Source organism: Blautia sp. MSK18_10 (genome assembly GCF_020553185.1).
In the GTDB taxonomy this organism is placed as follows: domain Bacteria; phylum Bacillota; class Clostridia; order Lachnospirales; family Lachnospiraceae; genus Blautia_A; species Blautia_A wexlerae.
This window is the reverse complement of sequence record NZ_JAJCGT010000022.1, coordinates 1-55,841: the sequence shown is the minus strand read 5'-3', so window position 1 is coordinate 55,841 and position 55,841 is coordinate 1. Positions and strand designations below refer to the sequence as shown.

General features: G+C 38.7%; 67 protein-coding genes and 1 pseudogene. 16 read left to right on the top strand and 52 right to left on the bottom strand.

The window, feature by feature from the left end; translation table 11 throughout:
• Positions 1-130: 130 nt before the first annotated feature.
• From LI074_RS10445 to LI074_RS10430, 4 genes are all read right to left on the bottom strand, one after another.
• Entirely contained in the window at positions 131-1,138 is a 1,008-nt protein-coding gene (locus LI074_RS10445) for a GTP-binding protein (protein ID WP_055054159.1), read from the bottom strand.
• Between the two features lie 179 nt (positions 1,139-1,317).
• Positions 1,318-3,201, bottom strand: coding sequence for an ABC transporter ATP-binding protein (locus LI074_RS10440; RefSeq protein WP_062808182.1), 1,884 nt, complete (start codon positions 3,199-3,201; stop codon positions 1,318-1,320).
• Entirely contained in the window at positions 3,194-4,927 is a 1,734-nt protein-coding gene (locus LI074_RS10435; protein WP_062808183.1) for an ABC transporter ATP-binding protein, read from the bottom strand. Before LI074_RS10435 ends, LI074_RS10440 begins: the two co-directional genes overlap by 8 nt.
• Before the next feature lie 36 nt (positions 4,928-4,963).
• Positions 4,964-5,431, bottom strand: coding sequence for a MarR family winged helix-turn-helix transcriptional regulator (locus LI074_RS10430; RefSeq protein WP_081018880.1), 468 nt, complete (start codon positions 5,429-5,431; stop codon positions 4,964-4,966).
• Between the two features lie 265 nt (positions 5,432-5,696).
• Between LI074_RS10430 and thrH the strand changes: the two genes are divergently transcribed.
• Positions 5,697-6,299, top strand: coding sequence for a bifunctional phosphoserine phosphatase/homoserine phosphotransferase ThrH (gene thrH / locus LI074_RS10425; RefSeq protein ID WP_026650356.1), 603 nt, complete (start codon positions 5,697-5,699; stop codon positions 6,297-6,299).
• Positions 6,300-6,427: 128 nt separating this feature from the next.
• On the opposite strand, the gene LI074_RS10420 is transcribed toward thrH, so the two are convergent.
• Positions 6,428-6,931 carry an NUDIX hydrolase gene (locus LI074_RS10420; RefSeq protein WP_008705266.1) on the bottom strand — a complete coding sequence of 168 codons (504 nt, stop codon included), beginning with the start codon at positions 6,929-6,931 and terminating at the stop codon, positions 6,428-6,430.
• A gap of 304 nt (positions 6,932-7,235) precedes the next feature.
• Here LI074_RS10420 and LI074_RS10415 point away from each other — a divergent pair, with 304 nt between their 5' ends.
• Positions 7,236-8,819, top strand: coding sequence for a glucose-6-phosphate isomerase (locus tag LI074_RS10415; protein ID WP_008705267.1), 1,584 nt, complete (start codon positions 7,236-7,238; stop codon positions 8,817-8,819).
• A 243-nt stretch (positions 8,820-9,062) separates the two neighbouring features.
• Here LI074_RS10415 and LI074_RS10410 read toward each other — a convergent pair whose 3' ends face one another.
• The 13 genes from LI074_RS10410 to LI074_RS10350 form a co-directional block, all read right to left on the bottom strand.
• Entirely contained in the window at positions 9,063-10,757 is a 1,695-nt protein-coding gene (locus tag LI074_RS10410; protein ID WP_243278866.1) for a two-component system response regulator, read from the bottom strand.
• 422 nt (positions 10,758-11,179) lie between these two features.
• Positions 11,180-11,611 carry a M67 family metallopeptidase gene (locus tag LI074_RS10405; RefSeq protein ID WP_055054157.1) on the bottom strand — a complete coding sequence of 144 codons (432 nt, stop codon included), beginning with the start codon at positions 11,609-11,611 and terminating at the stop codon, positions 11,180-11,182.
• A gap of 35 nt (positions 11,612-11,646) precedes the next feature.
• The gene (locus LI074_RS10400; RefSeq protein ID WP_173697951.1) at positions 11,647-12,483 is read right to left on the bottom strand and encodes a HesA/MoeB/ThiF family protein; all 837 of its coding nucleotides are present in this window, start codon (positions 12,481-12,483) and stop codon (positions 11,647-11,649) included.
• The gene (gene thiS, locus LI074_RS10395; protein ID WP_008705271.1) at positions 12,484-12,690 is read right to left on the bottom strand and encodes a sulfur carrier protein ThiS; all 207 of its coding nucleotides are present in this window, start codon (positions 12,688-12,690) and stop codon (positions 12,484-12,486) included. It lies immediately after the preceding gene.
• A 28-nt stretch (positions 12,691-12,718) separates the two neighbouring features.
• Positions 12,719-13,036 (bottom strand): thioredoxin, encoded by a 318-nt coding sequence (gene trxA, locus LI074_RS10390; RefSeq protein WP_008705272.1) that lies wholly within the window; start codon positions 13,034-13,036, stop codon positions 12,719-12,721.
• Positions 13,036-13,287, bottom strand: a complete 252-nt coding sequence (locus tag LI074_RS10385) for a sulfurtransferase TusA family protein (RefSeq protein WP_008705273.1) — start codon at positions 13,285-13,287, stop codon at positions 13,036-13,038. Before LI074_RS10385 ends, trxA (LI074_RS10390) begins: the two co-directional genes overlap by 1 nt.
• A 12-nt stretch (positions 13,288-13,299) precedes the next feature.
• Positions 13,300-14,169, bottom strand: a complete 870-nt coding sequence (locus LI074_RS10380) for a 4Fe-4S binding protein (protein ID WP_022379859.1) — start codon at positions 14,167-14,169, stop codon at positions 13,300-13,302.
• A 112-nt stretch (positions 14,170-14,281) separates the two neighbouring features.
• Positions 14,282-15,181 (bottom strand): NAD(P)/FAD-dependent oxidoreductase, encoded by a 900-nt coding sequence (locus LI074_RS10375; RefSeq protein ID WP_173697952.1) that lies wholly within the window; start codon positions 15,179-15,181, stop codon positions 14,282-14,284.
• A gap of 324 nt (positions 15,182-15,505) precedes the next feature.
• Positions 15,506-15,775 (bottom strand): hypothetical protein, encoded by a 270-nt coding sequence (locus LI074_RS10370; protein ID WP_008705279.1) that lies wholly within the window; start codon positions 15,773-15,775, stop codon positions 15,506-15,508.
• A gap of 120 nt (positions 15,776-15,895) precedes the next feature.
• A complete protein-coding gene (locus tag LI074_RS10365; RefSeq protein ID WP_055054154.1) occupies positions 15,896-16,207 on the bottom strand; it encodes an EAL domain-containing protein in 312 nt (103 codons plus the stop codon).
• Positions 16,207-16,539, bottom strand: a complete 333-nt coding sequence (locus tag LI074_RS10360) for a transporter substrate-binding domain-containing protein (RefSeq protein WP_055054153.1) — start codon at positions 16,537-16,539, stop codon at positions 16,207-16,209. The genes LI074_RS10365 and LI074_RS10360 overlap by 1 nt, the downstream gene beginning before the upstream one ends.
• Positions 16,540-16,621: 82 nt before the next feature.
• Positions 16,622-16,873, bottom strand: a complete 252-nt coding sequence (locus LI074_RS10355; RefSeq protein WP_330380698.1) for a hypothetical protein — start codon at positions 16,871-16,873, stop codon at positions 16,622-16,624.
• A gap of 98 nt (positions 16,874-16,971) precedes the next feature.
• Positions 16,972-17,745, bottom strand: coding sequence for a NifB/NifX family molybdenum-iron cluster-binding protein (locus LI074_RS10350; RefSeq protein ID WP_118593373.1), 774 nt, complete (start codon positions 17,743-17,745; stop codon positions 16,972-16,974).
• Positions 17,746-17,838: 93 nt separating this feature from the next.
• Between LI074_RS10350 and LI074_RS10345 the strand changes: the two genes are divergently transcribed.
• Complete coding sequence (locus LI074_RS10345) at positions 17,839-18,522, top strand: Crp/Fnr family transcriptional regulator (protein WP_055151667.1); 684 nt, start codon at positions 17,839-17,841, stop codon at positions 18,520-18,522.
• A 118-nt stretch (positions 18,523-18,640) separates the two neighbouring features.
• Here the strand turns inward: LI074_RS10345 and LI074_RS10340 are convergent, their stop codons facing one another.
• The 4 genes from LI074_RS10340 to LI074_RS10325 all read right to left on the bottom strand — a co-directional run bounded on the left by LI074_RS10340 (position 18,641) and on the right by LI074_RS10325 (position 22,637).
• Positions 18,641-20,332 carry an FAD-dependent oxidoreductase gene (locus LI074_RS10340; protein ID WP_118593371.1) on the bottom strand — a complete coding sequence of 564 codons (1,692 nt, stop codon included), beginning with the start codon at positions 20,330-20,332 and terminating at the stop codon, positions 18,641-18,643.
• 22 nt (positions 20,333-20,354) lie between these two features.
• Complete coding sequence (gene trxA, locus LI074_RS10335; protein WP_118593370.1) at positions 20,355-20,660, bottom strand: thioredoxin; 306 nt, start codon at positions 20,658-20,660, stop codon at positions 20,355-20,357.
• 471 nt (positions 20,661-21,131) lie between these two features.
• Positions 21,132-22,028: a helix-turn-helix domain-containing protein gene (locus LI074_RS10330; RefSeq protein ID WP_055057805.1), complete on the bottom strand. Its 897-nt coding sequence runs from the start codon at positions 22,026-22,028 to the stop codon at positions 21,132-21,134.
• Positions 22,029-22,457: 429 nt separating this feature from the next.
• Positions 22,458-22,637, bottom strand: a complete 180-nt coding sequence (locus LI074_RS10325; RefSeq protein ID WP_008705291.1) for a hypothetical protein — start codon at positions 22,635-22,637, stop codon at positions 22,458-22,460.
• 297 nt (positions 22,638-22,934) lie between these two features.
• Between LI074_RS10325 and LI074_RS10320 the strand changes: the two genes are divergently transcribed.
• Genes LI074_RS10320 through LI074_RS10305 form a run of 4 tightly spaced genes read left to right on the top strand, consistent with a single transcriptional unit; the run spans position 22,935 to position 24,596 of the window.
• A complete protein-coding gene (locus LI074_RS10320) occupies positions 22,935-23,264 on the top strand; it encodes a DUF6442 family protein (protein WP_005608366.1) in 330 nt (109 codons plus the stop codon).
• Positions 23,261-23,467: a helix-turn-helix transcriptional regulator gene (locus tag LI074_RS10315; RefSeq protein WP_003865061.1), complete on the top strand. Its 207-nt coding sequence runs from the start codon at positions 23,261-23,263 to the stop codon at positions 23,465-23,467. Before LI074_RS10320 ends, LI074_RS10315 begins: the two co-directional genes overlap by 4 nt.
• 9 nt (positions 23,468-23,476) lie before the next feature.
• Complete coding sequence (locus tag LI074_RS10310; protein WP_161234091.1) at positions 23,477-23,779, top strand: hypothetical protein; 303 nt, start codon at positions 23,477-23,479, stop codon at positions 23,777-23,779.
• Between the two features lie 19 nt (positions 23,780-23,798).
• Positions 23,799-24,596 (top strand): YhfC family intramembrane metalloprotease, encoded by a 798-nt coding sequence (locus tag LI074_RS10305; RefSeq protein ID WP_161293065.1) that lies wholly within the window; start codon positions 23,799-23,801, stop codon positions 24,594-24,596.
• A 177-nt stretch (positions 24,597-24,773) separates the two neighbouring features.
• On the opposite strand, the gene LI074_RS10300 is transcribed toward LI074_RS10305, so the two are convergent.
• The 3 genes from LI074_RS10300 to LI074_RS10290 all read right to left on the bottom strand — a co-directional run bounded on the left by LI074_RS10300 (position 24,774) and on the right by LI074_RS10290 (position 26,349).
• Positions 24,774-25,244, bottom strand: coding sequence for a hypothetical protein (locus LI074_RS10300; RefSeq protein WP_144136853.1), 471 nt, complete (start codon positions 25,242-25,244; stop codon positions 24,774-24,776).
• A gap of 84 nt (positions 25,245-25,328) precedes the next feature.
• On the bottom strand, positions 25,329-25,538 hold the full coding sequence (locus LI074_RS10295; RefSeq protein ID WP_173697953.1) for a hypothetical protein: 210 nt from the start codon (positions 25,536-25,538) through the stop codon (positions 25,329-25,331).
• A gap of 55 nt (positions 25,539-25,593) precedes the next feature.
• Complete coding sequence (locus LI074_RS10290; protein ID WP_025581238.1) at positions 25,594-26,349, bottom strand: 8-oxo-dGTP diphosphatase; 756 nt, start codon at positions 26,347-26,349, stop codon at positions 25,594-25,596.
• Positions 26,350-26,634: 285 nt separating this feature from the next.
• Here LI074_RS10290 and LI074_RS10285 point away from each other — a divergent pair, with 285 nt between their 5' ends.
• Complete coding sequence (locus tag LI074_RS10285; RefSeq protein ID WP_025581237.1) at positions 26,635-26,958, top strand: plasmid mobilization protein; 324 nt, start codon at positions 26,635-26,637, stop codon at positions 26,956-26,958.
• A pseudogene (locus LI074_RS10280) lies at positions 26,925-27,068 on the top strand (relaxase/mobilization nuclease domain-containing protein); the annotation flags it as partial. The gene LI074_RS10285 and the pseudogene LI074_RS10280, both read left to right, overlap by 34 nt.
• Positions 27,069-27,392: 324 nt before the next feature.
• Here LI074_RS10280 and LI074_RS10275 read toward each other — a convergent pair.
• From LI074_RS10275 to LI074_RS10170, 22 genes are all read right to left on the bottom strand, one after another.
• Positions 27,393-27,692 (bottom strand): type II toxin-antitoxin system RelE/ParE family toxin, encoded by a 300-nt coding sequence (locus LI074_RS10275; RefSeq protein WP_025581235.1) that lies wholly within the window; start codon positions 27,690-27,692, stop codon positions 27,393-27,395.
• Position 27,693: 1 nt separating this feature from the next.
• Positions 27,694-27,942: a type II toxin-antitoxin system prevent-host-death family antitoxin gene (locus LI074_RS10270; protein ID WP_025580702.1), complete on the bottom strand. Its 249-nt coding sequence runs from the start codon at positions 27,940-27,942 to the stop codon at positions 27,694-27,696.
• Positions 27,943-28,187: 245 nt separating this feature from the next.
• Positions 28,188-29,291, bottom strand: a complete 1,104-nt coding sequence (locus tag LI074_RS10265) for a hypothetical protein (RefSeq protein ID WP_025580700.1) — start codon at positions 29,289-29,291, stop codon at positions 28,188-28,190.
• A gap of 42 nt (positions 29,292-29,333) precedes the next feature.
• Complete coding sequence (locus LI074_RS10260; protein WP_025580699.1) at positions 29,334-31,865, bottom strand: DEAD/DEAH box helicase; 2,532 nt, start codon at positions 31,863-31,865, stop codon at positions 29,334-29,336.
• Between the two features lie 22 nt (positions 31,866-31,887).
• A complete protein-coding gene (locus tag LI074_RS10255) occupies positions 31,888-32,802 on the bottom strand; it encodes a HamA C-terminal domain-containing protein (protein ID WP_025580697.1) in 915 nt (304 codons plus the stop codon).
• A gap of 69 nt (positions 32,803-32,871) precedes the next feature.
• Positions 32,872-33,543, bottom strand: a complete 672-nt coding sequence (locus LI074_RS10250) for a hypothetical protein (protein WP_025580696.1) — start codon at positions 33,541-33,543, stop codon at positions 32,872-32,874.
• Between the two features lies 1 nt (position 33,544).
• Positions 33,545-33,946 carry an ATPase gene (locus LI074_RS10245; RefSeq protein ID WP_025580694.1) on the bottom strand — a complete coding sequence of 134 codons (402 nt, stop codon included), beginning with the start codon at positions 33,944-33,946 and terminating at the stop codon, positions 33,545-33,547.
• Positions 33,936-34,388: a DUF4869 domain-containing protein gene (locus LI074_RS10240; protein ID WP_025580693.1), complete on the bottom strand. Its 453-nt coding sequence runs from the start codon at positions 34,386-34,388 to the stop codon at positions 33,936-33,938. Before LI074_RS10240 ends, LI074_RS10245 begins: the two co-directional genes overlap by 11 nt.
• An 18-nt stretch (positions 34,389-34,406) precedes the next feature.
• Positions 34,407-35,048: a hypothetical protein gene (locus tag LI074_RS10235; protein WP_025580692.1), complete on the bottom strand. Its 642-nt coding sequence runs from the start codon at positions 35,046-35,048 to the stop codon at positions 34,407-34,409.
• Positions 35,049-35,101: 53 nt separating this feature from the next.
• Entirely contained in the window at positions 35,102-36,598 is a 1,497-nt protein-coding gene (locus tag LI074_RS10230; protein ID WP_025580690.1) for a DUF3800 domain-containing protein, read from the bottom strand.
• Between the two features lie 13 nt (positions 36,599-36,611).
• Positions 36,612-40,058, bottom strand: coding sequence for a type I restriction endonuclease subunit R (locus LI074_RS10225; protein ID WP_025580689.1), 3,447 nt, complete (start codon positions 40,056-40,058; stop codon positions 36,612-36,614).
• Between the two features lie 3 nt (positions 40,059-40,061).
• Positions 40,062-41,192, bottom strand: coding sequence for a restriction endonuclease subunit S (locus tag LI074_RS10220; protein WP_025580688.1), 1,131 nt, complete (start codon positions 41,190-41,192; stop codon positions 40,062-40,064).
• The gene (locus LI074_RS10215) at positions 41,179-42,786 is read right to left on the bottom strand and encodes an N-6 DNA methylase (protein ID WP_144136855.1); all 1,608 of its coding nucleotides are present in this window, start codon (positions 42,784-42,786) and stop codon (positions 41,179-41,181) included. Before LI074_RS10215 ends, LI074_RS10220 begins: the two co-directional genes overlap by 14 nt.
• Before the next feature lies 1 nt (position 42,787).
• Positions 42,788-43,009: a helix-turn-helix domain-containing protein gene (locus tag LI074_RS10210; RefSeq protein WP_015525478.1), complete on the bottom strand. Its 222-nt coding sequence runs from the start codon at positions 43,007-43,009 to the stop codon at positions 42,788-42,790.
• Positions 43,010-43,129: 120 nt separating this feature from the next.
• A complete protein-coding gene (locus LI074_RS10205; protein WP_025581301.1) occupies positions 43,130-43,564 on the bottom strand; it encodes a hypothetical protein in 435 nt (144 codons plus the stop codon).
• A gap of 575 nt (positions 43,565-44,139) precedes the next feature.
• On the bottom strand, positions 44,140-44,943 hold the full coding sequence (locus tag LI074_RS10200; RefSeq protein WP_025581300.1) for an LPO_1073/Vpar_1526 family protein: 804 nt from the start codon (positions 44,941-44,943) through the stop codon (positions 44,140-44,142).
• A complete protein-coding gene (locus tag LI074_RS10195) occupies positions 44,936-45,157 on the bottom strand; it encodes a hypothetical protein (protein WP_025581299.1) in 222 nt (73 codons plus the stop codon). The genes LI074_RS10200 and LI074_RS10195 overlap by 8 nt, the downstream gene beginning before the upstream one ends.
• Positions 45,158-45,200: 43 nt before the next feature.
• Positions 45,201-45,500, bottom strand: coding sequence for a type II toxin-antitoxin system RelE/ParE family toxin (locus tag LI074_RS10190; RefSeq protein ID WP_025581298.1), 300 nt, complete (start codon positions 45,498-45,500; stop codon positions 45,201-45,203).
• Between the two features lies 1 nt (position 45,501).
• Positions 45,502-45,750, bottom strand: a complete 249-nt coding sequence (locus LI074_RS10185) for a type II toxin-antitoxin system prevent-host-death family antitoxin (protein ID WP_021905858.1) — start codon at positions 45,748-45,750, stop codon at positions 45,502-45,504.
• 176 nt (positions 45,751-45,926) lie between these two features.
• Complete coding sequence (locus tag LI074_RS10180; RefSeq protein ID WP_173697954.1) at positions 45,927-46,982, bottom strand: helix-turn-helix domain-containing protein; 1,056 nt, start codon at positions 46,980-46,982, stop codon at positions 45,927-45,929.
• A 131-nt stretch (positions 46,983-47,113) separates the two neighbouring features.
• The gene (locus LI074_RS10175) at positions 47,114-47,488 is read right to left on the bottom strand and encodes a TnpV protein (RefSeq protein WP_025580185.1); all 375 of its coding nucleotides are present in this window, start codon (positions 47,486-47,488) and stop codon (positions 47,114-47,116) included.
• A gap of 4 nt (positions 47,489-47,492) precedes the next feature.
• Entirely contained in the window at positions 47,493-47,951 is a 459-nt protein-coding gene (locus LI074_RS10170; protein ID WP_242833642.1) for a hypothetical protein, read from the bottom strand.
• A gap of 33 nt (positions 47,952-47,984) precedes the next feature.
• On the opposite strand from LI074_RS10170, the gene LI074_RS10165 reads away from it, so the two are divergent.
• On the top strand, positions 47,985-48,155 hold the full coding sequence (locus LI074_RS10165; RefSeq protein ID WP_081703285.1) for a transposon-transfer assisting family protein: 171 nt from the start codon (positions 47,985-47,987) through the stop codon (positions 48,153-48,155).
• Positions 48,156-48,452: 297 nt separating this feature from the next.
• Here LI074_RS10165 and LI074_RS10160 read toward each other — a convergent pair whose 3' ends face one another.
• Entirely contained in the window at positions 48,453-48,689 is a 237-nt protein-coding gene (locus LI074_RS10160; protein WP_118064609.1) for a helix-turn-helix domain-containing protein, read from the bottom strand.
• 331 nt (positions 48,690-49,020) lie between these two features.
• Here LI074_RS10160 and LI074_RS10155 point away from each other — a divergent pair, with 331 nt between their 5' ends.
• Genes LI074_RS10155 through LI074_RS10130 form a run of 6 tightly spaced genes read left to right on the top strand, consistent with a single transcriptional unit; the run spans position 49,021 to position 53,644 of the window.
• Complete coding sequence (locus tag LI074_RS10155) at positions 49,021-49,725, top strand: lantibiotic protection ABC transporter ATP-binding protein (protein WP_025580190.1); 705 nt, start codon at positions 49,021-49,023, stop codon at positions 49,723-49,725.
• Entirely contained in the window at positions 49,726-50,472 is a 747-nt protein-coding gene (locus tag LI074_RS10150; protein ID WP_008705323.1) for a lantibiotic immunity ABC transporter MutE/EpiE family permease subunit, read from the top strand.
• A 2-nt stretch (positions 50,473-50,474) separates the two neighbouring features.
• Positions 50,475-51,218: a lantibiotic immunity ABC transporter MutG family permease subunit gene (locus LI074_RS10145; protein ID WP_025580193.1), complete on the top strand. Its 744-nt coding sequence runs from the start codon at positions 50,475-50,477 to the stop codon at positions 51,216-51,218.
• A complete protein-coding gene (locus LI074_RS10140; RefSeq protein WP_025580194.1) occupies positions 51,211-51,588 on the top strand; it encodes a NisI/SpaI family lantibiotic immunity lipoprotein in 378 nt (125 codons plus the stop codon). Before LI074_RS10145 ends, LI074_RS10140 begins: the two co-directional genes overlap by 8 nt.
• Before the next feature lie 38 nt (positions 51,589-51,626).
• Positions 51,627-52,289: a response regulator transcription factor gene (locus tag LI074_RS10135; RefSeq protein WP_172679304.1), complete on the top strand. Its 663-nt coding sequence runs from the start codon at positions 51,627-51,629 to the stop codon at positions 52,287-52,289.
• Positions 52,280-53,644 (top strand): sensor histidine kinase, encoded by a 1,365-nt coding sequence (locus LI074_RS10130; protein ID WP_055059697.1) that lies wholly within the window; start codon positions 52,280-52,282, stop codon positions 53,642-53,644. The genes LI074_RS10135 and LI074_RS10130 overlap by 10 nt, the downstream gene beginning before the upstream one ends.
• A gap of 294 nt (positions 53,645-53,938) precedes the next feature.
• On the opposite strand, the gene LI074_RS10125 is transcribed toward LI074_RS10130, so the two are convergent.
• From LI074_RS10125 to LI074_RS10110, 4 genes are all read right to left on the bottom strand, one after another.
• Positions 53,939-54,166: a DNA-binding protein gene (locus tag LI074_RS10125; protein ID WP_118614326.1), complete on the bottom strand. Its 228-nt coding sequence runs from the start codon at positions 54,164-54,166 to the stop codon at positions 53,939-53,941.
• Positions 54,167-54,698: 532 nt separating this feature from the next.
• Positions 54,699-54,998, bottom strand: a complete 300-nt coding sequence (locus LI074_RS10120) for a type II toxin-antitoxin system RelE/ParE family toxin (RefSeq protein WP_055306317.1) — start codon at positions 54,996-54,998, stop codon at positions 54,699-54,701.
• Position 54,999: 1 nt separating this feature from the next.
• Positions 55,000-55,248: a type II toxin-antitoxin system prevent-host-death family antitoxin gene (locus tag LI074_RS10115; RefSeq protein ID WP_005333597.1), complete on the bottom strand. Its 249-nt coding sequence runs from the start codon at positions 55,246-55,248 to the stop codon at positions 55,000-55,002.
• A 164-nt stretch (positions 55,249-55,412) separates the two neighbouring features.
• On the bottom strand, positions 55,413-55,841 hold a 429-nt coding region (locus LI074_RS10110; protein WP_243868780.1), incomplete at its 5' end, for a hypothetical protein.

Here is a 55,841-nt window from a genome sequence, read left to right as displayed (position 1 = left end):
TTGTATGTCTCGGGATTTTGGCATATTCATGCCAAAACACCTCGCGGGATAGTGGTGTGTGAACAGTAACTCGCAATCCGCTTCGCTACTTGCTCATGAACGCAGTCACTTCGCGACCTGCGTTCAAATCTCAGATTTTCAGATAGGATTTAATTTTCTCCTCATGCAGTTCTTCTCCAATCACGATCAGGACCTCCTGTCCTACATGAAGCGGTCGGATTGTAATTTCATTCTTCGTAGCATTTAATTCAATCCACTGCCGTCTATCGCACTCTGCCCATGCAGATAGTCCAGAACCGTCTTCGCTGTCACTGTCTACTCTCATAAATCCCTTCATTCGGAACACACGCCCACATTCAGGATCAGACAGAATCTTCTCAGCTGCTTCCCGCAGCTCCTTCTCAGTCATCTTCACATTCATAAAGTACAGAGAAGTAAAGGCACCCTCTGCCTCAAACTCCGGTTTCCTGTAGCTTGCCATCACATATCCACAGGATGCAATCCGGTCAAAGTCCTCTTTCGACATCTCATCCCAATTCTTGTGGATAACATTAGCAGTATCCACACCATTCATTTCACAATGAAATCTCCTGCTGCAATGAACCTTCTCCAACGCCTGATTCACATGCTTAATCGTACCCTGGATTTCCTCGGGTGATGCGTCCTGGCTCTTGCTCATCACAATGCATCCGGCATCTGCCACCTCAGAAGCCAGAATGAAATCCGCCTCCTCTGACAGATCACGCTCCAGCTTAGAATCCACAATTGCAATCACATTCCCAATCTGATACCAACGGTTTAACGGCTCCTCATGAAGAATATCAAAGAACTCATCCACATCAAAAATCCCAGACGGCTCCACGATCACACGGTCATAACCGCACATACCCATAGCAATCAGTTTCGTCTTAAATCTCCTCCTGTGGCAGTCCTTATCACACCCTCCTGAGATCATCTCCAGCTCACAGTTCTCTCCCATCAGATCCTGAAGCAACATCATATCCACATTCACAGCCCCGTAATCATTCTCCAGAATCCCAATATTATTACCAGCATCCATCAGATACTGCGCATACTTCCTGATAAACGTCGTCTTCCCTGAACCAAGAAAACCAGTGATCAGATCTATCTTTACCATCGTATATCTCTCCCTTGCTGCTACATAATTTTTCTTTTTTATCCGTAAACCGGAACTTCATCATCTGTGATCCACATACCTGTACGATCATAGCATTATAACGCAGAAAACGCAACGCCCGCAAAGAAAGACCACAATTATTCATGTTCTGAAATAATTGCAGTCTTTCTGATAGTTCCTTATGACAATTCCAGCTTACCGGTATAAAGCTGATAATAAGTTCCTTTTAACTTAATGAGGTCTTCATGGTCGCCTCTTTCAATGATCTTTCCATGATCCAGTACGATGATGGCATCGCTGTTTCTGATGGTTGAAAGTCGATGGGCGATCACAAATACAGTACGGCCTTTCATCAGGTTATCCATACCTTTCTGTACGATACTCTCTGTACGGGTATCAATACTTGAGGTTGCTTCATCCAGGATCAGTACAGGCGGATTGGCTACTGCTGCTCTTGCAATGGAGAGAAGCTGGCGCTGTCCCTGGGACAGTTCCTCACCGTCTCCGCTTAACATGGTATCATATCCTTTTGGAAGCATTTTGATAAACTGGTCTGCATGAGCCAGTCTTGCTGCCTCGTATACTTCCTCATCTGTGGCATCCAGTTTACCGTAGCGGATGTTTTCTTTAATAGTTCCTGTAAACAGGTGAGTATCCTGAAGTACGATTCCCAGAGAACGTCTCAGGTCATCCTTCTTAATCTTGGTAATATTGATTCCATCGTAACGGATCTTACCTTCCTGAATATCGTAGAAACGGTTGATCAGATTTGTGATCGTTGTCTTTCCTGCACCTGTAGAGCCTACGAAAGCAAGTTTCTGTCCCGGTTTGGCGAAGAGGCTGATGTCTTTCAGAATAACTTTATCCGGGTTATATCCGAATGTAACATCTTCGAATCGGACATCTCCTGTCAGTTCTGTATAAGTAACGGAACCATCTGCAGAATGTGGATGTTTCCATGCCCACATACCTGTTCTCTCTTTGCATTCTGTGATATTGCCGCTGGCATCCTTTCTTGCATTAACAAGTTCTACGTAACCTTCATCCTCTTCCGGCTTCTCGTCAATGAGCCTGAAAATACGTTCTGCACCTGCAAGTGCCATAACGATGGCGTTGAACTGCTGTGCCACCTGCATGAATGGCTGGGTAAAGCTCTTGGTGAACTGTAAATAGGAAGCCATAACACCGAGGGTGATGCCGCCCACACCTGTTACAGAGAGAAGTCCCCCAAGTACTGCTGTCAGTACGAACTGCAGGTTACCGATGTTACCGATCACAGGTCCCATCATGTTTCCGTATTTATTGGCGTTTGCAGAACTCTCGAAGAGTGCTTCGTTGAGTTTGTCGAATTCTTCTTTTGATTTATCTTCGTGGTTGAAAACTTTTACCACACGCTGACCATTCATTCGTTCTTCCACGAAACCGGTCACATCTGCCAGAGATACCTGCTGACGGATGAAATATTTGCCACTGTTGGAACCAATCTTATTGGTAACCTTCAGCATGATAAAGATGATCACAACTGCCAGAATCGTAAGCAGCGGACTTAACAGTAACATGGAAATAAAGGTAACCACGATCGTAAACAGCGCCATCAGTGCCTGCGGGATCGCCTGGCTGATCATCTGTCGCAGGGTATCTGTATCGTTGGTATAGAGGCTCATGACAGATCCGTTTGTATTCTGGTCGAAATAGCGGATCGGAAGAGTCTGCATATGCTCGAACATATCATCACGGACACTTTTAAGCACACCCTGACCGATATAAACCATCATTCGGGTATAAATAAATGTGGCAATCACACCAAGTGCAAAAATACAGCCAAGGACTGCAAGTGCCTTATAGAGTTCTGCAAAGTTCGGATCTGTCTGTCCGATCAGCGGGATGATAAAGTCATCCAGCAGAAATTTCAGGGACAGGGATACTGCAATACTTGCTGCGGAACTGATAAAGATGCAGATAAATACGATGATAAACTGTATCTTATGGGTTCCTGTCATATATTTCAGAAGTCTTTTGGCAGTTTGGATGGTGTTCTGATCTAATTTTTTCTTCTTATTCATCGTCTCCGCCTCCTTTGACCTGTGATTCATATACTTCTCTGTAAATATCATTTGTCTTCAGCAGTTCTTCTGAAGTACCCACACCTGCAATCTTACCGTCATCCAGTACGATGATCTGATCTGCATCTTCAATAGAAGAAACTCGCTGTGCGATAATAATCTTTGTTGTGTTCGGGATCTCCTCGCGGAAAGCCTTACGTATCAGGGCATCTGTTCTTGTATCTACTGCACTGGTAGAGTCATCCAAGATCAGGATCTTCGGTTTCTTGAGAAGAGCCCTTGCAATACACAGACGCTGCTTCTGACCGCCGGATACGTTGTTACCGCCCTGAACGATCATTGTATCGTAGCCATCCGGGAACTCACTGACGAATCCATCTGCCTGGGCCAGCTTACAGACCCTCCGAACTTCTTCCTCACTGGCATGTTCATCACCCCAGCGAATATTGTCATAGATGCTTCCTGAGAACAGCACATTTTTTTGAAGTACCATGGAAACCTGGTCACGAAGTACTTCCAGATTGTAGTTGCGTACATCCACGCCTCCCACCTGGACATTACCCTTTGTGACATCATAGAGTCTGGGGATCAGCTGCACCAGGGTAGACTTTGCACTTCCGGTTCCGCCGATGATACCTACTGTCTGACCGGATTTAATATGAAGATTTACATCCTTCAGGGAAAGATTTCCTCCCTCTCCTGCATAGCTGAAATCTACATGATTAAAGTCAATAGAACCATCTGCCACATTCTTCACTGCATCAGCTTTATCCTGCATCTCAGGCACTTCATCCAGAACCTCTACAATACGGTCTGTGGATGCTTCTGCTATCATGATCATAACAAACACGAAAGTTACCATGTTCAGGGACATGAGAATCTGAAGTGCGTAGACAATGATACTTGTCAGCTCACCGGTTTCCATGCCACCGAGAACAATTCCTCTTCCGCCAATTGCAACAATGATAATGATTACAGTATACATGGCAAACATCATAACCGGTGAGTTCCATGCAACGATTTTCTCTGCTTTAGTAAACAGATCATAAACATATCTGGAAATTCCATGGAATTTCTCAATCTCATAGTCCTCTCTTACGAAAGCCTTAACTACACGTGAGGCATTTACATTCTCCTGAACGGAATTGTTCAGGTTGTCATATTCATCAAAGACCTTGATGAAATGCGGATGTGCCTTTTTCGCAATAAAGATCAGTGTACCGCCAAGGACAGGAACAACTATCAGGAAAAGCACTGCGATCGGTTTGTTGATCGTCAGTGTCATAATCCATGACAGGATGATCATAAACGGTGCCCTGGCAAGAAGGCGGATACTCATCATGTATGCCTGCTGTACATTTGTGATATCAGTGGTCAGTCGTGTGACCAGACCTGATGTTGAAAAGTGGTCGATATTTTTAAAGGAAAAATCCTGCACCTTATAAAAAATATCGTGTCGTAAATTCTTCGCATATCCTGCTGCTGCAACTGCCGCCATATTTCCGGCCTGTACGCCGAAGAACAGGGAAAGCATTGCCATTGCAACAAGGATGACTCCACGCTGGATGATATAGCTCATATCTCCGTTTGCAATACCTACGTCGATAATCTTCGCCATCTCCAGAGGAATCAGAACTTCCATCAGTACTTCCAGGATTACAAGGACCGGAGCCAGTACAGACTGCTTCTTGTATTCCCGGACTGAACGTAAAAGTTTTTTATTCATCTTCGTCAATGTCCTCCTTGTGTCTCGTTATTTCTGTTAAAAATCATTCCTGCTATCGCAGGATTTTTTCCGGTTTTCATACATCTGCCAGAGAACCTGTTTGCACAGTTCCACATCCTCCTTCGGAATTCCCCGGAGCATTTTGGCTTCGCCTTCTTCAATACTCTTTAAGATTGCAGGACGGATCTTCTCTGCTTTCTCTGTGGGAATGATCTGTTTCAGGCGTGCATCCTGTTTCGCACTCTCTCTGTAAATGTAACCGTTCTTCTCCATCAGCTTCAGGATCCCTGTCACTGTAGGTTTCCTGATCTGGAATTCCTCTTCAATATCTTTCTGATAGAGATCTCTGTGCATGGTTTCCAGAAGGATAAATTTCAGCACATGCTTCTGCATGGTCGTCAGATCGTCATTCTCCATCACCTCTGCCGGATTATGCCGTTTCATTGTATGGGATAAAATATGTATCAGCCTGCCTACATGCATCTCATTCAGCTTCTGTTTCATTTCCTCGTCTATCTCGCCGCACCTCCTAAAATCAGTACCCATACTATAGCAAAGCCATATAATAGTTAGGTTGCTATCCATTAGTTGCCTAACTATTATATGGTTTTAGTTTTTTTATGTCAATACTCGTTTTTATTTCTCCTTTTGAACTACTCAAAAATTAAATTTGCAAGGACTCTCAGAATATGTTAGAATGATTTCACTAAATAAAGCATTAAAGGATTTTCAAAAATAAAGAGGTTTTACACAAAGGAGGATTTCTATTATGTATATTACATGTCTTGACGTAGAGGGCGTACTGGTACCTGAAATCTGGATCGCATTTGCAGAAGCAAGCGGAATCCCGGAGCTGAAAAAAACCACACGTGATGAGCCGGACTATGATAAGCTGATGAACTGGAGACTTGGTATTCTGAAAGAGCATGGTCTCGGACTGAAAGAGATTCAGGATGTGATTGCAAAAATTGATCCGCTTCCAGGCGCAAAGGAATTTCTGGATGAGCTTCGTTCTTTCTCTCAGGTAATCCTGATCAGCGATACTTTCACACAGTTTGCAGCACCGCTCATGGAGAAGCTTGGCAGGCCTACCTTATTCTGCAACACTCTTGAAGTTGCAGACAACGGTGAGATCACAGGCTTTAAGATGAGAGTGGAACAATCCAAGTTAACTACTGTAAAAGCTTTACAGTCTATCGGATTCGATACCATTGCAAGCGGTGATTCCTACAATGACCTGGGTATGATCCAGGCAAGCAAGGCAGGATTTCTCTTCCGCAGTACAGACAAGATCAAGGCAGATTATCCGGAGATCCCGGCATACGAGGAATATGACGAACTGCTGGCTGCAATCAGAAACGCCATGAAATAATCTTAGAGCGTGTCTGAAAAAGGCTTTCTGCAATTGCCAAAAAAGCCACCATACAGGTCAAATCATTCCTGTATGATGGTTTTTATTTTGTGCTTCCATTACTGTTGTTACTCTGTTATACCCATACCTTACATCTCAAACGCCTTTTTTATACTGTCATAATGCAGGAATTTCCCTTCTGCTGCAAAGGCTTTGATCTCATCAACAGTGGCAAACATATATCCGTCTGTTTCCTCTGTCTGCAGGTGCAGGTCACTCTCATCAATATCCATGACAAAACGGTACACATCCACGAAGTAGTTATCTCCCTCACCCGGATTCTCTCTCTTATAAGTAAACAGATATCCGCCTTCCGCATTTCGTACATCCAGTCCTGTTTCTTCTTTTACTTCACGAAGGACAGCCTCGCAGGATTCCTCACCTGCCTGGGCTGCACCCCCTGATACTTCCCACCAGCCGGGAGCCCATGCCTTGGTCATCACACGTTTGGTGATCAGGAATGTACCATCCGGTCTGCCGACGACACCAAGTACAGTCAGGTGATACTCCCCGTCCTTCAGACACCAGTCATTTCTTTTCATTGTGCGTCCTGTCGGTTTCTTATTTTCATCATAAATATCCCAAAATTCCATTTTTAATTATCTCCCTGTAAAATTACTGTCTGCCTGTAACTTTATACATAATATCATTTTGCCGGTCTTATTGCAAATATATACTGATTTTACAGTTGTGCTGTCAGGAAAGCGGGTTACTGTTCACTCCGTTCACAGTAATGAAAGCGAGCCAGAGAAATATTCACAAAATTTTCGCGCAGCAGTGCCGAAATATCTCTGAATCCCATACATTCGTGCATTGAAATTAGAACAATTATTCAGTATAATTATAGTTAATAACTGTGGCCATACAGCTGCAGTCACTTAAAGGAGGAATATTATTATGGCAACATGGAAAAATCTCGACACTCTTGCTTCCTACAGCAAGCTTGCCGAACTGAAAGGTCATGTAAATATTGCAGATGCCATGGCAGGCGAGAAAGGTGCTGAACGTGTAAAGAAATACAGCACACCGATGGCAGCCGGCTTAACTTACAACTACGCTGCAAAACAGGTTGATGAGACAGTTCTGGATGCACTTGCAAAACTGGCAGATGAGGCTGAGCTTATTGACAAATTCCAGGAATTATACAACGGTGCTGTGATCAACACAGGAGAGAAACGTATGGTTCTTCATCACCTTGCACGTACACAGCTTGGCGAAGACGTAGTAGTTGATGGTGTCAACAAACGTGAATTCTACGTTGCACAGCAGAAGAAAGCCGCAGACTTCGCAAATAAAGTTCACGCAGGTGAGATTACTAACGAAAACGGCGAGAAATTCACAACTGTTGTACAGATCGGTATCGGTGGAAGTGATTTAGGTCCTCGCGCATTATATATTGCTCTTGAGAATTGGGCTAAAGCAAACAACACATCCAAGATGGAAGCTAAATTTATCAGCAACGTAGATCCTGATGACGCAGCTGCTGTTCTTGCTTCCGTAGACCTTGCTCATGCTCTGTTCATCGTTGTATCCAAATCCGGTACAACTCTTGAAACACTGACAAATGAAGCCTTCGTAAAGAATGCTCTGGTTAAAGCAGGATTAAACCCATCCAAACATATGCTTGCCGTAACAAGCGAGACATCACCTCTGGCAAAGAGCGAAGATTATCTTACAGCAATCTTTATGGATGACTATATCGGCGGACGTTACTCTTCCGTTTCCGGTGTAGGCGGTGCGATCCTTTCTCTTGCTTTCGGTCCTGAAGTATTTGCACAGATCCTCGATGGAGCTGCTGCCGAGGACAAGCTTGCTACAAATAAAAATATCCTTGAGAACCCGGATATGCTGGATGCACTGATCGGCGTTTATGAGAGAAACGTACAGGGATATCCTGCTACAGCAGTTCTCCCATACTCTCAGGCATTAAGCCGTTTCCCTGCACACTTACAGCAGTGTGATATGGAATCCAATGGTAAATCCGTAAACCGTTTCGGTGAACCTGTAGACTATGTAACAGGACCTGTTATCTTCGGTGAACCAGGTACAAACGGACAGCATTCCTTCTATCAGTTATTACATCAGGGAACTGACATCGTTCCGCTTCAGTTCATCGGCTTTAAGAAGAGCCAGCTTGGTGTAGACGTAGATATCGAGAACAGCACAAGCCAGCAGAAACTCTGTGCAAACGTTGCTGCTCAGATCGTAGCATTTGCATGCGGTAAAAAGGATGAGAACCTGAACAAGAACTTCAAGGGCGGACGTCCTTCCAGCATCATCACAGGTGAAGAACTTACACCTGCATCTCTGGGTGCATTACTTGCTCACTTCGAGAACAAGATCATGTTCCAGGGATTCGTATGGAACTTAAACAGCTTCGACCAGGAAGGTGTTCAGCTTGGTAAAGTCCTTGCAAAACGTGTTCTTGCACATGACACTGACGGAGCACTGAAAGTATACAGTGACCTGTTAAACATCTGATTTCATCAGAAAGCAAAAAATACACAAGCCAAGATCCAACCACAAAAAGCGGTTTCAAACTATAGCACTCCTCTTCAATAATACATTCAGGAGGAGTGCTACAAGAAAGAATCCTGCCCGAAGGGCTTTGTTATGTTATAGGAACATTACGGAGTAATTTCCTATAACATAACAAAATCATCATACAGAACTCCGATAAATATTATCAGGAAGTTCCTTATGATGATTTTTCTGTTTTCTTTTCTAATTCTCTTCTGACTTCTTAACAAACTCTGCTTTCGGCAATGGTCTGGAATAATAGAATCCTTGAATATTGTCACATTCCATCTCCTTCAGAAGTTCAACCTGATCTGCAGTCTCCACACCTTCTGCAACCACCTTCATGCCAAGTCCATGTGCCAGGATGATCACCTGCTGCACGACCATTCTTCCCTTCTGCTGGTGAATACAGTCAATCAGACTCTTATCAATCTTCAGCGTATTAAACGGTAATTCACTCAATGTGATCAGTGAAGAATATCCTGAACCAAAATCATCCATGTGCAGTGCAAATCCTGCATTTACCAGTTTCTCTGTAAAATCTCTGATCATAACATTATTCAGAGTAGCTGTTTCCGTCAGTTCAACAGGCACACAGGAAAACGGGATCCCATTCTCCTCTACAATCTTCATATAACGTTCAACAATATCGGAATGATGGATGCTTGTACGCGACAGATTTACAGAAATCGGAATCAGCTCCTGCCCCTTCTCCATCAGTTCACGCTGAAATTCGCAGACATACCGGAATATGTATTCATCCAGCTTCACGATCAGTCCGTCCTTTTCATATAGCGGGATGAAATCTCCGGGCATTACCATGGAACCATCCGGGTTGATCCATCGCACCAGTGATTCCGCTCCTGTGATCCTCTCTGTTTTTACATCATATTTCGGCTGGAAATATGCCATAAATTCTTTATTTTTAATCGCAGATTCAAATCTGTTCTCCAGCAAGCGGTCCTGCATCTGCTTCTGTTTCATTTTCTCTGTATAATAGGCAATGTTACACCCATAGTTATCGCGGATACTTCTGATCGCCATAAATCCTCTGTCACAGATTACAGAAACAGGTAAAGATTTATCAATATCCTGATAAACTCCATATTTGACCATAAGATTGGGAACAGGTGCATGCTCTGCGATTTCTTCTTCTATCTTTGTCACTGTTTCCAAAGACAGATCACAGTCATCACACGTCATACATACGAACTGATCACTCCCATATCTGGATACCAGACCTGTCTTCAGCATCTTTGTATAAGCTCCTGCCAGATAGCAGAGGATTTCATCTCCTACTTTCTCCCCGTAACTGCTGTTAATCAGTTTGAAATCTCTGATATCAGCAATTACAAGATGAAATCTCTCCCCCGGTCTGGTTTTCAGAAAAGATTTTGCATGATAGAAAAACGCCTGTCTGGTATAAACTCCGGTAAGCTCATCATGTTCTACTGCAGTCAGTGCCATTACGGACTCCCTCAGCTTGATCACACTGTTGATCCTGCCCATTACAAGTTTAAAGTTATAGGGCTTCGGAATAAAATCAACTGCACCAAGATCCAGGCATTGAAGTTCTACATCTTTTGAATTACTTCCGGTCATAACGATAACCGGTATGGTTGACAGAAATTTATCTGTGTTTCTGCGTCTGAGGAATTCAAATCCATCACACACAGGCATACAGATATCCAACAGCACTACTGATAATTCTCTGTAATGCTCGGAAAGAAGTTCCAGTCCTTCTTCCCCGTTTTCTGCGAGAAAAACATCAAATTTCTCTTCAAGAAAAGAAGAGAGGATATCTCTGTTTAATTCATTATCTTCTACGACCAGGACTTTTCTTTTGGACGGTAATTCCCCCGGTTCCAACAGTTTTGCATTGTCAGAATCTTTTCTCATACTTTTTTTATACCCCTCACACACAATTTCCAAAGCAAAGCATCTCCGGATATCCGCACCGGAGATGCTCAAATTATTATAGTAACCGATCTGTTATCTGCAACCGTCCAGCCATTGTGGGAATATACTATACTTAAACGTTACAGGCATACATAATGTCTACATATCTTAACTCTTTGAGTTTACATTATTTTGCATAATCTTTCAAGCCTTATTCTGCAGTTGACATGATTTTGCCACGACTTTATTATGGAAATTTCATGCTATGATGGGCTGGATTAAGATGCATTATTTACGAGGATTACTATACTTTTACAATGTACGGAATTTTTATATGCTGACAGTATAAACAGAGGCAGAAATGTTTCCACAAATAATCCTGCTTCAAACATTTCTGCCTCTGTTATCCTGTCTGTAAATCTTTAAAAATAATATTCTTCTGAATAAATCCTCAGATCCTCTTTTGTCCATTCCCCACCTTCAATATGAAAGCTGTTCAATACCGGATAGTCCGCCATCAGTGACAGAATCAGATAACTTGCCTTTGAATCAAAAGCAAGGCGGATATCCTCCACTGACGGACGGGATGGAGAAGACGGATGGGAATGCCAGTTTCCCAGCGGTTTCAATCCATTGGCACGCATATCCCTGATCGCATTTATCTGGTCTCTGGGATCCAAGGTGAAGTGATCTTCTGCATGATCTTTATTCTCCAGAAAATATACCTTTCGGATTTCCCTTCCCTCCCCGGTTTCCACTCCGGCCAAAAGCCCGCAGGCTTCCTCCGGAAGATGCTCTTTTGCATAATTAACGATTTCATCATAGAGATGATCTCTCATTCTTATTATAGCCATACTTTTCTCCTGTTTTGCATCAGGTTTTCTTGTATTTACTGCTCATCTCTTGTGGCAAATCGGCCTGCTGTTTCCTCACAGACCTCCTGCTCGTAGTCGATCGGTTCCAGGATTGTCGGATGATCTCCGCATACTGCACAGTTATGAGTATCCTTCGGCAGTTTAACCTTATGGAATTCCATTGTCAGCGCATCAAAAGTCAGAAGATATCCTGTCAGAAGATCGCCTACACCGATCAGATACTTGATTGCTTCCATTGCCTGCAAGGAACCGATGACACCTCCCATTGCTCCGATGACACCTGCCTGCTTACAGGTAGGAACTGCATCCTTGGGCGGCGGATTTTTGAATACGCAGCGGTAACATGGACCTTCCCCGGGTACATAGGTCATCAGCTGACCTTTAAAACGAATGATACCTGCATGGGAAAATGGTTTTTTCTCCAGTACACATGCATCATTGATCAGAAATTTTGCCGGGAAATTATCAGTTCCGTCAATAATAAAATCATATTCTCGAATCAGTTCGCGGATGTTGGATGCGTCTACGAACATCCGGTAAGTTTTTACTTCCACATCCGGATTCATGGCATTCATGGTTTCCTTTGCTGATTTTACCTTTGCTTTTCCGATATCTGCTGTGCTGTGGATGATCTGTCTCTGCAGATTGGAAAGATCTACCTCGTCCGCATCCACAATACCGATTGTTCCCACACCTGCTGCTGCCAGATACATTGCCACAGGTGCACCAAGACCGCCTGCACCGATGATCAGTACTTTTCCTTTCAGGAGCTTCTTCTGTCCCTTTGCCCCCACTTCTTTTAAGATGATGTGACGGGAATAACGCTCGATCTGTTCATCTGTCATTGCCATTTAGCATCCACCTCCCATGAAATACAGAAATTCTACATTGTCTCCCTCTTTTAATACGGTAGACTCTTTATCCTCTGATGCAACAAATTCTTCATTAATAGAAACGGTTACATATTCCGGCATCTCTACATTTTCCTGTGCGATCAGTTCCGGAAGTGTCAGTCCGTCTTTTACTTCTTTTTTCTCTCCTGCTACTGTGATAAACATATTTTTCTCCTTTATGCCTGCTCTCTTTTTAGAGTAATCCTTCAATCCAGCTGTTTAACTCTGCCTGTTTCAATGCTCCTGTTTTCCGGTCTTTCGCCTGTCCGTCTTTAAAAAGGATCAACGTCGGATTTGCCTGCACTTCATACTGCTCTGCCAGCTCCACATCAAAGTTCGTATTTACTTTATATACTTTAATCTTATCCTCATAATCGTCTTCCGCATTTCCGAGAACCGGTGCCAGCTTTTTACACGCCACGCAGGAATCTGAATAAAAATCCACCAGAACCGGAAGTTTTTCCTTCAGGACTTTCTCTTCAAAATCCGTCTTGCTTACCCGTACTGCCATCAGTCTTCCACCTTTCTTACATACATGGTGTAAGTACCATCTTCATTATCGGTTAATTTCAGTACTTTATGCCCTTCTTCTTTCATGCTGCGCGGAACATTCTGCACTGGTTCGCCATCGTTCATGCGGACAGCCAGAATCTCTCCATCCTCCAGTTCTTCGATTGCTACTTTTGCCTTCACGAATGTCAGGGGGCATACTTTATCGGTAATATCAACCTCATCGGTTACTTCAAAATCTAATTCAGCCATTATGTTCTCCTTTCACTGTCCTTCATACGCATCTTTCAGCTGACTGCGGAAATCTTCTTCTCCCACACGCTGCAATGTTTTGCGGAAACGTTCACTTGGATTTGCATTTTTTTCAAAGAAATTAATTGCCGCATCTGTCACACGAAACAGTGTTTCTTTATCCGGGATCAGAGGAAGCAGTTCTTCTCCTTTATAGATATTATTTCCGAAGGTTCCTCCAAAAGATACGATATATCCCGGAGTTCCTTTCCATGCATCCACCGGACAGCTCTTTACACAGCGACCACAATGATTACATTTCTGCGCATCCAGTTCTATTTTTCCGTCCACCATCTTCAGTGCATCCTGTCTGCAGGCTTTCACACACACACCACAGGAAATACAGTCGTCTTCCTTATATTCGATGTTCATGCCGCCTTTGATTCCAACATCGTTTTCTTCTGCTTTCAGGCAGTTATTCTGGCATCCTGTAACACCAAATTTGAATTTATGCGGGAGTTCCCGTCCGAAATATCTCTCATCAAGCTCTTTTGCCAGTGTGTAGGTGTCGATACATCCGCTTGGACAGACCTCTGAACCCTGACAGGCTGTAACTGTACGTACACGTGGTCCGCACACACCGGTTCCCACACCGCCTTTTGCCAGTGCTTCTTTTACCTCTGCCAGTTCTTCCACTTTAATAAAGGGAATCTCAATGCCCTGACGGGAAGTCATATGTACATATCCGCGGCCGTATTTTTCTGCTACTTCTGCTACTGTCTTAATATTCTCTGCAGTCAGGTTTCCACCGACCACTGCCAGTCTCAGGGAACCGTAACCTTTCTGTTTCTGTCTCATATATCCGCCTTTTTTTAAGGCTGCATAATCTACTTTCTGTGCCATTTTTATCTCTCCTTTGTGTTTTTAGAGCGTTTTTTCAAATATTTTTCCAGATCTGCGGCTGTCCGGTATCCTTACAGCCGGTTGAATTATCGTAATACTCTCTCAGTTTCTTCTATTTCAGATATTCTGCCACTGCGGTTGCTGCATTGGCACCATCCGAAACCGCAGTTACCACCTGACGCAGTTTCTTTGTTCTTGCATCTCCTGCCACATACAGCCCTTCCAGAGCGGTTTCTCCTGTCTCCCCTGCTCTGACGTAACCTGAATCATCCAGTACTGCAAATTTTTTCAGAAGATCTGTCTGTGGTACTGCTCCGTAAGCAACAAATACACCGTTCACATCTATCACAGCTGCATCTTCCAGAACTACTCCGGTTACTTTCTGCTCTCCGATGATCTCTTTTACCTGATGCTCCAGTACGAAGATAACGTTTTCCTTCTCTCTCAGTTTCGCCACTGTAACAGCGGCTCCTCGGAATTCCTTTCTCCTGTGGATCACATATACTTTCTCTGCCACATCCGCCAGGTAAACAGCATCATCAAGTGCTGTATCTCCACCACCAAGAACTGCGACTGATTTACCTCTGTAAAATGATCCGTCACAGATTGCACAGTAAGAGACACCCTTTCCTGCATATTCCTGTTCTCCCGGAATATTCGCTCTTCGCGGTATGGCTCCCGCCGCATAGATTACGGTTTTCGCTTCCACCTGCGAACCATCTGCAAATACAAGTTCAAAATCTGATGAAGCTTCTTTCTTTATCTCTGTTACTTCCTGTTCCATGAAGGATACCCCAAGCTTCACTGCATGTTCCCGGAAGTTCTCACCCAGATCATAACCGCTGATGCCCGGAAATCCCGGATAGTTATCTACCTGTCCGCTTTCTGCGATCTGTCCGGTTCCTTCATATTCTTTTTCTATCACTACGGCTGACAGATTAGCCCTCTTTGCATAGATTGCCGCACTCAAACCCGCCGGACCGCTTCCAATGATACCTACATCATATTTCATATCGTCAGTTCCTTTACACCTATTATTCCTATCGAATTAGTATGTTTTATAACAAACATAATAACACCGATAATTTCCTCTGTCAATAAATAAGATTATAAAAATTTTTTAGGATTCGTTATGGACTCAGGTTATAGCAGTCCTTGCCAAATCAACTTGTCGGCTAGTACAGCGAAAATTAAGTTTCTGCTATATTGACGCAGGATGATTTCTTCATCTGCAAGGCGGAGGAATGAGGCGTAGCGGTGGCTACGGCGATTGACGACAACGCCGCAGACGAAAAATCAGACAAGTCAATATAGCAGTTACTTAATATTCGCTGTACTAGATCCAGCTGTAATCTCCGCCGGTCAGAGCAAGGCTCAGAAGTGTGTCCATCTTCTCTACCTCTTCTTCACCCTCAATCTTCTGGATCAGTTCTGCTGTATCCAGCACATCCTCCAGTGACTCGTCCGGACCGATCTCATAGTCGATTTCAGCCTCACAGTCCGGGCATGGAATCCTCTTCATCGTCTGCATAGACAGAAAACGGTTGCCGCATTTTTTACATTCATAATATCCGCACTCTTTCGTGCCGTCTGGTACATAATACATCTTTTAATTTTCTCCTTTTTTTGTTTATATGATTAGTTTTTATATGATTGGTCTTCTGATGACAAAGAGCTGCCGGTTTTGATGATTCCCGGACAGCCCTTTATTCAACCTTCTGTACATCTAATTTTCTGCTTTTTCTTTTCTGAGCAGCTCTGTATATTCTGCTTCCCTCATAGGTCTGGCATAGAAATATCCCTGAGCCTTGTTACAGCCGAACCCCTGAAGCATTACCTTCTGCTGTTCGGTCTCCACACCTTCCGCAATAATGGAAAGCTTCATATGATTTCCCATAGTAATGATCATGTGCAGGATTTCTTCTGCTCTTCCATAAGGATCTGCTGCACTTAAGAAACGCATATCCAGTTTGATCTCATCAACAGGAGCTTCTTTCAGCATATTCAGGGAAGAATATCCACTTCCAAAATCATCCATCAGAATACGGAATCCTCCCTGGCCTCTGTTTTCTGCGCATTGCAGATCAGGTCTACCTTTCCGGATTTCAGATCTGCCAGCTGATTTTCCCATGATTCATTGATATATTCATATCTCCAGCCGGTATACTGAGATATTTTATTCAGATATTCCACTCCATATCCCTTGTATACTCCACTGCTGCTTTTATTAATAAAGTCTGCGTCCTCACGATACGCCACCCGTATTATCTTTGTCCCGCCGTACGACTGTGCCTGAACCGGAACGATCACTCCCAGAAGCAAGGTAAACAGCAGAACGAACAACATTACATTTCTCTTCTTACCACTCATCTATCGTACCTCTCTCTTGAGTGATTATAACATAATATTCTCCAAAAAGATATCTTTATAATGCTCGCTCAAACATTTCCCCTTACAGAATCCAGGTGTTACTTTTTAATCCCATTTCCACCACAGACAATCGAATACAAACTAAAAACAAAATTTCCCTGATTGCTTCCGGCGGTAGCTCATATTTCTCTTTTCGCACCAATCCATCAATCGTTGCTCCGAGTCGAATATTTCTCAATACAAAATCTACAGCTTCTTTGATTTGTGTGTAGATTGGTCCTGTAAATTCTCTCTTATCAAGAAATACTGCACGATCTGTTCCTTTAAAATACAATCTGTCTTTCTGTAAAATAACACAAAAAGGATGTGCTGCGGTAACTTCTCCATTGCCTTGACACATCCTTTCGTATTATTATTTTTTTGCTATTCTTCTTAATGACAGCTATGGCTTCCACATCCATGCTCACCACATGTATGTCCTTCCCCGTGGCTGTGCTCGTGATGAGAACACTTCACATCCGGATTATAATCCAGTGTTTTATTAATAAAAGCTTCCACCGCTTTATCTGCATCTCCGGAAACTCCTCCAAACAGCTTAATGCCAGCTGCCGCTAATGCTGTCTGCGCGCCGCCTCCGATTCCGCCACAGATCAAAACATCTGCGTTCAATGCATTAAGAACTCCCGCCAATGCACCATGTCCGCTTCCATTGGTATCTACTACCTCTGAATGTACCACTTTCCCTTCTTCTACATCATAAATCTTAAATGTCTCTGTGTGTCCAAAGTGCTGGAAAATCTGTCCATTTTCATATGTTACTGCTATTCTCATGATACCTTCTCCTTTTTCTGCTGCATATTTTTTGTAAATTTCCTGTTTGTAACAGCCTCCAAAGCTACAGTTGCTGCTCTGACCGTCACAAATTCTGAAATCTCCACCCTCGATTCTAAGTGGATGTCCATCAATGAGTGCATCTGCTATTTTCTTCCTGGCAATCTCATAAATTCGTTGAACCGTTGTTCTTGCGATCTGCATAGATACTGCACACTGCTCCTGACTATAACCTTTCTTGTCCAAAAGACGAATTGTCTCATATTCATCCACTGTCAGAACAATGGGTGCTTTTTTCTCCGTATCATCTGCCGGAAGGAATTCTAAAACATTGGGAAAATGGCAGACTTTTCTGCATTTTACTGGTCTCGGCATAAACTGCTCCTTTCTTGCTTTTCTTATATAATAGCCCTATAAAAGGCATATGTCAATTATGCAATTGACGCATCTAAAAAAAGCAAGTATACTATGTTCGTAAAGGAGATAACTGTTATGAACTTCGAAAATTATTTTCCACTATGGAATGACTTAAATATAGCACAGAAAAAAATAATTTCAGACAATTTAATCACACGGGATGTAAAAAAAGGAACGATCATTCACAACGGAAACCTGGATTGTACTGGACTATTACTGGTTAAATCCGGGCAGCTTCGAACCTACATACTTTCAGATGAAGGACGGGAGATTACACTTTACCGTCTGTTCGATATGGATATATGTCTTTTATCCGCCTCATGTATCATACGCTCCATTCAATTTGAAGTAACCATTGAAGCAGAGAAAGATACTGATCTTTGGATCATCCCTGCTGAGATCTATAAGGACATCATGAAGGAATCTGCTCCCGTTGCAAACTATACCAATGAGTTAATGGCTACCCGTTTTTCTGATGTCATGTGGCTGATTGAACAAATCATGTGGAAGAGTTTAGATAAGCGTGTTGCTTCATTTCTTTTAGAAGAGACCTCTATCGAAGGAACAAATGAATTGAAAATCACTCATGAGACGATTGCTAATCATCTTGGTTCCCACAGGGAAGTTATCACTCGAATGCTTCGATACTTTCAAGGCGAAGGACTCGTCAAACTCTCCCGCGGCAAAATCACAATTCTGGATTCGAAAAGACTGGAAACACTACAAAAATCATAAAACTGTTTTTCTATAATATCTAAAGAATCCTCCATTTATCAGAATTATGAAAGTCATTCTAATAAATGGGGGATCTTTTTATGCTACGAGAAAATTATAAAAATATTGTGATTATTTTTTAATAATCCATACCACATGCATATGCCCTTTCTATCAGCGCACGGTCATTAACCACTGTATCATAGAAGCGGAATCCACCGGAAAAATTGTATGTTTCATAACCGTTTCCTTCCAGAATACGGCTGGCAATGTAACTGCGCAGACCACTTTGGCATATCAGATACACAGGCTTTCCTTTCTCAATTTCACTAATTCGTTCCCTTAGTTCATCTACAGGAATATTGTTGAATCCCTTCATATGCCCCCTGTTAAATTCACCTACAGTCCTCACATCCAGCAACACCACATTTTTATCTTTAGAAATCTTATCCATATCTTCCAAATGCCATTGTTTTAAGGTACCTTTTGCTATATTGTCTATCATGAATCCGGCCATATTTACAGGATCCTTGGCAGAGGAATAAGGAGGTGCATATGCGAGATCCAGATCTTTCAGCTGGGTTGCCTTCAGCCCTGCATGGATTGCTGTTGCCAGCACATCAATACGTTTATCAACTCCTTCATATCCAATAATCTGAGCGCCAAGCAAACGATAAGTCTCTTTTTCAAAAACCACCTTCATGGTCATCACTTTTCCACCAGGATAGTAACCGGCATGACTCATAGGAGAAAGAATTACTGTATCTACCTCTAATCCTGACTTTTTGGCATTGGTTTCATTGATACCTGTAGTGGCTGCTGTCATATCAAACACTTTGATAACGGAGCTTCCCTGACTTCCTAAATAATGGCTATCACCACCACAAATATTATCAGCAATGATCCTTCCCTGCTTATTGGCTGGACCAGCCAAAGAAATCAGCGCATCATCACCCGTAACATAATGTTTTACCTGAACTGCATCACCTGCTGCATAAATATCCGGTACAGAAGTTTCCATCCTGTCATTCACTACGATACTTCCCTTGATGCCAAGCTCCAGACCGGCTTCTTTTGCTAATGCTGTGTCTGGTGTAACGCCGATTGCCAGCACCACCATATCAGCCTGAAGGGACGGATTATCTTTTAATAGAACCTCTACTCCATTGTCCTTTTCTCTAAATCCTTCTACCGTATAACCCAGTACCAATTTTATCCCGTGCTTTCTCATTTCATTATGGATCATGGATGCCATATCCGAATCAAAAGGATTCATCAGCTGCTTAGGCCGTTGAACAATTGTAACATCCATGCCAAGCTCTCTCAAATTTTCTGCCAGTTCCAGACCAATAAAGCCACCACCTGCCAATATAGCCGATTTTGGATGGTTCTTATTTATATATTCCTTTATATGAAAAGTGTCTTCTACTGTACGAAGTGTAAAAAGTTTATCAATACCAACTCCAGGAAGTCTCGGCTGTGTTGGCTTTGCACCTGGAGAAAGGATCAGCTTATCATAGTTTTCTTCAAATATCTCACCATTCTCCAAATTTTTCACTGAAACAGTTTTACGATCCGGATGTATGGAGATAACTTCATGATGAATTTTCATATTAATGCGAAAGCGTTTAAAAAAGCTCTCTGGTGTCTGTAATGTAAGTTCTTCCGGGTCTGTGATCACGTCTCCAATATAATATGGAAGCCCACAATTCGCATAGGATATGTATCCGGATCTTTCAAACACAATAATTTCTGCGTGTTCATCCAGTCTGCGTATTCTTGCTGCGGCTGTAGCTCCTCCTGCTACACCGCCTACGATTATTACCTTCATCTTATTTTTCCACCTTTCCTCATTAAAGCATTTCTAAAATCGCTTTCTTAGGTCTCGCCCCTGAAACCTGTTGTACAATCTTCCCATTCTTCATAACCACCAAAGTTGGGATACTCATAATACTAAATTTACTTGCCAGTTCAGGCTGCTCATCCACATTGATCTTTCCAACTTTGATATCAGGGCGTTCACCTGCAATCTCCTCTATGACAGGAACCACCATACGACAGGGAGCGCACCAAGGCGCCCAAAAATCCAAAAGGACGGTTTTCTCGGAATCCATTATTTCATTCTGAAAATTATTTTTATTGATATTAATAGCAGACATTTTACAGTCCTCCTTGTTTTTTCTTTTGTGGCTTTATTATAACCTGAAATTCATTTGTTTTCTGTGATATCATCACATTATTATCGTGATTAATTTTTTATCAAAAAAACCTCCGCAAACATTACGTCTGCGAAGGTCTATTTCTCTCAGCATTTGACTAATCTTGGATTAATTTACTTCTCACTCCTGTAGATCTTTATCTATAATCTCCCAGTAACCATTCTTTGGAGAACCATGTCCTATGAGAATACCATATTCTTTTAACTTCTTAATATTGTTCTCAATATTTCGACTGACAATCCCGATTTTTTCAGCTAACTTAACCGCTGATAATTGATGATCTTAAAGCAACTTTATAATCTTTTGCTGTGTATCGTTAAGGTCTGTTCTCCACTCTACCTCCTTTCTTTTTCATTTGTCACCGGAAATGAATTACGGAACAGCTCTATCCGAAACATATTATCAAATCTATTACTTACAAAACTCAAATGCCACATAATACACATAATCATTTTTTGAAAGAAAATCTGTTTGGCTATTTATAAAATCGTCTAAAGTCGGAACACTCATTTCATCATTATCATAAACAAAGGCAATAAGTGGCTGCTGCTTATCGTATCTAATGTCTACGACATTTTTTATTTCAGTTGCTGTTCTGCCATAGTATTCTCTATTTTCTACATTTTCTAAAATAGGAATTTCTGTTGACAACCTACTACCACCTCCAGAAATAATTAACTTAATTACATAATTATCGAAATCAGGCACCATTACGATTTCACCACTTTTTGGCGAACCAATATCTTCAAATCCCATTTCAACTTTGTCCTGATCACTCAATTTTCCTGATTCGTATCGATAAATATGTAATCTGAGTTTTTTATATTCATCCGTTGTGATAAACTTATAGACAAATGCTCCATCCGGTCCAGCAAGCAGTTCTGCTGTCTGCATTTCTATGCTATCCTTTGCAACAGGAGAAATATAATTCTGTGGTTTTTTCAGACGGTATATGGTAAATCCGATTACTGATACCGCACAGATAGATATGACTAATAATATACATTTCATAACCTTTAGACATTTCTGTTTATCTATATTATCTCTGATCACTTCAATAATATTTGTTTCTGACTTCTGAATCATATTCTCTTGAGCTATATCTTCTCCAGCCAAAAACTCATTGAGGCTAATACCAAGAATTGAACAAAGTTCTTTATAAACAGATACATCCGGCAGGCAAACTCCTCGCTCCCATTTAGAAACAGACTTATCACTCATACCTAATTTTTCTGCCAGTTGCTTTTGTGTCATCCCCAATGACTTTCGCTTACCTGCAATATATTTTCCAATTTTGATAAGATCCATCCATCTACCTCCTTTTTTTATTAATCGTACTCTATTTTAGATGAAAAGCATACCCCTCGAAGGTAGAATATGACTTTTAAGTCTGTCTAGTTTGCCAGATAGAATACAAAGCTTATATGTCCTGTCCCTTCGCACACCCACTTTGCATTTTTTTAGCAAACTCACTTGTAAAAACTTCCTTTTCCGGCGCTTCCGGGATACTGCACTATTTTTCTTCCCTTTTCTTTCAGGACTGAAAAAGCCCTGCGTCAGGACGTTCCCTGATGCAAGGCTTCTAATTTTTTTCTCTATGTTTCTGTGTCTTTTTTTGATGTTTTCTCTGGTGCTCCGTATGGATCGGATTTTCTGATTCTTACAAAGGGGATTATCAAAAAAGTGCCAAAGAGGAGTGCTAAAAAATGAAGAAATAAACTCCAAAATAACTCCATTTTACTCTTTATTATTTTGTTGTTCTTCTCTTGCGTAAAGAATGTCCAACGCCTGGAATATTACATTACTCATAGTCTGATAATGTCTCTCTGCATAAGATACTAGCTTTTCTTTTTGCTCTGGTGACATCCTGATTCTCAGACTAGAATCTTTGCCGTCTAATGATGGTTTTCTAGGCATCTTTCTCTCCTTACATTTCATAGTTTAATATGAATTGATACAAGTGTTAATCTCGTTTTGTTAATATCACCCATTTCCCTTTTTGGCTACTTCCCTGCCTCTTCAGATAATTCATTTCCTTCAATTTGGTTCTATAATACTTCACACTAGCAAGATTCCAATCTAACGCATAATCCAAGTGGTAGAAAAGTTATCTCTTATATCGGTTGTAACTTTTTTATGAACTCTATTGACAAGAAAACCTGGTATGTGTATGATATAAAATATGCAAAGAAAACTTGGTATGGAGGTGTTTTTATGAAAAAGGACGAAATCTTAAATGCAAGCAGAAAAGAACATCGCAATAAGGACTTGGCTGAAATGGAAGTGGTATATCAAGCCGGAAGTCACGCAAGCAGAGTTGGTGCTTTAGTGTGTTGTTTGCTTTCGCTGTTATCTTCTGTGCTTGCTCATACTATGATTTACAGTCCGTGGGTTATATACTTCAGCATTATTGCAACACAATGGTTAGTTCGTTTTATCAAAATGAAGAGAAAGAGCGATTTGGTCTTGACTGTTCTGTTTTTTGTGCTTTCCATTTTGGCATTTGTTGGATTTGTTAGCCATCTTTTAGAGGTGAGAATATGAAAGAACAATTACAACTGAAAAATCACTTAAAGGAAGTTCGCACAGAAGCAAATCTTTCTCAAGCTCAGCTTGCAGAAATGGTAGGGGTATCAAGAAATACCATTAGTTCTATTGAAACAGGACAGTTTAATCCAACTGCAAAATTGGCTCTAATTCTTTGTATTGCATTGGACAAAAAATTTGAGGAACTATTCTATTTTTAGGAGGTCATTATGGAAAATATTATAATGTTGATTTTGGGAGTGTTCATATCTGTTGTGGGAATTGTAAATATCAAAGGCAATATCAGCACAATTCACTCTTATAACAGGCGAAAAGTAAAGGAAGAAGATATACCAAAGTATGGAAAAACAGTCGGCACAGGAACGCTGATTATAGGAATATCTCTTGTATTAGGTTTTATTATTTCGTTTTGGAGTGAAATAATTATAGATTATATCATTCTTCCAGCAGTTATTGTCGGATTAGGCTTTATATTGTATGGACAGTTCAAATACAATAAAGGAATTTTTTGAGAATCAGGGAGGTATAAAGATGGAATTGAACACAATATCAGGTCTGGCGATAGCGGGAGTTATCTGCTCCGTTGTCCTCTCGATGGGGGTACCGATTGCTTTGTTCATTGCAGGAAGGGTGAAGCTTAAGGCAAGGATTTCCTCGTTCTTTATCGGAGCAGGAACCTATCTGCTGTTTGCCATGCTGTTGGAACAGCAGCTGCATGTTCTTGTCATTCAGTTCTGCGGACTGAACGCACAGAGCAGGCCATGGCTTTACTATGTGTACGCGGCTTTGGCTGCAGCGGTTTTTGAAGAGACCGGAAGACTGATTGCCATGAAGTTCTGGATGAAGAAATGGCTGGATTTTCCAAATGCACTGATGTATGGAATCGGGCATGGCGGTGTGGAGGCCATTCTAATCGGAGGACTCTCCGGAATCAGCAATCTTGTGTCCATGCTGATGATCAACAGCGGAGCCATGCAGAATACGCTGGCGGCACTTCCTGCTGAGTCTGCAAACCAGATCGTGTCACAGCTGTCGGCCCTATGGACAACACCGGCACCACTCTTTTTTGTAAGCGGAATCGAAAGAATCAGTGCCATCATTCTGCATATCGGGTTGTCACTGCTGATCTACCGGGCGGTAAAGGCAGGCAAATGCAGGACAGCGGCTTTTACAGCGGTTCTTGCATATGGGATTCATTTTATCGTGGACTTCTTTGCCGTGGCAGGTCCGGCGCTTCTTCCCATCTATGTGATTGAAATTGGTGTCTTTGTGATGGCAGCCGGAACTCTTGTTATGGCGCTGAAGATGGGAAGGATGGAAGAACTGTGAATTCCAGTTTTCTGCTATCATAAAACAGAATATATCTGACAGAACGCACCGTAGAAATACAGTGTTTTTTGTGCCCTTTTTGATGATTGGATATTCAATTAACTTTATTTATTACCCCCTCCAATATCTAAAAAAAAGCTACTTCTGCAAGTCAACCTCACAGAAGTAGCTTTTTATTTATCCATTATTTTTATTTCTTTTCAAAACCATTTCATAAAAATCCAGAAACTCTTTTGTTATATAATATCCCTTACTTTCAACATCCAATGAGTCAAATGTATTATCATTTTCATCTACATCTCCAGACTCTGTTTCAAATTCTTCCTCAATGAATCCCGTTTGTTTAATATGTAAGAACACGTAATCAACTTCTCCTGGAGATACCTTTATTTGCTTTGAATATTCATTGCAAAACGATTCGTATTTGTTGCTATATGTTCTACCATTTATGTGTTTCGTTGATTTACCTCTTTTAGATGAATCTTCACAATATTTTTTGTATTCAACTAAATATTGTATTTCTCTATACGACATAGTATTCAATATGTGAATATATTCATCAAAAATACTACCATCTATATGTTTCCCCTGCAAATAACCATTTCGTATAAGATTTCCAAAATACTCAACTTTATCGGTCGTTGCCAACCTTTGCACTGCCTCTTTTGCTCGTGCAAAATTGATGATAAACTCTACATCATTTACCATTTCCGATGTTATAGAATGATCATCTTACAAAATAACATCTAACAATTCCTGTTCTTTCTTTTGCTGAAAATCATTTAATAACTTATTTATTGATGAATCAATTAAATCCCCCAAAACAGGGATTGCCTTTATAGATGCCAATAAAACTGATTCAACAACCGGATTTTCTTTAATATCCTTTATTTCATTTGCATTATATAAGGAATTTTTTGCCATTTCTAATTTTTCATTCATTATTGTTCTCCCATTTTCATCACAACAACTATTTTATCCCAAGTAGATACTTCGTTTAATATAAATCTCCAACATATCCATCTGCTTCCAGATGCATATAACACTCATTCACCTGCTCAGACTCCAAGATCTGTAAAACGTATTCCATACCTGTAGCCAATTCTTTGGTTTTTAATTCTTCCAGCGGAATCCAATACACCTGCCCTTCCTCCGAACTTGTCAATTCTCCGATAAATCTATCAGCTCTGTACAGCGTAATCACATAATGTACTCCACCCTTATGCCAATGATATAAACCGCAGAGCTTCGGTGTTTCAATCGTAAGACCTGTTTCTTCCCAAACTTCCCGGATCATAGATTTTTGAAATATCTCGTTCTGCTCCACATGACCACCTGGAAAAGTTGTCCCTGTATAGCTGTCATTCACTTTATCCAATGCCAGCACATTTCCTTTGTCATCTTGGATCATACACATATTCATAAAGCAAACCTTCTCAATCCGACTCTCTTCTTTTTCATTCAGAGATCTTCTGATACGTTTATTGATATCCGATCGTTTGGATTTGTAATGCTTGAATACCTCTCCATACGGAATCCAGATTTCTGCATCTTCAATTTTTTCATACACAATATCCACCACTTCTTCCAGATGTTTGTCGTTTGGGAAAGTGTATTTTTTCATATAATAATCCCTGGTTGCCTGGAACATCCATTCTGCAATCTTCTCTTTCTGCTTTAATTTCAACTGAGCATATTTCTTGTCAGTCTGCAGTAATTTTCCATCTATCATTTCATGGTTTTTCCGTGACATCGGTAAGACCTCTTTTCCTCTTTTCTCATTCAGATTTTACTATACCATAGAATCCTTCTTTCGTCATACCTCAGATCTGCGATGTCCTATTTTTCTTCTCTGAATACCTTATCTATAGAGGGTTCTTTTCAAAAGACTCTCTTCCAGCGGCTGTGCCACCGGTAAATAGCAAGGACAGGAAGTGTATATACACTTCCAAAAAAACCAGCAATTTAGGGAACCCTGCCCTAAATCAAAAACACAAAAGCCACTACTTTGAGCAACCAATGAAAGGAGAATCTATCTATGGCAAAGAGAAAAAGAAATATACAGATCTTGTTTTGTGTTTCCCCCGAAGAAAAGAAGCTGATTCGCAGAAAGATGATTGAATCAAAGACTAAAAACATGGGAGCTTATCTTCGTAAAATGGCAATTGACGGTTATATTGTCAATACAGACACTACTCCATTAAAAAAACAATACGAGGAAATGCATAAGATCGGTGTGAATATTAATCAGATTACGAAAAAAGTAAACAGTACCGGAGATCTGTATTCTGAAGAAACGCAGGAATTGAAAGAGATGGAGAAAGAATTTTGGCGTATCTTAAGATCTTCCCCATTAAAGTAACAGACAAGAAAACTCTGGACTATATTACGAATCCAGATAAAACAGATGAAAAACTGTTAGTTTCCAGTTTTGGCTGTTCCTCGGAAACTGCAGATCTTGAATTTTCTATGACAAGAGAAATGGAAAAAAGAATGGAATGGACAAAGGCGATAATAATCGAGACTGTGAGAAAAAGTCTCATTTGAACCGTAATATTCAATTCTTTTGTAACTTTTCTCTCAGAACGGCTGGAAACAGCTTATTTACTGCTTTTTCTTCGGGTGTGGACTTCTTTAAGGTTTCTTTTTGGAATACTCATAGTTTTTTATTCGAATTCGCAAATAAAATCTTGCCTCTATACATTTTTGTATAAGAATCATGGCTCTATCTGGTTTTATATGTGTTCCACTGTCCAAAGTCTACAGACTGTACTGAACGGTGTTATCAATTTGTTATCAATCAAAAACTCTCGTAATATCCTGATACCGATTGATGACACGATAGATATCTACATACTCGTTGCTTACCTTGTAGATAATCACATAATCTTCCCATATCGCATATTTATAGTCCGTCCGAAAGCTGACTCGTTTTGAGAGATCTGCACCCATCCCTGGAAACATCTGGAGATTCTCAAATTTGCCATAAATTTCCTTTATGGTCTTTGCTGCATAATCTTCGTTATCTTCAGCAATATAATCTCGAATGTTTTTCAAATCCTTTGCAACAACCGGATTGATCCGCAATTTTAACATCTTATTCCCCCACAAGTGCTTTCAGTTCGTCCAGATTCAGCCAACCTTCGCCATCTTTCACTGCTTCTTCAGCTTCCTGCAGCTTCAGGAGAAGCTTTTTCTCTGCACGATCACGCTCATAGTCTTCAATATCCATAACTACAAAACGTCCTCTACCATTCTTTGTTAGGTATACTGGTTCTCCTTTATGACAATTTTTCAGAACTTCATTATAATTTCTCAAATCAGACACTGGTAAAATATTTGCCATATTCCTTTAGCTCCTTCCTTTGATTTCGTATTATTTCTACTACTTATATTATACACAAAAAGCTGTAAAATTCAACGTAGATTTTTACAGCTTTATACTTTCATATATTCGGATATGGGGCACATTTTTATATAAATTACAATGATTATTTCGACCTACTGAATGGTTGTTGCCAAACTGTTGCCATAGGAACATTATAGTCTAGTGTCATGTGTATTGCAAGCTCTATATAATTCACCTATTGCTCAGTCTTTTATATTTTCTACAATTTCTTTTAGTTCTTTTACATCTGTAACATTAGTAATCAACCTTTGATATCTCATCATCTTTTTATTCATATATTTTAAATACCTAGTTATTCCATCCACTTGAGATATACAATGCGTCCACTTTATCATAAACTCCCGCTTTAATTCACTATTTGATTGAGTTAAATCTATTTTTATAAGTGCTGGCTTATTGCATTCATCCAATTCTATATGTCCAATATTATCGCTTAGAAGTAATTCCAAAATTCTTAACTGAACAAATGCTTTTCGATTATGTTTAGCATAGATTGTTATTCCATACGGAATATTCCATATTTCAGCTAAAAGTTTTTTTATTTGCTCTATTTCCGTTGTGTAATCTTCATATCTACTTATCAAATAAGAATCATTGGTGTGTTTTCTCGCCTCAATAAATCGAATATTTTGTTTAATAACACATGAATTATTATAGATTTTGACTCTAAGACAAAATAATATATCTTCAATTGCTTTTTGCCGATCAGCTACTTGTTTAACATTTGTTGCATCCTTCCCCCAAATAGCCTCTAATTGATAGGTTGCAATTTTTTTTCGTTCATACATTGCATATACCGCTAAGGAAACAAACACTATAAGCAATATGACATTTCCATTTTCAGAAATAAAACTTACCAAAGACTCTATAATTGCCCCAACATCTATTTCTTTCACCAAATTAATTATAGAATTTATCCGCAAAACTTTACGTTCATACAAAAATGTAATAACAAATACTAAATCTATTAAAACATTCCCGACTATTCCTCTTATAGCTAATAATGTCATTCCAATACATATTAAAAATTTCTCACCGATATTATAGGTATTATACCATTCTTTTCTCATTTGATAGTAATCCCAGCTTGTAGGTGCAAATGAAAATGTTGGCATTGTCTCTACAATCTTTGTTACATTGTAAGCAAAACTCTCTTTTGCTTGAGCCCACACATCAAATGTATATTTATTATGTTCTAATACCCATGTATAGAATTTCATATTTCGTATATTATTAAATATATATGTCATTGCAATAAAAATGATAGATTCTATAACATATATCATTTTGCATCATCTCCTTTAATCTTATATAAAACATACCTAAAATTAAATCAAAAAATCCAACTGCACCTGTATCCAATATGGTATGTTTTTATATTCTAATCGAATCTTTTCTCTTATTATCTGTTCTAACTCTAATCGATTCTTGACTTTAATTTCTTTTTCATCAAATATCTCTTTATACAGATACAATGCTGATTCCCTTGGAACTCCCATTTCAATCATGCATCTTTCTACTACACCAAAAGCTCCTACTTGCATGCACTTCAAAAAAGGACTCTCTGATTGTTTCATATCATAAAGAGGTTTTAGCAACAATGGTAAGTTGTACGAGATTGTATTTTGCAACAATTCTATAGTACTATCAATATTATCCGCGCCATCATCTCCCTCATATCTTGAGTTGTTCAATATTTCACAAAGTGCCTTTCCAGTAGCCCACTGTAATGATAAGCTAGACATTATACTACGCATCGTCTTCTTTCTATATGTTGAAGGTATATTTTTATTATACATTTCAGCCGTTACATCATTTTCCCTAAGAAAACGCATTGCCTTATCCAACTTACTTTTTGCACCTTTCTCCATCGGTGTATTAGGGAGTTTTCCATCATATTCATTATAAATATAATCCAATACAAGCGGATCCCAATACCTGTTTTTATAACAAATTTCTTTAGGAACGTCTATTGAATCGAGTTTTAATATAATTGCTGCAACCTGTTTTTGTGTAAGCTTTATTCCAACATTTTTCATACGACCACGCGATTCAGCACCATACTTCAAAACAGATTGTCTTATATATGAAATAATATATCCATATTTTTTCATAGTTGCATCTACTGGCGTATTATTATCTAATGCTTCCTCTATAAAATCTTTATATTCTTCAAACTTTTGTTCATAGCCTGAGGGAAGTTCCTTGGTAACATCTTCAAATAATTCAAGTTGCTCGTAGCCTTCCGAATCTATAAACTCATCCTCATCCATCACAAATGTTCGACCTATATAATCTTTTAACAATCTTCCTGCCCGACCTCGCAAATTAGCCATCTCATAATTCGTCAATTCAGAAGATTGCTTTTGTTTCTTAACATAAAGATGTGGGTTCCTAATAAAAACATTCTGAGCCGGCAAATTGACTCCTTGCAATAAGGTAGTCGTACACACAACCGTATTTATTTTTTTATCTGCTATAGCTTTTTCTAAGGTTCTTCTCACATGCATAGGTAACTTTCCATGGTGATACGCAACCCCTTTTTCCAATGTTTTACAAAGAGAATAATTTTCTCTAACCGTCATACCATAATACTCAATAAGTTCTCTTTCAATCCCGTTGCTTGTGTCACCTAAGGCCATTGCAATCTTTCTCGCGGAATCTGAAGTCGGTGAAAAAACTATATTTTGACAATTCTCACCTACTCCTTTTACTACATTGTTTAGATATGACAAATACCTATCCGTATACTGTTTTTTTCCATATCCCTCAATAATTTCTGCATTTTCAATTTCTAAAGTCAATGGTTCCTGCGTCAATGCACAATACTGTTTCAAGTAATATTTTTTATCAACTTTTTTTATACTATATGTTAAATTGAGTACCGGGCTAATATCCGTTGTATGATCTTTTGTTTCAATGCCAAAAATACTTTTACCAACTTTTTCAATTTCTTCTATTCTAGGTCCCGATATAATAATTTGTTCAACATTATCTTTATATCTAAATTCAATTAAAGTGTCATATAAAATTTTAGCTCTTTGATCCTTGTCCTCTCTTATTCTTTCAATATTTTGGATTTCATCTGCTACAAGTATCAATCTTTTTGTAAAGGCCTTCTCTGTATCAGAAAAAGCAGCTATGGCTTTTTCCTGTGTCATAATATAAATATTCTTTTTATTCGATAATTGTTGATCATCAAATGAATTTGAAATCCAATAATCTGTTACTCCAACTTTTTTCAATTCTCTATTAAAATCCTCAGTTACTTGATTTAATAAACTTAAAGTCGGAACAATATATACAATATCTATATTATCATTTATCAACCTATCTACAAGTTTCAAAAGAATAACAAAAGATTTCCCCGCTGATGTCGGTGCCGATATTCCCAATACCTTATCGTTATCCATACTATCCCATATCTGTTTTTGATAATCTGTAAGAAGATATTTTTGGTTAGCAACCATAATCTCATTTTTCGTTTGATTAATTGTCAGAGCAACCTCATCTATCCAACTATCTAATCCTGAAAAAGTTCCGTTCTCTTTATCGAAATCTTTATCACATATTATTGCAGAAGTAGGATATCCGATACGTGATAAGATTTTAATAACGAATTTTCTTAAATCAAATTTAGTATGATCAACATGCTCCCACATTAAACCGATAACAGTAATAATATAATTAACCGATGGTTTTTTAACTACAATAGATTCATAATCAAGACACCGAATTGTATCCATAAGTAACTCTAAATTTACATCACAACTTTTGTTTGACAGTCCCATTTTTTTAGCAATATTAACCAGATCAATTTCAAGCCATTTATAAAGAACTTGCTTCATTTTCTCTTCCATAGATCATGTACCTCATTTTGAATCATATCATCTTTTGGAATTCTTCAACCAAACCTTTCAAATCCCATACAGGAAAAACAATATATGTTATCCGCCTCAGTATAGGATTATTCTCAATATCAATTTTATTATTATCAAACAAATGATATCTTTCTGCAATTATCGTCTCTATTTGATTTTTAATCCCTGTCTCCGTATCAAATTCCAATTTTTTATTTTCATTATAGGTAATTATGCTAACTAAATGAACCTCAACATTTTCAAGTGTATTATTCAAGTAATCTTCTGCAACCTGATTCATCTCATTATCCAAAAAGTCCTCATGCACATAAAGATTTAACTCTCTCCTGTGCTCTTTATATGTATTAACAATACTATTTAATGCATCAGAAAATGCTGTGGCAAATTTGTAATTACTACTATATGTTTTTGCTTCTCCAAGGATTATAATATTTTTTGCATCCTGAATTTTATAATGAATTGCATCCGCACCAAATCTTTCATGTTCTGAAGATGTAGCTATCTTCATTTTTCTCAATAAAGGTGTTGCCTGCATAAATTTTTGTATAAAATGAAATAATAATAATTCTCCGAATTGCCCCTGGATTAACAATTCATCAGTATTATGGTCAGCTCTAAACTTCTGCCTTGCTTTTCTACCAACCTCCTGAGTTGCTGCAGCATCTGATTTTCCTTTATCCATTGCTTTTTGTTTCAACTCCGCAAACTTGTCGGAGCTATATATCCAGTCAACAATCGAATCTATCAGTTCCTCCAAAAAATCTTCACGTAACTCATTCAAATCTTGGAATTCAATATAAGCTCCCATGTGATTTTTGTCCTTTGGAATAATATCATAATTTTGTGTTATTACGTGTATATTTCTGAACAAGGCATCATTCTTAACAAGCCTCTTCAATATATCCTTCTCCTTCAATAATCCGCCTCCGCCACTTTTCCTTCATAGTTATTTCAAAGAATTTAATATTACTCAGAAATAACCAATTTACATGAACTCTAATATGCGATGTACTTCCTCCGACTGTATCAGCATTCTCATCTTCTCATTCCCATCCTCAATCTCAGGCTTACCACACCTCAGATTATCCGGATGTTCTGACACACAACAATCCTTGTACCAGCACTCACCCATAAGCGAACCCTTAACGGACCACTTCTCGTTTTGTGTAAATTCACCCACCAATGATTTCATCACACGCTCTGTAGAGTATCTCTTAAAACCTGCCAAGTACTGTAATGTCTTCACATCATCAATCTTTGACAAGTTGATTCTATGATCCTCAATTGCTGATAAAACCTCTTCACGGATCTTGATTTTATCTGTCTTTCCAGTGCCTGTCCATGTCACCAGCTTATCAAAAGCAAGAATCAGATATTCAAAACAAATCATATCCAGAATGATAATCTTTCCTTCTGCCTTATCTGTTATTGATTTCAACATACGATACTTATTACGAATATCCTGATTATCAACCACATAGTCAAACGAAATATAATACTTATCGTCCTCTTTCATATCTATCTCTGCCAATGCATCCAATAAGCCCTGATTGCTTTCTTTACTTTCGACCACAAGTGCATCATTAAAGAAAAGTTGGTTAACCAATTTCCAGAAGTGAAGTCCTGCGCCGGTATCTTCTGTCCATAAATACTTCATATCACAACTCCTCTTCCAGTGTTATCCTATTATTGTCAAACTTCAACACCTTAAAGCTCTTATCAGATACATTTAGTCCGTCGCAATTTCGTAGGAAAAGCATATATTGATTCGACGGCTCAAAATTAATAAAACGTCTGACCTCATCATTAATCAAATTATCTGCATTATCGACTACAATAAAATTATCTCTGCACTGTTCAATCGATTCTGAGAAATTATCTGATTTGTAATTAAACAATTTTATAGCTTTGTATTCGTTAGTTAATCGTAGATCTTCTAACATTTCATAAAGCACTGTTTTACCGGTACCGCTATTTCCGCCAACAAGAGTTATTCTATCGTCAAATTCCAGATTGTATGAAAATGGATCTGCTTTAAATGTAATATTCTTATAAATCATCTGCTTCTCTCCTTTCATACTCCTTGCCCCACCAGGCATTATATCCTTTCCCTCCGGTCACTATATCAGAATCATTGAATCTGATTTGCACATCATCCGGGATATCAAAAAGCGATGGTCTGGACATATAAATCTTTATATTATCCATAGTAAAAATTATTTTAAGCACATTCGGACCACATTCTTCTACATTCACCACCTTATCAGGATGCTTTACAATATTAAGTAATGTCTTGCAGCCAGATGACAAATTACGGATTGTACCTAAACCATATTTTGTTTCAATATGCTTATCCGGTGTCAACTTCGCCTCATCTACTTGCTGAATGAGATTTATTTCATTTTGAGACATTTCTTCATTACCTGTATTCAAATTGAAATACAAATCGTTTTGAAGTATCCAGTCTTTAGAATCATTTTTTTCTGTATATATATCTATCATTCGGTGTCACTCCTTCTCTCAATCATAATCAGAAACAAACGTTGCCATTTCTTCATAATATCCAGCAATACAATTTAAGTTATCACCTATTTTTTTGAATACCTCCACAAACATTTCCAAATCTACAACCTCATTTCCATAGTTCTCAATATAAAAATGATATTCGTCATCTGTATTAAACGGATACCGTGAAAAATCCATATTTTTCATCTTTGCATTAGCATTATGGTCTTTATCTATTTTGTCATATAATTCTAAAATATAGTCGTCGAGTTCTTTTGTCATTTCCTTAAATTGTTTTCTCTGGTCTTTATCGGATTCAAAACTTATCATACGTTTTTTTACTGTATGCCATATCTGCCTGATATCGTGCCCTCCGCAAAAGGACTCTTTCTCATTAAGCAACATATTCAAAGACCAGTTTATAGATTTTAGATACAACTCTATTGCATGGTTTGCCGAAAACAATATTGGGAAAACCACAATATCAGCCTTCTTATCCATATTGTCCTGCAAACAGTCCTGTGCGAGCATTATCGCTGCCTTCATATATCCGTCAGCAATAATCATCATATCATGAATCGGTTGATGCGGTCTGGTTCTCCAATTCATATATGCTGTTTTATCTATATCTACATTATATGAAGAAATTTTTTCCATCTATTCACCCACTTTTTAATACTATAAATATAAATTACTGAACTCCCTAAATGTTATAAAATATCAACCAAATACCTTCCATCAATTAACGAAAACACTACTTTACATGGGAATAATCTTTCACCCATATTAGCCATTCCAACTACATTCATTGCCCATTCTCCATAATCCTCCGGCAACCTATAACATATCGGCTTATCATTTTCAGAGATTGTTACTAATGGAGTTCCATTCTGTGAAAATCCAACTGAAAGAACATAGAATTCATTCTTTCTACTGTATAAGGGCAACATAGGTTGATTACTAATATCCTTATAAACTATTGCACCTCTTTGATTGTAAAAATAATTTTTGTCATCTTCTAATATAGGATAAATCGGCAATTTATTTCTCATTATTTCGTAACGTTTGTTCAAACTCTCGCAAACAAAGGCATTATAATACTCTGGTTGCATTTCTATATTCCTTTTACGAATCTCATCTGCATCTGAAAAATGATTCATAAATTGAAGAAGTGCTACAAAAGACACTAAATCATCCGAATATATTCCAGAAAAAGTTTTATACCAATATTTATTATTCTCACAAATTGCCAGATATAATTTCTTATACAAATCAAGTTGCCTTTGATTCACTGCAAACCAGCCAGAATCCAAAAGAGTCCTCTTAATTTTCCCTTCTTTATAATTTCCGGTTAATGATATCTTCAATGATTGCATCAAGCGAGATATTAATCCAACAAGCATATCCGCCATTCTGATTCCAACATAATCCTTAGAATCTTCTTCGGTGACATTTTCAAGACCTACATCTATTGCAGAATTCAATGTATGAGATTCTTTCCCTTCTCGGTCAATCATCAACTGATATTCATAAATATTCATCTCTGTCAATAACTTCTTAAATCCATCAAAAGGTGCAAAATAGGACCAATCTAATGTTTCGGGTACCTCTGTGTCCTCAAGCAGTATAAGTACTTCTTCAAAAGCTTGATTCTCACATTCTTTCAAAGTATTATTAGCTTGATTATTAATAATCCTATCTTCTAAAAAAGACCGTAGTTCTTTAACAAATATTTGTGGTTCTTTATAGATTGCTTCTATCACCTTTTGTGGTCGATATATATTGATAGCCTTAATTATTGAGTATTTCATGTAATCAACATCAATAAACATAGAACTGTGATAATTTACAAATAATTGGTTAATAACATATTCTATTTTGCTGAACACAGAGAAATATATAACTATTTTATCATCAAGCAATGATACAAGGTCTTCATAAAACTCAATAGTATGATTATTAAGAGACGCAAACCCCAGCCTAAAATCTTTTGCTTTCATAGTCTGGCTTTTTAGTTCTCCGTCTTTTTTTCTATAAGTATACTTCGATTCAAAAGCAAGATATCTGTCAGAAATACATTCATTTTCTTCTGCATTCCACCCTACAATTCCAGTTATAAAATTATCACAGTAATTATTCGCAGTAACAGTCTCATAATTAATTTTTCTACTATGCTCTGTTTCATCATAGAAAAACATGTATTTCATATTCAGCACCTCCCTACTGATTATTTTTTGAATCACCATACTTCGACGAATCTTCCGCAACCATCATCACCTTATACTCTGGCTTATACTCATAAATTTTCCCAGAAGTAGATGCTTCATTTCCTATACCTTCTGTTCCAGAATACTCCTCAAAATTCTCCACCTGTTCCATAACTTTGTTAAATACTTCCGGACTATACTGTGGCGGATAACCATTCTTCACCAAGCATATTTTAATTTCCAATTTCAATCCATTTCTTACATTTTGGTTATTGAGCCAGTCGGCAAACGAAGACTTTGTATCAATAATATCTTTTATTTTCTTTGCTAAAGCTTTACATTTATCATTGACTATAACACCATCCACTTCTTTATCTGTTCCATATTCAAAGTTATATTGGTCACACAAAGAAATCAAAATATCATAGAATGCTTTTTCCTCAAATGTTAAGCCAATTTTTCGAAAACTCTCCCTATTTTCGTTCATCTGACGAAGAATAGCTAAAGCCTGTTCCGTTGCAATCTTAATGATATCCTCTGATGCCTGTTCCTGTGCTTCACCAGCTTCTTCAGCAGTAAGATGTTTACGTCTTTCATGATATTCTGCAATCGTCTTTTCCAACATTTCCTGATATGATTTTGCAGCTAACTGATTAACTTTTCCATATTCCTTAATTTGTTTACGGAGCATTTTCACAAGAAGTTCCAATTTAGTTGCCGGCATTTTGACATCAGATAATTTTTCAAAATATTCCGGTGAAAAAATATCTTCTTCCTCTCCGCTTTCAAGAACACTTTCCACCTGATTATATTTTAATGCTTCTTCAACCATCTTTGAAACTGCACGATTCATCGTATCAGTGTCTACTTCACTTGTTCCGCTCATCTTACGAACAAAACCTGCTATAGCCATAAAGCATTGTGCAAGTGCAGATTCTTCTTCCCCAAGATAACCGGAAGGCTGACAAATATCAAAAGCTGCCCTCATTCGTTTTACTGTCTTTAAAAAGTAGGTTTTGAAAGATACTTTCTGAACACCTTTATTTCCTTCCAACTGTAATTCTTCTGTTGATACAAATACATATTCCGCTGCTTTTGCAAGGAGTCTGTATCGTTCTATCGGATCACATTCCGAATTTAAAAATGGTGATAAATCATAACCTGTGAACATGTTTTTCAACACTTCTAGTTCTTCTCTAAACACTGATGTAGCCTGCTCAACATCATCGGATGTCGGTGCAACAGATGTATCTCCTCCATATACCTTCATGGCTTCACGCATGTTGTCGCGAATACCAATATAGTCGATAACCATACCATATTCTTTCCCCGGATATTTTCTGTTTACACGGCTTATTGTCTGTATCAGCAAATGCTTTTTGAGAGGTTTATCATTATATAAATATGTAAGGCAAGGAACATCAAAGCCCGTAATCCACATATCTACAACAATGACAATACTGAAATTTGATTTTTCCTGTTTAAAAGCAGCATCCAATTCTTCTGAACGCTTATCATTTTTAACTCCGCCAAGATAATCATACATATCTTTTTCATCATTACTGCCGACACTAGATACCATTGCCATAAATGGCATCGGTTTCAATTCTTTCAGTTCCTCTTCTGTTACAGAAACCCCATCAGGTGATTTCTTTTCCTCAAACCATTCCGAGTATTTATCCTTAAACTTCTGTAATAATGCATAAGCAATCTTTCTATTAGAACATACAACCATTGCTTTTTGTATTCTATCCGGATCACCTGCACAAGACGCAACATAATGGTTGTGGATATCTGTAGCAAGACGCTCAAGTCTGGAAGGCTCACCAAGAATTATTTCCATGGAGCTCATTGCTTTCTTACTTGCTTCGATATCCTCATATATTGCACCATCATCTGCACATTTTTTATAATAATTCTCAATTTCTTTTACTTTTTTATTATCAAGCAATACCTTTGCAATACGCGGATGATACTTAATGGAAACAGTAAGCCCATCTGCAACTGCCTGATCCATTGTATATCGGTCAATTTCATCACCAAAGGTCTGATAAGTTTCCGCAATAGGCGTTCCGGTAAAACCAACGAAAGTAGCATGTGGAAATGCTTCCTTCAATACTTTTGCATATGGTTTTGAAACCATAGCTTTCATATTTTCATCGGCATCTTTACTAAACTGAATTTTCTTAGAATGTTCAAGCTGTGTTCTGTGAGCCTCGTCTGAAAAACATATAATATTCTGCCTATCATTGATAAGTCCGATTTTGTCATCTTCCCTATCGCAGAATTTCTGAATGGTACAAATATAAAAACCACCACTTTGTCTTGCACCAAGTTCCTGCCTTAATTGTGTTCTGTTTTTTACAACAGATACTTCTCCCAGATTAAGAAACTCTTTACTCTTTGTAAAAAGCTTTGAACCTTGTTTTTGCAGTTCATCTCTGTCAACAATTAATATAATTGTTGGTGAACCGATTTCCGGAATATCAGTACAACGAAGTGCAAGCTGACGTGCGAGAAAAGCCATCGTATATGTTTTTCCACATCCAGTTGCTCCAAAATATGTACCACCTTTACCACTCCTCGTAACAACAGAATTTACAATACTTTGTTTTAAAAGTTTTGCTGCAAAGAACTGAGGATATCGGCATACGATTTCTACTTCATCACTGTCGTAAATACTATCTTGGAAATAGATATAGTCCCTAAAAATCTCCACGAACCGCTCTGGTGTATAAACACCCTTTATCATAGTTTCTGTTTCTGCAAAAGGAAGAGTGGATACAACATCTCCTTCGTTTACTCTACGCCAAGCATAAAAATGCTCGTAAGGTGTACGTACTGTACCTAATCTTGTTTTCACACCATCTGAAATGCAAGCCAAAGGGCAATAATGTAAAAGGTGTGGAATATCTCTCCAGTATCGAATATTAATTTGTTCCCAAGCATCATAAATAGTCGCATTGGCATCAACGGGATTTTTAAGTTCAACGACACACAAGGGCATACCATTTACAAACAGAAGCACATCCGGTCTGCGATTTTCTTTTTGACCATTATTTGTATATTCTACTGTAAACTGATTCACTACACGGAAAATATTCTTATCCCAATTATCAAAATCAATAAGTGGTATCATTCTTGGCAATCCATCCTGCGTCGTAAACTGAACACCATTTACCATCCAGCCATATACTTTATGCAAAGTAGCAAAATCACTTTCCGCACCTACAAGACGAACATTATCATATATCTGTGTCACCTCGTCTTCTGTCAAATCCGGGTTGGTGTCTGCTATAAACTTCTTGAAATCATCAGCAATCAGTACATCTCTTTTTGTAATACGACGGATATTATTACCAGAAGAATACTTCCAACCTTCCGCTTCCAAAAAGCCAATGAAGGCATATTCATATTCTGATTCACAATAATGACCATTGTATTCTTTTAATCTTGCCATAGACTATGCCTCCTTTGCTTTTGTCGCCTCTTCTATTGAGCCTTTAATAAGAATTGGACAGATGTCTTTTATTTGTGCTTTGAGTTTTTCGTTAATCTCTTTTCGTATTGTGTATGCTTCATAGATACCAACTATGGATTTTTGAACGTCAATAGATGGAAGTGGCATTCGTACTTCTTTCATATCATCAAGGCTAAATGTTTCTCTTGCACTCCCCCACGAATGAAAACGGGCATAACGATCAAATTCTGTTCTGCAAAAAAATAAATACAAATATTTAGGAAGTAGTTTAGTATTATCAGTTTGTATTACAGTTGATATTGACGATACTAAATAGTTCTCTTCCGACTGATTCAAAGCTATCGACATTTTATCTGCTCTTCGTGAAGTGTCAGAAATAAAAGCAATCATTCCAGGCTCTACTACCTTGTAATTTTCTAGAGAAACTCCCTCCATATTAGCTTTAGTATTGATGAATTCTTTACTTGTGGCTATACCTCGTACAGAATCCAACTTGAGATTACCAATATTTTTTTGATTGACCTCTTCTATATAGAAACCAATTGCTTCACAAGGCATCTCTCGCCTCAAATCTTCAATATACGCATCACAAACAAGTTTTATATCATACAAACCACGCTCATAGCCTTTCTGATTTTCCAGCATAGCATTATAGATATCTACATAATTTTGTTGAATTGATAGTGGCGGCAGTTCAAGTTCAATATCACAAAACACATCCCAATCCAGATTTGAACGAATACTTCCATCACTACAAAAAGCACCATATCTATCCTTTTCCTTAGAAAGAAATTTCATAAAGAAATACAACGGATTAACGATATCTGTCGCAACAACTTCAAACGTTGTATATGCAGGAGATACCAATATCGGAACATCTTTGTTGTACATACTTACTCTAATGCATTCATCTCGACCTGTTTGCATCCCGCTATAAACAAAACGATTCTTTCTAACCACTTTATACTTAGTTTCATCTAAACCTTCAGTATTTGCAACAGTAGGCATAAACTCTTTATTAATATTGATTCCAAAAAAATCTCTAATACCAAGATTGTTTCTTTCATCAACTATTTCTATCAATTCTCCGATTTTATATTTAGTCAATCCCATATCCAATCCCCCTAAATGCTTCTTCCAGCATCTGCTGGGATTTCTTTTCCTGCATCATAATCTCTTTCATTTCAGATTGAATACGAACCATTTCTTTTTCATAATCAATTTCTAAATCATGATCAATAAACTCAATGTATTTGCTCGGTGTAAGAGCCCAGCCTTTATTTTCAATTTCATCTATACCAACACTGCGATAAAGTTCTGGTATTTCATAGTTTGTTCCGTCAATCCCCTCACATTGCCATGTGTGATAAATCTCTGCTGCCTTCTCAATTTGTTCTGTATCCAACCGAACTTTCTTTTTGCTCTCACCCTTAACAGAATTTTCTGTCCATTGGCGTAAATCCATAAAGAGCATCTCGTGCTCGCGGTTTCGGAGATTTCTTCTATGATATTTTCCGCCTTTTTTATTCTGATTCAGAATCCACAGAGTAACACTAATATCTGTAGTAATAAACAATTCTCTTGGCAGAACAACGATAGCCTCAATTTTATCATTCTGAATCAGTTCCTTACGTATTTCCAATGTATCGCTATCATTCAATGCACCATTTGCAAGAAGGAATCCCGCTACTCCATCAGTTTTCTTCAAATGTGAAAGTATATGCAAAATCCAGGCATAATTTGCGTTACTTTCAGGTGGCGTTTGATAGTCAGACCAACGAGGGTCATTTTTCAAATTGTCATTATACCAGCCTTTCAGATTAAAAGGTGGATTTGCCATAATATAGTTAAAGTGCAGCCCCTTGTGTAAATCATGTGTAAATGATGAATCTGCTTCTTCTCCTAAATTATGGCTTATTCCACGCAAAGCCAAATTCATTTTCGCAAGGCGATATGTAGCCGGTTCTTTTTCCTGACCATATATATTGATACCATTTAAGTTTCCCTGCTTTGACTTTACAAGTTCAGCACTCTGAATAAACATTCCTCCTGAACCACAGCAAGGATCATATAAGGTGCCATCATAAGGCTCAATCATCGTTGCAATAAGTTGAACTACGTCATGAGGTGTATAAAATTCTCCTTCCTCCTTTGTAGCATTTACTGCGAACTCCTTAAGAAAGTATTCGTATACACGACCAATAAGGTCTTTTTCCTCTCCAAATGTCTTATGACTGATTTTGTTCACTTCATCAACAATTTTCTTTATATCATTAGCTGCTAAATTGCGTGCTGTAAATGTTCCTTTAACAAAACAGCCTTTCAACTGTGGATCTTCTTCCTCAAGCCTTTGCAAAGCTGTATCAAGTGCAACATTAAGCTGTGGTGCCGGTGTACTGATAATAGTCGACCATCTTGCTTCTGGTGGTAAATTATATGTACCATCTGCAAAAGTAGCATCATCAAAGAATGCTGCTCTAATGTTCTCATCTTCCGGATCTAATCCCTGCTCTTTAAGTGTCTGTTTTAGATTTTCAATTCCATCCTCATACTTTTCGCCGATAAACCTCAAGAACACTAGCGTAAGCATCATATCTCTTTTTTCAAAGAATGAGCCGGAGTTACGTGCCGCACGCAAATAATCTCTACAATTAAATAAAATATTATCTATGTTTAATGCCTTTTCAGTTGTTTTCTTCTTAGCCATATTACTTTTCTTCCCTTTCCTCGTCTGGAACAAATTCCATGATATCCTGTATCTCGCAATGCAATACTTTACATACTTTTTCCAAAACTTGTGTACTTACATGTTCATTCTTCCCTAGTTTCGCCAGTGCGTTTGTTGTAATTCCTGCCTGATCTCTAAGGTCAACTTTCATCATATTTTCATCTATTAATTTCTTCCATAATTTGTTGTATCTGATTGCCATTATTATCCCTTTCGTATCATTACAACTATTTATCATTTCTTTTCATTATATTATCAAATCCGATTTATTTCAATCTGAAATTGATTTTTTCAATCTCTAAATTATATATAAAGCGTGTTCTCATAAAAACATCATCAACAATTTTTTAATTCTTGTCCAGTACTCCCTTGATGCATCCAGTAACTTCACAGTCATTGGCTTCTTTAAGAATCTTCGTTCCACACACTCCCTGACCATCAAATCACCATTCTGTTTCTCACAGACAAAATCCGAGCTGTATTCCCCGGCTTCCAGACCGGACAGCATCACATTGCATTGAAATTCAATTATGCTGTCTTCCTTTCCCAGAAATGTTCCCAAATCTGACATTATCCTCCCAAAATCAGGATTATCACATCGTTTCTTTTCCCAAAACCGCATTCCGGAATCCCCAAAAGCCTGAAAAACGTTGATTTTACGCCAATCTTTTCCCAGAACCAGAATCCCAAAAACGGCTTTTTCCTTTTTCTCCACGTCCCTTCGCACACCCACTTTGCATTTTTTTAGCAAACTCACTTGTAAAAACTTCCCTTTCCTGCTCTTCCGGGATACTGCACTATTTTTACTTTTTTCTTTCTGCCTTTTTCTCCCGGCGATGCATACAACACCAGGTTCTTTTCAGGCATACTTTTGATAAGATTCTTTTGTAACTTTTCTCTCAGAACGGCTGGAAACAGCTTATTTACTGCATTTTCTCCAGATGTGGATTTCTTTAAGGTTTCTTTTTTTCTCTTCTTTCAGGACTGAAAAAGCCCTGCATCAGGATGGTCTCTGATGCAAGGCTTCTAATTTTTTTCTCTATGTTTTTGTGTCTTTTTTGATGTTTTCTCGGGTGCTCCGTATGGCTCGGATTTTCTGATTCTTACAAAGAAGATTATCAAAAAAGTGCCAAAGAGGAGTGCCAAAAAATATCAACTATTCAAACTCGCAAATAAAATCTTGACACTATACTTTTTAGTATTGGTATTATGGTTCTGTTTGGTTTTATATGTGTCCTACTGTCCTAAATCCATAGGCTGTACTGAACGGTGTTATCATTTTGTTATCAAATATATGTTATCATTTTCCTAAGACAATTTTTCAATATTTCTTTAAACAGATTTTATCCATATTTTAAAGTCTAAATTTAGATTTGTTTTATTATGTATATTTATAATTGCAATTATAATTCCTACTGGGGTTAAACTATAATCCCCTGGAATACTATTCATTGCTAATGGTAGTATTTCTTTAACCTTGCCTATATCCAAATTGTATCTTTTCGCATACACCTCGTCTGCATTTCCTAAAGAAATAGTTAATAATCTAAGCATATATAAAAAGGGGACACTGCTCTCTATCCCATTTGTAATTGGCATTTTTGAGCAAATATATTCACAATGTTCTTTAAGTAAATCAATAGAATTAATAGAATTCATCCTTATTTCTTTACATAAAAATATTAGCGAAAGATAATTTAAATGAACTTCTGATAGTGATTTTACAATTTCTACAGCTTCATCTAAAAGGATTTTCATATAGTAGTCATTATCATAATTTATTCTGTTAACAATAAGATCACTTAACAAATCATGTAATGTTTGAGTTCCAAATCGTGCATATTCCTGATGTGACTTATTTAAAATATATTGAATATCAGGATCTGAAAATTCAGAGAAATTTGTTTTCCCTTGTTTTTTTAGTTTATCTACTATATTTTTACACAATTCTTCTGCTCGCTCTTTAGCAATCTTCTTGGCTTCTTCTTGCAGTCTAGGAAAATTATCCATAAACAATTTTATAGCTAAATTACTCGCTTCTTCTGCTGTCATACCATAATAATTATTTTGTTCCCCAATCTGTGTTGTATCAGATCCCAGTGCTGCTTTTTGTATTATTTTTGTTTCATCACTCACCGCTTTTCTCCTTCGTATAATAGTTATTTTGAATTCCTATTTGAGTACTTTTTGTACCATAATTAACTTGCTCTATCCTTGTCTGCTTTTTTTCTTGCTTTTTCTTACAAAATACTTTTCTTATTGCTGCAAATATCAATGTTACAATAGTTACTCCAATACCGCTAAAAAACCATTCCTTGTTTTCATTAACCCAAATTATTACTTTATCCATAATTATGCTTCCTCATGCACCGGCTTTTTAAGTATTATAAATCTTACTCAAAAATCCTTGTAATGTCCTGATACCTATTAATCACACGATAAATCTCTACATACTCTTTTCCTATCTTGTAGATAATCACATAATCTTCCCATATCGCATATTTATAGTCCGTCCGAAAGCTGACTCGTTTTGAAAGATCTGACCCCATTCCAGGAAACATCTGAAGGTTTTCAAATTTACCGTAAATTTCCTTTATGGTCTTTGCTGCATATTCTTCGTTATCTTCAGCAATATAATCTCGGATGTTTTTCAAATCCTTTGCAACAATCGGATTGATCCGCAATTTTAACATCTTATTCCCCCACAAGTGCTTTCAGTTCGTCCAGATCCAGCCAACCTTCGCCATCTTTCACTGCTTCTTCAGCTTCCTGCAGCTTCAGGAGAAGCTTTTTCTCTGCACGATCACGCTCATAGTCTTCAATATCCATAACTACAAAACGTCCTCTGCCATTCTTTGTCAGATATACTGGTTCTCCTTTATGACAGTTCTTCAGAACTTCATTATAATTTCTCAAATCAGACACTGGTAAAATATTTGCCATATTTTTTCAGCTCCTTTCCTTGATAAAGCGGACATTCGCATTCGCTTCTCGCTCATGAGCACAACCTACTATGCAGTCCATATTCATATTGTTTCTGTTACTTTTATTATACACAAAAAGCTGTAAAATTCAACGTAGATTTTTACAGCTTTTCTATCTCTATATATTTTTACAACTTATTTTAAATGTTCCTCAAAAATTGATTCGAGTTCCTTATTCCCTCTCAAGAATTCATACTCTTTCTTATTTTCAATTTCCGAATACAATTCACGAACAAAATTTTTTCCAATTCCCGAAAAGGCTTTTCCCTGTGCAGTATCTTCATACCTGTAATACAAAGGAGATTGTGTCATATTCCAAGGCTTCTGTGATTCGCTTAATAATTGCTTAATTAATTGAACACATTTTTCTACGTTTTTTCGATATCCAGCAATCAGCAGATATGGCACTGTGTTGCCGTAATTCCATAGTCCAAACAGTGATATCATTTGATCTGTAATCTCAGCAATTTTCTCTGCTTTATCATGATTTCCTGTCTCTTCTTCCATTTCTATTAACTTATACAAGTAGCTTTGGACATTGATAACTGCCTGTAGCAATTTTCCCTCCAAGAATAACGCAGCAGTATCTGTTCCTTCCTGATGCGCTAGTACACTTGTTTTCATAATCGTTGCATCAATTACAGTATCAGGAATTTTTTTCAAAAGGACATTTGCTTCTTCATATTTCTCCATTTGGACATATTTCGTTGCAAGTATAAAAACACTTGAATTTCTCACTCTTTCGTCCTGACTATCTGCTGTTCGTTCCAGCCACTCAATGATAGCTGTATTATATTCCATTCGTTCTTCGTCATTAAGATCTGACAAAGTCAAAGATGCGTTCAGAACAGTTGCGATCTTATAAATTAATAAGTCGCAATGAGGATACTCCTGTATTTTACGAGATGCCATCTCGAAAGCCTTTGTAAAGCTGTCCAATGAAACTTCCGAAAGTTCATTCACAAATAGTCCAATCTCTTTTTCGGTCAATTCTTCACGAAACGAAAACAATTCATTCATATCAATTTTCAATAATCGTGCCAAAGCTGGAAGTAATGAGATATCCGGATATGTATTTCCCTTTTCCCATTTATTTACCGCAGGAGTTGACACTCCCAGATAATTTGCCACCTGTTCTTGTGTTAATCCCACAGTTTTTCTATAGTTTTTTATCTGTTCACCAATACGCATTGTTCTCACCTCCTGTTCTCGCTATAATTATATCGTTACTAGTTCATGTTTACAATTGAGCCTTTGTTTAATTATCATTCTGTTTTTTTAACTTCTAATTAATTTTTATCTCATGTCTTTACCATCTATTCTTACACATAAATTATTTCTCTCATCACAATTTCTTCCGCGCTGGCTTTGACATTATTCATCAATCTAACCCACCTCATCTGATCCTGCCTCTTTAAGTTTTCATTTACACCCTGTTTTTCTACCATCTGTTTCATTAACACTTCTACCTGCTCTGTTGCTTCCTGGTCAATCTGATTCAGATGTGCTGTCAGCTTGCCAGATAATAACAAGTTTTGATACCGTATTGGTCTATGTTCTTTCAAAAACTGTTTCCGTAACATTCCATATTTTCCATATGTCGGTTCTTCTTCATTCAATACCAGATCCGGCAAATAATAATTTCCACACAGGGTATAGCTTAATCCATTCTTTTCATCATAAATGTGTTTTTCCATGATTTTATCTCTCCATTTCTCTATTTTTTGATTTATTTTTCTTACGCTGCTGATTCTCCATCTCACTCTTTTTTATTCCCCAGGCTAATCTTTCATGAATACTTCCCTTCGGCATTTGTTCCATCCGCTGCTTTTCTTCCAGAGCTTTCTCATTGCGAATATCCTGCTGTACTGCCGCATCTACCGTCTCTATTCCCAGAACACGCACAACACGATCATACCTATCAGAAACGCCTTGCATTATATTCTTTTCTTCTGATAATTTATGATTTTCTTTACGCATATCATCCAACTCCTTCTGAATACCGTTATATTTTTGTTTCAGCTTTTGATATTTGCTCTTCCAATTTTCCACCTCTTTTGTAAGTTCTTTAACCTGTGCAGCCATTGCCCCAACCTTATTTTTTATCTGAAGAAACAGCGGTTTGATTTTTTTGTCCCGGTAAGTCGCTGCCCGTTCCAACGTGCCAGCTTCCGGTAACAACATTTTAACTGTATGTACCACAACGCAGACCGACGCAGGACGATAGGCAAGATCACCGCAGCCATGCCGGGTATGGACGGGGATATGTGGACGCTGGCCCAGCAGACCCTTTCCAAGCTGAAACGTATGACGGATTCTGACTATGACAGCCAGAAATTCTATTTCACAGACGAGAACGAATAAATAACAGCAGACGCCGGGCGCGGCGGCCATGTGGCCGCTTGCGTCCGGCGTCTTTTCTTTTTGCCTGTTCCTACGCATTTAGAACCCAGTATTGACGAGGATAGGATAAAGTATTCGCCCACCTCTGCAAACGTGCGGGAGAAGCCTTGAAACTGGCGGTTATCAGCCCCGAAAGGCGTAGGTTACAGTCATTATTAGCCCCCGAAACAGGTACAGACGCGCAGCGGGTGTATCTGTTTCGGGGGTGTGCAGGTGATAGCCGCAAAGCGGCGTAAGAGGGTGCAGCCCTCTTGATCGTTATTCTTGTTCCAGCGGGAAGCTCGGCAACGCTTCCAGCAGCTTTAAGGAAATGTGCTGCCGCATATCCTCGTCAATGACTTTTTTCACTTTGCCGCCCGGCTGCCTGATCTCCACCGTGGAAAGCTCGTCGATGTAGTCCGCATAGTGGGCCAGCACCTTTTCTGTGGCCCACTTCTCACCGGCAACGGCGGCTTTGATTGTTTCATAGTCCAGCAGCTTTTCTTGTCCGTCCATCCTGATACCCCCGTCAGATTGATTTTTTCCATGATACCATATCTGGGAGTATGGAGCCAGAGAAACCGGCGATTTTCTGCTGGTAAATTCTACGCATTTAGAGCGGCACTATGGCGGGGATAGGATAAAACACTCACATACCCCGCCGACTATGCGGGAAAAACCTTGAAATATAGGGCTTTTTAAGGCCCTAAATGCGTAGGTTGGTGCTTTGTTGCGATATGCTCCACGGTTACGGTGTATTGTTCATATTCTGTTTTCGGGAATCTTTATGAAATCTTCAAAATTGCCCGGTATGCTATCCGTAAAATCAAAGAAAGGACTTGATTATATGGATATGATTTTGAAAACGACTGACCTCTGCAAAAATTTCAAGGGGCAAATGGCGGTAAACAATGTGTCACTGAACATCCGGCGCAACTCGGTTTATGGTCTGCTGGGGCCGAATGGGGCTGGCAAATCCACGATCTTAAAAATGCTCACCGGCATTTTGCGCCCCACATCGGGAAGCATCGAGTTTGACGGCCACCCGTGGAAGCGGAATGATCTGGAGCATATCGGTGCTTTGATTGAGATGCCCCCGCTTTACGAAAATCTGACTGCATACGAAAATCTCAAAGTCAGAACTACATTGCTCGGCCTGGACGATGCACGAATTAACGAGGTATTGCAAATTGTCCAGCTCACGAATACCGGCAAGAAACGGGCCGGGCAGTTTTCTCTTGGTATGAAGCAGCGGCTTGGTATTGCTATTGCATTGCTGAACAGTCCCCAGCTTTTGATTCTGGATGAACCGACTAACGGCCTTGACCCTTTAGGGATTGAGGAACTTCGAGAGTTAATTCGCTCTTTTCCCTGCAAAGGGATTACAGTTATTTTGTCCAGCCATATTCTGTCAGAAGTCCAGCAGATTGCAGATCATGTGGGTATCATTGCTGGCGGCGTCCTTGGATATGAGGGAGAGCTTCGCGCCGGTGAAGATTTGGAACAACTCTTTATGGATGTTATTCGCAGAAATGGTAAGGAGGGATATTAAATGGAGATGGCATATATTCAGGCAGAGAACCTAAAGCATAAGAGAACTTTCACAAAAACGCTGATCGTTCTGGCCCCGTTTGTAACTGCGCTTATGAACTTTTTTGCCCCTCTTTGGTTCCAGCTCAATTCTTATAATTGGTGGTATATACTGCTTTATCCTGGATTCCTTACGCTCACCTGTGCCTTGATTGAACAGCGGGATAATGGCAAACTAAAATATCGTGCCGTTGCTTCATTGCCTGTTTCGCAGAACAAAGTCTGGAAAGCAAAAATTGGAGTGGCTGGTATTTACTCCTGTGTGGGGAATTTCATTTTCCTGGCGCTAAATCTGTTGGGCGGTTTTGCAATATTAGTTATCAACGAAATTCCCCTGACAATCGGAATTTGGCAGGCTGCGGCCGGAACAGCTTGTATTGTCATTGCAAGCCTATGGGAAGTTCCGCTGTGCTTATGGTTATCAAAAAAAGTTGGTATCTTTGTCACGGTTATTCTTAATGCCGGACTTGGAAGCGTTTTAGGGATTTTCACGGCTACAACCTCTTTGTGGATGATCTGCCCGTATAGCTGGGTGCCGCATCTTATGATTTCCGTGTTAGGTATTTTGCCTAATGGTGAGCCGGTTGCAGATCAGAGTACGGCAATGGCATTTTGGATGATTATACTTGTATTGGTCATTTCGCTGGCCTGGTTTGCGGCGCTGTCATTTTTAACTGCAAGATGGTTTGAGAAAAAGGAGGTGGGGTAACTATGGTATCTGTGGTTCGCTGCTGGAAAGCAGAATATCAGAAGTGTAAACATAGCATTTTGCTCTATATGCACAGCATGATTCCGATTATATGTGCGGCGATTTTTGCGGGTTACTATCATATATCCAGATGGGAACTGGCAACCAAAATCAGTGCCTATCTGGAAGTGCTGGCCGTTGCGTTCCCGTTTCTGATCGGCATTATTGTGGGCCTGGTTGTTCAGATCGAAAATCAGGCCGGGCATTATCAGCTTTTGTTGGGAACAATCCCATCTCGCATGGCAACGTATATTGGTAAACTTGGTTTTCTGATGATCTGTGCTTTTGGCGCAACATTTTTAGCGTTAGGAACATTCGCTGCACTATATAGGGATGCTCCGGCAAGCCTTTACCTGAAAGCAGGGATTCTATTGTTGATTACCATGCTTCCCATTTACCTGATTCATTTGTTTGTGGGAATGAGCTTCGGAAAAGGTGCATCTATGGGATTGGGAATTGCAGGGAGTTTAATAGCTGCCCTTATGATAACAGGGCTTGGTGACGCTACATGGAAATATATTCCCTGGGCCTGGGGCGTTCGTGCTATGGATTACACTGTGCTTGCATGGGATAGCCCCCAACTGTATGCACAGGTAAAAACTGATTTTTTCAGCGGTATGATTATTTCTGTATGCTGCACTGTTTGTCTGCTGATTGCCAGTTTGGTTTGGTTTCATGGTTGGGAGGGAGGTAAAAACAGTGAATAAAAAGTGCCTGTTTGCCGTGGTAATTGTGCTTGTAAGTCTTATATGCTTATCGGCCTGCGGTGCGCTCCGCGATACCGCCGATAAAAATAAGGCGTTAAATGAATCTCTGCCGTATTATGAGCTGAACGCCGCAAACTATGATGAAATTTCATATAACGGCCTGACATATACCATAACGGATGAATGTCTTGAAATGTCAGAACTGCAAGAAGAAATCGGGCAGGTATCGAAACGCTTCAAAAATGTGGCGGGGGAAGATTTCAGTTTCGGCTACGTTTACAGTATTGTGGATGTGGATATAAGCAATGCCGTAGCTGTAAATATCAACAATGAATATCGGAAAGCTGACATTAAAAATAATGATGAGTAACCTCGACAATGTGGTATAATGGGGCGGGAGGTGATTTTTTGACCCACTTACTTGTAGTTGACGATGAAGTTTCTATCTTGGAATTGATTAAGAACAGTTTGGGGAAAGATGGATATTTGATAACAGTCTGTCAAAATGCGGATGATGTAGACATCAAAAAGCTGCATTTCTATGACCTCATTCTTTTGGATGTGATGATGCCTGGCACAGACGGGTTTGAGTTTTGCAAACAGATCAGGAATATGGTAGACTGCCCGATTCTCTTTCTGACCGCAAAGACATTAGAGGAAGATATATTGTTTGGATTGGGCATCGGTGCGGATGATTATATTACGAAACCTTTTCGTATTCAGGAGCTTCGCGCCCGTGTCGCGGCACATTTACGCAGAGAAAAAAGGGAGCATCACAGCACACTTTCATTTGAGCCTGATATAAGATTTGACCTTTCCGCAAAGGTACTGTATGTTTCAGAACAGCCGGTTCCCCTTACCAAAAGCGAGTATTCAATCTGTGAATACCTTGCGAAAAACCGGGGACAGGTTTTTGCAAAAGAACAAATCTATGAAGCCGTTTTCGGGTTTGATGGAATAGGCGATAACTCTACGATCTCAACGCATATAAAAAATATTCGTGCGAAATTGGAGCATTTCAAAATAAGTCCGATCAGCACCGTATGGGGGATAGGATATAAATGGGAGTGAAAAAGAAACCTACATTGAAAATATTGTTTCGCCAGTTTGCTATCTCCCTCATTGTCATGCTGGTAGCGGCAATTATTGTCCCTTTTGGTTTGGAGGGACTTGCTGTAAATGCTGGATTAGCTACAAGAGCAAATCTAAGTGAATTGCAGGTAAAAGAGATCATTCCAACGCTGACGATTGCCCCGGATATTACAAAGGTTGTGATTCCACAGGGATGCGGCTACTTAATTCTGGACAAGAACTTTAATGAGCTTTACAGCAATATGGACGATGATGAAAAAGAAATTGCCCTGCTGTACGCAAAGGGAGAATATATTGAATATGCTACGGGGAGGCAGTTTGCACTTGTTGTCCGGGAAAACGAATTTTGCGTTTTAAGGTATTATATTGGTTCTCAATTTACAGTGTCATGGCTACCGGAATATTTTCCATCTCCTGACACGCTTGCGTTTATCCTGATGGCTGTAAATTCGCTGCTGGTCATTATCATACTGACCGCCAGATTTGCTAAGAACCTGCGTACACAACTGACCCCGCTTTTTGAAGCAACTGCGGAGGTTTCAAAGCAAAACCTTGATTTTGAAGTAGGACACGCCAAAATCAAAGAGTTTGAAGATGTCCTTGCATCTTTTTCAGATATGAAAGATAATCTGAAAATTTCGTTAGAACGGCAATGGAAAACCGAACAGACACAGAAAGAGCAAATCGCCGCGCTTGCCCATGATTTGAAAACGCCTCTGACGGTTATTCAAGGAAATGCTGATTTACTCACAGAAACAAATCTTGATGATGAGCAACGATTATACGCTGGTTACGTCGTGGAAAGCTCCGGCCAGATGCAGTCATATATTCAAACCCTGATTGACATATCACGGGCGGCGGTTGGTTATCAGCTCCATATTGAAAGTATAGACTTGCCAGCGTTCATGCAGCACTTGTTCGGTTATATGGAATCACTATGCCGGACAAAAGAAATCCGGCTGCAAATGAATACTGTTTCACTCCCTCAAATGCTGAAATTTGATAGGGTGCTGATAGAACGTGCTATTATGAATGTTATCAGTAATGGGCTGGACTACTCCCCGCAAGGCGGAACGCTTTATGTGGATGTTCAGAGTAACAACGGTTTCGTGGAAATTTCAGTCACAGACGAGGGAACGGGGTTTTCTAAAGAGGCATTATGCCACGCACAGGAACGGTTCTATATGGGCGATCAAAGCCGCAATTCAAAGTTACACTTTGGTATGGGTCTATATATTACAAATTCGATTATGGAACAACATAATGGTCAGCTTATTTTAGAAAATTCAAAAGAAACCGGCGGCGCAAAGGTTACTATGAAACTTCCTTGCTGATTTTCCGATAGTGTAATGGACGTCTTTTATGTCCGTCCATTTTTCAAATCTTTATGGAATCTTCAAAAATTCCTCTTATCATGTATCTAAAGAAAAAACATCTGCCCAGCGGCAGAAAAGAAAAAAACCGCTGCTGGGCAGACCCATTTTCACGCTTAATTTATATTCACTGGTGGCGGTTTTGGGAAATCAAGGCCGCTGCTTTCTTTCTGTCATTCCCAGCAGTTAAAGGCATGGCGGCCCACGGGAGGACGCCGCCATGCTGTTTTACTATCATTATAATCTAATCCACTTCTACCGCTTAAAAAAAGCCTTTCCCTCTTCCTGTGGAATCTCACAAGTATCTTCTACTCCGTAGAAACGCTTCACAAAATACTTTGTCGGAACTTTTCCTCTAAGCGTCAAATATCCCTGTTCTTCCAGCTCCTTATTCAGATTGCCAATGATCTCATAAGCCGATGTCTGTTTTACCTCCAGAAGTTCACATATATCGGCTGCCTTTAAAAATAATTTGTTCTGCATAATCAGTACCTCCTATATTTTGAATATTTATCTCTTCATATACTCTGTACTGGCAGATGTAAAATCGGACATCATTTTCCGAAATTTAGCAAATTATTTTAATTTTACAGTTTCCATATGTGTTATCGCTGAACCATGGAGTTAATATCATTGAAAAAGGGTATAAAAAAACAGTCTGCCCTGACGGAAAATATTTCCATCAAAACAAACTGTTCTTCATATTCACACTAATTATATTTTCTGAGCATAGTTACTTTTGCGAAAATCTCAGATAACTCCGGAAAGAAAACAAAGAAAAAAAAGATTTTTTAACTCCATTTGCACTCCACCGGAACATCCAGACAGCCCGCAAAACCTTTATTTATGGGCTTTTTCGCAATTTAGTCCGCTACTCAAACTCGCAAATAAAATCTTGTCACTATATTTTTTAGTATTGGTATTATGGTTCTATTTGGTTTTATATGTGTTCAACTGTCCTAAATCCATAGGCTGTACTGAACAGTGTTATCAAATTGTTATCACATCTCTGTTATCAATCAAAGATTCTCGTAATATCCTGATATCGGTTAACTACACGATAAATCTCTACATATTCATTACCAATCTTGTAGATAATTACATAATCTTCCCATATCGCATATTTATAATCTGTCCGAAAGCTGACCCGTTTGGATAAATCCGACCCCATTCCCGGAAACATCTGAAGATTTTCAAATTTACCATAAATCTCTTTTATCGTCTTTGCAGCATATTCTTCATTATCCTCAGCAATGTAATCTCGGATATTTTTCAAATCCTTTGCAACAATCGGATTGATCCGCAATTTTAACATCTTATTCCCCCACAAGTGCTTTTAATTCATCCAAATCCAGCCAGCCTTCTCCGTCTTTCACTGCTTCTTCGGCTTCCTGCAGCTTCATCAGAAGCTTTTTCTCTGCCCGGTCACGCTCATAATCTTCAATATCCATGACAACGAAACGTCCTCTGCCATTCTTGGTCAGATATACTGGTTCTCCTTTGTGACAGTTCTTCAGGACTTCGTTATAATTTCTCAAATCAGATACTGGTAAAATATTTGCCATATTCTTTCAGCTCCTTCCTTTGATTTCAAATTGTTTCTTCTACTTCTATTATACACAAAAAGCTGTAAAATTCAACGTGAATTTTTACAGCTTCTTTTATTATAACCAGCTTCAATTTTATTCTATAAACTGGAATTTGATAAGCTCCTCTAAGAGATTATGTTTCAATTTTCTTCTATGTATTTCACTACTCTATCTATATTTCCGCTTTCATATTCATCATGTGTTAATTTAAAACACTCATCCTTACTAACACTGCTGTAGTCTATATACCTAGCAACATCTTCTGGAATTAAAAACAAGTTTACTCCTTCTCGTTTCAGCGATTGTAAATCTCCATGATTGACATCAACAATTACTTCCGCTTCCCAATTTTTTGCTTTAATTACAGACTGTAAATTTTCTTTTAATACAGTACTTCTCTTTTTTTTAAAAATATTAAAATGTCCATCATGTCCAACCTGTGAATTTCTCCCATTAGTTACATAGGGTACAATGGCTATTTTTTTTATCATTAACTTGTCCTCCTTTACAAATTCCGATTGAACAAAATCGCTGCGCGATGGCCTGCCAAGGCTGTGGCGCAGTTTTAT

What these genes read in the sequence shown, in the direction of transcription:
- LI074_RS10445 (WP_055054159.1), bottom strand. Translation starts at nt 1,138, where the DNA reads ATGGTAAAGATAGATCTGATCACTGGTTTTCTTGGTTCAGGGAAGACG.
- LI074_RS10440 (WP_062808182.1), bottom strand. Translation starts at nt 3,201, where the DNA reads ATGAATAAGAAGAAAAAATTAGATCAGAACACCATCCAAACTGCCAAA.
- LI074_RS10435 (WP_062808183.1), bottom strand. Translation starts at nt 4,927, where the DNA reads ATGAATAAAAAACTTTTACGTTCAGTCCGGGAATACAAGAAGCAGTCT.
- LI074_RS10430 (WP_081018880.1), bottom strand. Translation starts at nt 5,431, where the DNA reads ATGAAACAGAAGCTGAATGAGATGCATGTAGGCAGGCTGATACATATT.
- thrH (WP_026650356.1), top strand. Translation starts at nt 5,697, where the DNA reads ATGTATATTACATGTCTTGACGTAGAGGGCGTACTGGTACCTGAAATC.
- LI074_RS10420 (WP_008705266.1), bottom strand. Translation starts at nt 6,931, where the DNA reads ATGGAATTTTGGGATATTTATGATGAAAATAAGAAACCGACAGGACGC.
- LI074_RS10415 (WP_008705267.1), top strand. Translation starts at nt 7,236, where the DNA reads ATGGCAACATGGAAAAATCTCGACACTCTTGCTTCCTACAGCAAGCTT.
- LI074_RS10410 (WP_243278866.1), bottom strand. Translation starts at nt 10,757, where the DNA reads ATGAGAAAAGATTCTGACAATGCAAAACTGTTGGAACCGGGGGAATTA.
- LI074_RS10405 (WP_055054157.1), bottom strand. Translation starts at nt 11,611, where the DNA reads ATGGCTATAATAAGAATGAGAGATCATCTCTATGATGAAATCGTTAAT.
- LI074_RS10400 (WP_173697951.1), bottom strand. Translation starts at nt 12,483, where the DNA reads ATGGCAATGACAGATGAACAGATCGAGCGTTATTCCCGTCACATCATC.
- thiS (WP_008705271.1), bottom strand. Translation starts at nt 12,690, where the DNA reads ATGTTTATCACAGTAGCAGGAGAGAAAAAAGAAGTAAAAGACGGACTG.
- trxA (WP_008705272.1), bottom strand. Translation starts at nt 13,036, where the DNA reads ATGGCAGTACGGGTAAGCAAGACGGATTTTGAAGAGAAAGTCCTGAAG.
- LI074_RS10385 (WP_008705273.1), bottom strand. Translation starts at nt 13,287, where the DNA reads ATGGCTGAATTAGATTTTGAAGTAACCGATGAGGTTGATATTACCGAT.
- LI074_RS10380 (WP_022379859.1), bottom strand. Translation starts at nt 14,169, where the DNA reads ATGGCACAGAAAGTAGATTATGCAGCCTTAAAAAAAGGCGGATATATG.
- LI074_RS10375 (WP_173697952.1), bottom strand. Translation starts at nt 15,181, where the DNA reads ATGAAATATGATGTAGGTATCATTGGAAGCGGTCCGGCGGGTTTGAGT.
- LI074_RS10370 (WP_008705279.1), bottom strand. Translation starts at nt 15,775, where the DNA reads ATGTATTATGTACCAGACGGCACGAAAGAGTGCGGATATTATGAATGT.
- LI074_RS10365 (WP_055054154.1), bottom strand. Translation starts at nt 16,207, where the DNA reads ATGGATGATTTTGGAAGTGGATATTCTTCCCTGAATATGCTGAAAGAA.
- LI074_RS10360 (WP_055054153.1), bottom strand. Translation starts at nt 16,539, where the DNA reads ATGAGTGGTAAGAAGAGAAATGTAATGTTGTTCGTTCTGCTGTTTACC.
- LI074_RS10350 (WP_118593373.1), bottom strand. Translation starts at nt 17,745, where the DNA reads ATGCCGAGACCAGTAAAATGCAGAAAAGTCTGCCATTTTCCCAATGTT.
- LI074_RS10345 (WP_055151667.1), top strand. Translation starts at nt 17,839, where the DNA reads ATGTTCGTAAAGGAGATAACTGTTATGAACTTCGAAAATTATTTTCCA.
- LI074_RS10340 (WP_118593371.1), bottom strand. Translation starts at nt 20,332, where the DNA reads ATGAAGGTAATAATCGTAGGCGGTGTAGCAGGAGGAGCTACAGCCGCA.
- trxA (WP_118593370.1), bottom strand. Translation starts at nt 20,660, where the DNA reads ATGTCTGCTATTAATATCAATAAAAATAATTTTCAGAATGAAATAATG.
- LI074_RS10330 (WP_055057805.1), bottom strand. Translation starts at nt 22,028, where the DNA reads ATGGATCTTATCAAAATTGGAAAATATATTGCAGGTAAGCGAAAGTCA.
- LI074_RS10325 (WP_008705291.1), bottom strand. Translation starts at nt 22,637, where the DNA reads ATGCCTAGAAAACCATCATTAGACGGCAAAGATTCTAGTCTGAGAATC.
- LI074_RS10320 (WP_005608366.1), top strand. Translation starts at nt 22,935, where the DNA reads ATGAAAAAGGACGAAATCTTAAATGCAAGCAGAAAAGAACATCGCAAT.
- LI074_RS10315 (WP_003865061.1), top strand. Translation starts at nt 23,261, where the DNA reads ATGAAAGAACAATTACAACTGAAAAATCACTTAAAGGAAGTTCGCACA.
- LI074_RS10310 (WP_161234091.1), top strand. Translation starts at nt 23,477, where the DNA reads ATGGAAAATATTATAATGTTGATTTTGGGAGTGTTCATATCTGTTGTG.
- LI074_RS10305 (WP_161293065.1), top strand. Translation starts at nt 23,799, where the DNA reads ATGGAATTGAACACAATATCAGGTCTGGCGATAGCGGGAGTTATCTGC.
- LI074_RS10295 (WP_173697953.1), bottom strand. Translation starts at nt 25,538, where the DNA reads ATGAATGAAAAATTAGAAATGGCAAAAAATTCCTTATATAATGCAAAT.
- LI074_RS10290 (WP_025581238.1), bottom strand. Translation starts at nt 26,349, where the DNA reads ATGTCACGGAAAAACCATGAAATGATAGATGGAAAATTACTGCAGACT.
- LI074_RS10285 (WP_025581237.1), top strand. Translation starts at nt 26,635, where the DNA reads ATGGCAAAGAGAAAAAGAAATATACAGATCTTGTTTTGTGTTTCCCCC.
- LI074_RS10275 (WP_025581235.1), bottom strand. Translation starts at nt 27,692, where the DNA reads ATGTTAAAATTGCGGATCAATCCGGTTGTTGCAAAGGATTTGAAAAAC.
- LI074_RS10270 (WP_025580702.1), bottom strand. Translation starts at nt 27,942, where the DNA reads ATGGCAAATATTTTACCAGTGTCTGATTTGAGAAATTATAATGAAGTT.
- LI074_RS10265 (WP_025580700.1), bottom strand. Translation starts at nt 29,291, where the DNA reads ATGATATATGTTATAGAATCTATCATTTTTATTGCAATGACATATATA.
- LI074_RS10260 (WP_025580699.1), bottom strand. Translation starts at nt 31,865, where the DNA reads ATGGAAGAGAAAATGAAGCAAGTTCTTTATAAATGGCTTGAAATTGAT.
- LI074_RS10250 (WP_025580696.1), bottom strand. Translation starts at nt 33,543, where the DNA reads ATGAAGTATTTATGGACAGAAGATACCGGCGCAGGACTTCACTTCTGG.
- LI074_RS10245 (WP_025580694.1), bottom strand. Translation starts at nt 33,946, where the DNA reads ATGATTTATAAGAATATTACATTTAAAGCAGATCCATTTTCATACAAT.
- LI074_RS10240 (WP_025580693.1), bottom strand. Translation starts at nt 34,388, where the DNA reads ATGATAGATATATATACAGAAAAAAATGATTCTAAAGACTGGATACTT.
- LI074_RS10235 (WP_025580692.1), bottom strand. Translation starts at nt 35,048, where the DNA reads ATGGAAAAAATTTCTTCATATAATGTAGATATAGATAAAACAGCATAT.
- LI074_RS10230 (WP_025580690.1), bottom strand. Translation starts at nt 36,598, where the DNA reads ATGAAATACATGTTTTTCTATGATGAAACAGAGCATAGTAGAAAAATT.
- LI074_RS10225 (WP_025580689.1), bottom strand. Translation starts at nt 40,058, where the DNA reads ATGGCAAGATTAAAAGAATACAATGGTCATTATTGTGAATCAGAATAT.
- LI074_RS10220 (WP_025580688.1), bottom strand. Translation starts at nt 41,192, where the DNA reads ATGGGATTGACTAAATATAAAATCGGAGAATTGATAGAAATAGTTGAT.
- LI074_RS10215 (WP_144136855.1), bottom strand. Translation starts at nt 42,786, where the DNA reads ATGGCTAAGAAGAAAACAACTGAAAAGGCATTAAACATAGATAATATT.
- LI074_RS10210 (WP_015525478.1), bottom strand. Translation starts at nt 43,009, where the DNA reads ATGGCAATCAGATACAACAAATTATGGAAGAAATTAATAGATGAAAAT.
- LI074_RS10195 (WP_025581299.1), bottom strand. Translation starts at nt 45,157, where the DNA reads ATGGATAAAGTAATAATTTGGGTTAATGAAAACAAGGAATGGTTTTTT.
- LI074_RS10190 (WP_025581298.1), bottom strand. Translation starts at nt 45,500, where the DNA reads ATGTTAAAATTGCGGATCAATCCGATTGTTGCAAAGGATTTGAAAAAC.
- LI074_RS10185 (WP_021905858.1), bottom strand. Translation starts at nt 45,750, where the DNA reads ATGGCAAATATTTTACCAGTGTCTGATTTGAGAAATTATAATGAAGTT.
- LI074_RS10180 (WP_173697954.1), bottom strand. Translation starts at nt 46,982, where the DNA reads ATGCGTATTGGTGAACAGATAAAAAACTATAGAAAAACTGTGGGATTA.
- LI074_RS10175 (WP_025580185.1), bottom strand. Translation starts at nt 47,488, where the DNA reads ATGGAAAAACACATTTATGATGAAAAGAATGGATTAAGCTATACCCTG.
- LI074_RS10165 (WP_081703285.1), top strand. Translation starts at nt 47,985, where the DNA reads ATGTACCACAACGCAGACCGACGCAGGACGATAGGCAAGATCACCGCA.
- LI074_RS10160 (WP_118064609.1), bottom strand. Translation starts at nt 48,689, where the DNA reads ATGGACGGACAAGAAAAGCTGCTGGACTATGAAACAATCAAAGCCGCC.
- LI074_RS10155 (WP_025580190.1), top strand. Translation starts at nt 49,021, where the DNA reads ATGGATATGATTTTGAAAACGACTGACCTCTGCAAAAATTTCAAGGGG.
- LI074_RS10150 (WP_008705323.1), top strand. Translation starts at nt 49,726, where the DNA reads ATGGAGATGGCATATATTCAGGCAGAGAACCTAAAGCATAAGAGAACT.
- LI074_RS10145 (WP_025580193.1), top strand. Translation starts at nt 50,475, where the DNA reads ATGGTATCTGTGGTTCGCTGCTGGAAAGCAGAATATCAGAAGTGTAAA.
- LI074_RS10130 (WP_055059697.1), top strand. Translation starts at nt 52,280, where the DNA reads ATGGGAGTGAAAAAGAAACCTACATTGAAAATATTGTTTCGCCAGTTT.
- LI074_RS10125 (WP_118614326.1), bottom strand. Translation starts at nt 54,166, where the DNA reads ATGCAGAACAAATTATTTTTAAAGGCAGCCGATATATGTGAACTTCTG.
- LI074_RS10120 (WP_055306317.1), bottom strand. Translation starts at nt 54,998, where the DNA reads ATGTTAAAATTGCGGATCAATCCGATTGTTGCAAAGGATTTGAAAAAT.
- LI074_RS10115 (WP_005333597.1), bottom strand. Translation starts at nt 55,248, where the DNA reads ATGGCAAATATTTTACCAGTATCTGATTTGAGAAATTATAACGAAGTC.